Origin of the sequence: Bacillus sp. SORGH_AS_0510 (genome assembly GCF_030818775.1) — a bacterium.
In the GTDB taxonomy this organism is placed as follows: domain Bacteria; phylum Bacillota; class Bacilli; order Bacillales; family Cytobacillaceae; genus Neobacillus.
Genome location: NZ_JAUTAU010000001.1, coordinates 879,808 through 937,478, shown reverse-complemented (window position 1 = coordinate 937,478; position 57,671 = coordinate 879,808). Strand labels below are relative to the sequence as shown.

Annotated in this window: 54 protein-coding genes, 1 pseudogene and 1 riboswitch (2 of these 56 only partly in view); of the genes and pseudogenes, 14 read left to right on the top strand and 41 right to left on the bottom strand. The window is 44.1% G+C overall.

Features of this window, described 5'->3' with window-relative positions; translation table 11 throughout:
* Positions 1–528, top strand: the final stretch of a protein-coding gene (locus QE429_RS05075; RefSeq protein ID WP_307284747.1) for a phospho-sugar mutase. Its footprint begins 1,215 nt before the window's first position; the window shows 528 of its 1,743 coding nt (coding positions 1,216–1,743); its start codon lies off the left edge, out of view; its stop codon occupies positions 526–528.
* A gap of 44 nt (positions 529–572) precedes the next feature.
* Here QE429_RS05075 and QE429_RS05070 read toward each other — a convergent pair whose 3' ends face one another.
* Positions 573–746, bottom strand: coding sequence for a hypothetical protein (locus QE429_RS05070; protein ID WP_307284745.1), 174 nt, complete (start codon positions 744–746; stop codon positions 573–575).
* Positions 747–993: 247 nt separating this feature from the next.
* On the opposite strand from QE429_RS05070, the gene QE429_RS05065 reads away from it, so the two are divergent.
* The 4 genes from QE429_RS05065 to QE429_RS05050 all read left to right on the top strand — a co-directional run bounded on the left by QE429_RS05065 (position 994) and on the right by QE429_RS05050 (position 2,801).
* On the top strand, positions 994–1,902 hold the full coding sequence (locus QE429_RS05065) for a cell wall-binding repeat-containing protein (RefSeq protein WP_307284743.1): 909 nt from the start codon (positions 994–996) through the stop codon (positions 1,900–1,902).
* A 184-nt stretch (positions 1,903–2,086) separates the two neighbouring features.
* Positions 2,087–2,308, top strand: a complete 222-nt coding sequence (locus tag QE429_RS05060) for a DUF1659 domain-containing protein (RefSeq protein ID WP_307284739.1) — start codon at positions 2,087–2,089, stop codon at positions 2,306–2,308.
* Positions 2,309–2,362: 54 nt separating this feature from the next.
* On the top strand, positions 2,363–2,581 hold the full coding sequence (locus QE429_RS05055; RefSeq protein ID WP_307284736.1) for a DUF2922 domain-containing protein: 219 nt from the start codon (positions 2,363–2,365) through the stop codon (positions 2,579–2,581).
* An 82-nt stretch (positions 2,582–2,663) separates the two neighbouring features.
* Entirely contained in the window at positions 2,664–2,801 is a 138-nt protein-coding gene (locus QE429_RS05050) for a YvrJ family protein (RefSeq protein WP_307284735.1), read from the top strand.
* Positions 2,802–3,296: 495 nt separating this feature from the next.
* Here the strand turns inward: QE429_RS05050 and QE429_RS05045 are convergent, their stop codons facing one another.
* On the bottom strand, positions 3,297–4,355 hold the full coding sequence (locus QE429_RS05045; protein ID WP_307284732.1) for an aromatic acid exporter family protein: 1,059 nt from the start codon (positions 4,353–4,355) through the stop codon (positions 3,297–3,299).
* 186 nt (positions 4,356–4,541) lie between these two features.
* Here QE429_RS05045 and QE429_RS05040 point away from each other — a divergent pair, with 186 nt between their 5' ends.
* On the top strand, positions 4,542–4,733 hold the full coding sequence (locus QE429_RS05040) for a hypothetical protein (RefSeq protein WP_307284729.1): 192 nt from the start codon (positions 4,542–4,544) through the stop codon (positions 4,731–4,733).
* A 74-nt stretch (positions 4,734–4,807) separates the two neighbouring features.
* Here the strand turns inward: QE429_RS05040 and QE429_RS05035 are convergent, their stop codons facing one another.
* Both QE429_RS05035 and QE429_RS05030 read right to left on the bottom strand, forming a co-directional pair.
* A complete protein-coding gene (locus tag QE429_RS05035; protein WP_307284727.1) occupies positions 4,808–5,632 on the bottom strand; it encodes a zinc ribbon domain-containing protein in 825 nt (274 codons plus the stop codon).
* A 212-nt stretch (positions 5,633–5,844) separates the two neighbouring features.
* On the bottom strand, positions 5,845–6,381 hold the full coding sequence (locus QE429_RS05030) for a zinc ribbon domain-containing protein (RefSeq protein WP_307284725.1): 537 nt from the start codon (positions 6,379–6,381) through the stop codon (positions 5,845–5,847).
* Positions 6,382–6,647: 266 nt separating this feature from the next.
* Here QE429_RS05030 and QE429_RS05025 point away from each other — a divergent pair, with 266 nt between their 5' ends.
* Positions 6,648–8,525 (top strand): zinc ribbon domain-containing protein, encoded by a 1,878-nt coding sequence (locus QE429_RS05025; protein ID WP_307284722.1) that lies wholly within the window; start codon positions 6,648–6,650, stop codon positions 8,523–8,525.
* A gap of 157 nt (positions 8,526–8,682) precedes the next feature.
* Here the strand turns inward: QE429_RS05025 and QE429_RS05020 are convergent, their stop codons facing one another.
* From QE429_RS05020 to QE429_RS04995, 6 genes are all read right to left on the bottom strand, one after another.
* Entirely contained in the window at positions 8,683–9,210 is a 528-nt protein-coding gene (locus QE429_RS05020) for an NUDIX hydrolase (RefSeq protein ID WP_307284720.1), read from the bottom strand.
* 41 nt (positions 9,211–9,251) lie between these two features.
* Positions 9,252–10,043 carry a GNAT family N-acetyltransferase gene (locus QE429_RS05015; RefSeq protein WP_307284718.1) on the bottom strand — a complete coding sequence of 264 codons (792 nt, stop codon included), beginning with the start codon at positions 10,041–10,043 and terminating at the stop codon, positions 9,252–9,254.
* A 95-nt stretch (positions 10,044–10,138) separates the two neighbouring features.
* Positions 10,139–12,271, bottom strand: coding sequence for an MMPL family transporter (locus QE429_RS05010; RefSeq protein ID WP_307284715.1), 2,133 nt, complete (start codon positions 12,269–12,271; stop codon positions 10,139–10,141).
* Positions 12,268–12,672 carry a hypothetical protein gene (locus QE429_RS05005; protein WP_307290726.1) on the bottom strand — a complete coding sequence of 135 codons (405 nt, stop codon included), beginning with the start codon at positions 12,670–12,672 and terminating at the stop codon, positions 12,268–12,270. Before QE429_RS05005 ends, QE429_RS05010 begins: the two co-directional genes overlap by 4 nt.
* An 84-nt stretch (positions 12,673–12,756) precedes the next feature.
* A complete protein-coding gene (locus QE429_RS05000) occupies positions 12,757–14,130 on the bottom strand; it encodes a sensor histidine kinase (RefSeq protein WP_307284713.1) in 1,374 nt (457 codons plus the stop codon).
* A complete protein-coding gene (locus QE429_RS04995) occupies positions 14,127–14,807 on the bottom strand; it encodes a response regulator transcription factor (RefSeq protein ID WP_307284711.1) in 681 nt (226 codons plus the stop codon). The genes QE429_RS05000 and QE429_RS04995 overlap by 4 nt, the downstream gene beginning before the upstream one ends.
* A gap of 209 nt (positions 14,808–15,016) precedes the next feature.
* Between QE429_RS04995 and QE429_RS04990 the strand changes: the two genes are divergently transcribed.
* Both QE429_RS04990 and QE429_RS04985 read left to right on the top strand, forming a co-directional pair.
* A complete protein-coding gene (locus tag QE429_RS04990; RefSeq protein ID WP_307284708.1) occupies positions 15,017–15,319 on the top strand; it encodes a c-type cytochrome in 303 nt (100 codons plus the stop codon).
* A 278-nt stretch (positions 15,320–15,597) separates the two neighbouring features.
* Complete coding sequence (locus tag QE429_RS04985) at positions 15,598–16,458, top strand: DUF4405 domain-containing protein (RefSeq protein ID WP_307284706.1); 861 nt, start codon at positions 15,598–15,600, stop codon at positions 16,456–16,458.
* A 67-nt stretch (positions 16,459–16,525) separates the two neighbouring features.
* Here QE429_RS04985 and QE429_RS04980 read toward each other — a convergent pair whose 3' ends face one another.
* From QE429_RS04980 to QE429_RS04890, 19 genes are all read right to left on the bottom strand, one after another.
* Positions 16,526–16,951: an OsmC family protein gene (locus tag QE429_RS04980; protein ID WP_307284704.1), complete on the bottom strand. Its 426-nt coding sequence runs from the start codon at positions 16,949–16,951 to the stop codon at positions 16,526–16,528.
* A gap of 109 nt (positions 16,952–17,060) precedes the next feature.
* Positions 17,061–17,732, bottom strand: coding sequence for a YdeI/OmpD-associated family protein (locus QE429_RS04975; protein ID WP_307284702.1), 672 nt, complete (start codon positions 17,730–17,732; stop codon positions 17,061–17,063).
* Positions 17,733–17,866: 134 nt separating this feature from the next.
* Entirely contained in the window at positions 17,867–18,130 is a 264-nt protein-coding gene (locus tag QE429_RS04970) for a hypothetical protein (protein WP_307284700.1), read from the bottom strand.
* A 5-nt stretch (positions 18,131–18,135) separates the two neighbouring features.
* A complete protein-coding gene (locus tag QE429_RS04965) occupies positions 18,136–23,271 on the bottom strand; it encodes an Ig-like domain-containing protein (RefSeq protein WP_307284697.1) in 5,136 nt (1,711 codons plus the stop codon).
* Positions 23,272–23,965: 694 nt separating this feature from the next.
* Entirely contained in the window at positions 23,966–25,276 is a 1,311-nt protein-coding gene (locus QE429_RS04960) for a hypothetical protein (protein WP_307284694.1), read from the bottom strand.
* A 12-nt stretch (positions 25,277–25,288) separates the two neighbouring features.
* A complete protein-coding gene (locus tag QE429_RS04955) occupies positions 25,289–26,977 on the bottom strand; it encodes a serine/threonine protein kinase (RefSeq protein WP_307284693.1) in 1,689 nt (562 codons plus the stop codon).
* A gap of 15 nt (positions 26,978–26,992) precedes the next feature.
* The gene (locus QE429_RS04950; protein WP_307284691.1) at positions 26,993–27,760 is read right to left on the bottom strand and encodes a PP2C family protein-serine/threonine phosphatase; all 768 of its coding nucleotides are present in this window, start codon (positions 27,758–27,760) and stop codon (positions 26,993–26,995) included.
* A gap of 58 nt (positions 27,761–27,818) precedes the next feature.
* Positions 27,819–28,895, bottom strand: a complete 1,077-nt coding sequence (locus tag QE429_RS04945; protein ID WP_307284690.1) for an FHA domain-containing protein — start codon at positions 28,893–28,895, stop codon at positions 27,819–27,821.
* A gap of 30 nt (positions 28,896–28,925) precedes the next feature.
* Positions 28,926–29,231 (bottom strand): WXG100 family type VII secretion target, encoded by a 306-nt coding sequence (locus QE429_RS04940; RefSeq protein ID WP_307284689.1) that lies wholly within the window; start codon positions 29,229–29,231, stop codon positions 28,926–28,928.
* Positions 29,232–29,259: 28 nt separating this feature from the next.
* The gene (locus QE429_RS04935; RefSeq protein ID WP_307284688.1) at positions 29,260–29,565 is read right to left on the bottom strand and encodes a WXG100 family type VII secretion target; all 306 of its coding nucleotides are present in this window, start codon (positions 29,563–29,565) and stop codon (positions 29,260–29,262) included.
* Positions 29,566–29,586: 21 nt separating this feature from the next.
* Positions 29,587–29,838 (bottom strand): hypothetical protein, encoded by a 252-nt coding sequence (locus QE429_RS04930; protein ID WP_307284686.1) that lies wholly within the window; start codon positions 29,836–29,838, stop codon positions 29,587–29,589.
* A 15-nt stretch (positions 29,839–29,853) separates the two neighbouring features.
* A complete protein-coding gene (locus QE429_RS04925; protein WP_307284684.1) occupies positions 29,854–31,173 on the bottom strand; it encodes an alpha/beta hydrolase family protein in 1,320 nt (439 codons plus the stop codon).
* A gap of 12 nt (positions 31,174–31,185) precedes the next feature.
* The gene (locus QE429_RS04920; RefSeq protein ID WP_307284682.1) at positions 31,186–31,905 is read right to left on the bottom strand and encodes a hypothetical protein; all 720 of its coding nucleotides are present in this window, start codon (positions 31,903–31,905) and stop codon (positions 31,186–31,188) included.
* A 358-nt stretch (positions 31,906–32,263) separates the two neighbouring features.
* Positions 32,264–32,569, bottom strand: coding sequence for a WXG100 family type VII secretion target (locus QE429_RS04915; RefSeq protein WP_307284680.1), 306 nt, complete (start codon positions 32,567–32,569; stop codon positions 32,264–32,266).
* 24 nt (positions 32,570–32,593) lie between these two features.
* On the bottom strand, positions 32,594–32,896 hold the full coding sequence (locus QE429_RS04910) for a WXG100 family type VII secretion target (protein WP_307284678.1): 303 nt from the start codon (positions 32,894–32,896) through the stop codon (positions 32,594–32,596).
* A gap of 86 nt (positions 32,897–32,982) precedes the next feature.
* Entirely contained in the window at positions 32,983–33,237 is a 255-nt protein-coding gene (locus QE429_RS04905) for a ubiquitin family protein (RefSeq protein ID WP_307284676.1), read from the bottom strand.
* A complete protein-coding gene (essC, locus tag QE429_RS04900; protein WP_307284674.1) occupies positions 33,230–37,855 on the bottom strand; it encodes a type VII secretion protein EssC in 4,626 nt (1,541 codons plus the stop codon). The genes QE429_RS04905 and essC overlap by 8 nt, the downstream gene beginning before the upstream one ends.
* 372 nt (positions 37,856–38,227) lie before the next feature.
* Positions 38,228–42,970, bottom strand: a complete 4,743-nt coding sequence (locus QE429_RS04895; protein ID WP_307284672.1) for a cadherin domain-containing protein — start codon at positions 42,968–42,970, stop codon at positions 38,228–38,230.
* 299 nt (positions 42,971–43,269) lie between these two features.
* Complete coding sequence (locus tag QE429_RS04890) at positions 43,270–43,587, bottom strand: hypothetical protein (protein ID WP_307284670.1); 318 nt, start codon at positions 43,585–43,587, stop codon at positions 43,270–43,272.
* Positions 43,588–44,239: 652 nt separating this feature from the next.
* Here QE429_RS04890 and QE429_RS04885 point away from each other — a divergent pair.
* From QE429_RS04885 to QE429_RS04875, 3 genes are all read left to right on the top strand, one after another.
* The gene (locus QE429_RS04885; RefSeq protein WP_307284666.1) at positions 44,240–45,337 is read left to right on the top strand and encodes a GGDEF domain-containing protein; all 1,098 of its coding nucleotides are present in this window, start codon (positions 44,240–44,242) and stop codon (positions 45,335–45,337) included.
* A gap of 88 nt (positions 45,338–45,425) precedes the next feature.
* Entirely contained in the window at positions 45,426–46,214 is a 789-nt protein-coding gene (locus QE429_RS04880; RefSeq protein WP_307284663.1) for a hypothetical protein, read from the top strand.
* A 4-nt stretch (positions 46,215–46,218) separates the two neighbouring features.
* Entirely contained in the window at positions 46,219–46,677 is a 459-nt protein-coding gene (locus tag QE429_RS04875) for a hypothetical protein (protein WP_307284660.1), read from the top strand.
* Positions 46,678–46,738: 61 nt separating this feature from the next.
* Here QE429_RS04875 and QE429_RS04870 read toward each other — a convergent pair whose 3' ends face one another.
* The 7 genes and pseudogenes from QE429_RS04870 to QE429_RS04840 form a co-directional block, all read right to left on the bottom strand.
* Positions 46,739–47,161 (bottom strand): hypothetical protein, encoded by a 423-nt coding sequence (locus QE429_RS04870; RefSeq protein WP_307284658.1) that lies wholly within the window; start codon positions 47,159–47,161, stop codon positions 46,739–46,741.
* Positions 47,162–47,188: 27 nt separating this feature from the next.
* The gene (locus QE429_RS04865; RefSeq protein ID WP_307284656.1) at positions 47,189–47,812 is read right to left on the bottom strand and encodes a transposase; all 624 of its coding nucleotides are present in this window, start codon (positions 47,810–47,812) and stop codon (positions 47,189–47,191) included.
* 142 nt (positions 47,813–47,954) lie between these two features.
* Complete coding sequence (locus tag QE429_RS04860; RefSeq protein ID WP_307284654.1) at positions 47,955–48,662, bottom strand: hypothetical protein; 708 nt, start codon at positions 48,660–48,662, stop codon at positions 47,955–47,957.
* A 141-nt stretch (positions 48,663–48,803) separates the two neighbouring features.
* Entirely contained in the window at positions 48,804–50,504 is a 1,701-nt protein-coding gene (locus tag QE429_RS04855) for a pyruvate oxidase (RefSeq protein ID WP_307284653.1), read from the bottom strand.
* A gap of 125 nt (positions 50,505–50,629) precedes the next feature.
* Positions 50,630–51,097, bottom strand: coding sequence for a hypothetical protein (locus QE429_RS04850; protein ID WP_307284651.1), 468 nt, complete (start codon positions 51,095–51,097; stop codon positions 50,630–50,632).
* An 83-nt stretch (positions 51,098–51,180) separates the two neighbouring features.
* The gene (locus tag QE429_RS04845) at positions 51,181–51,579 is read right to left on the bottom strand and encodes a GNAT family N-acetyltransferase (protein WP_307284649.1); all 399 of its coding nucleotides are present in this window, start codon (positions 51,577–51,579) and stop codon (positions 51,181–51,183) included.
* Between the two features lie 198 nt (positions 51,580–51,777).
* Positions 51,778–52,536, bottom strand: a pseudogene (locus QE429_RS04840) (5'-methylthioadenosine/S-adenosylhomocysteine nucleosidase); the annotation flags it as partial.
* 298 nt (positions 52,537–52,834) lie between these two features.
* A riboswitch (purine riboswitch) is annotated at positions 52,835–52,938 on the bottom strand.
* A 213-nt stretch (positions 52,939–53,151) separates the two neighbouring features.
* Here QE429_RS04840 and QE429_RS04835 point away from each other — a divergent pair.
* Together QE429_RS04835 and QE429_RS04830 are read left to right on the top strand one after the other, a co-directional pair.
* Positions 53,152–53,595 (top strand): DUF6376 family protein, encoded by a 444-nt coding sequence (locus QE429_RS04835; RefSeq protein ID WP_307284644.1) that lies wholly within the window; start codon positions 53,152–53,154, stop codon positions 53,593–53,595.
* A 133-nt stretch (positions 53,596–53,728) separates the two neighbouring features.
* Positions 53,729–53,929, top strand: a complete 201-nt coding sequence (locus QE429_RS04830) for a hypothetical protein (RefSeq protein WP_307284640.1) — start codon at positions 53,729–53,731, stop codon at positions 53,927–53,929.
* A 62-nt stretch (positions 53,930–53,991) separates the two neighbouring features.
* Here the strand turns inward: QE429_RS04830 and QE429_RS04825 are convergent, their stop codons facing one another.
* The 5 genes from QE429_RS04825 to QE429_RS04805 form a co-directional block, all read right to left on the bottom strand.
* Complete coding sequence (locus QE429_RS04825; protein ID WP_307284638.1) at positions 53,992–55,191, bottom strand: NAD(P)/FAD-dependent oxidoreductase; 1,200 nt, start codon at positions 55,189–55,191, stop codon at positions 53,992–53,994.
* A gap of 92 nt (positions 55,192–55,283) precedes the next feature.
* Positions 55,284–55,934 carry a pentapeptide repeat-containing protein gene (locus tag QE429_RS04820; RefSeq protein WP_307284637.1) on the bottom strand — a complete coding sequence of 217 codons (651 nt, stop codon included), beginning with the start codon at positions 55,932–55,934 and terminating at the stop codon, positions 55,284–55,286.
* 21 nt (positions 55,935–55,955) lie between these two features.
* Positions 55,956–56,729, bottom strand: coding sequence for a hypothetical protein (locus QE429_RS04815; RefSeq protein ID WP_307284634.1), 774 nt, complete (start codon positions 56,727–56,729; stop codon positions 55,956–55,958).
* Positions 56,713–57,246 (bottom strand): RNA polymerase sigma factor, encoded by a 534-nt coding sequence (locus QE429_RS04810; protein ID WP_373463175.1) that lies wholly within the window; start codon positions 57,244–57,246, stop codon positions 56,713–56,715. Before QE429_RS04810 ends, QE429_RS04815 begins: the two co-directional genes overlap by 17 nt.
* A 266-nt stretch (positions 57,247–57,512) precedes the next feature.
* Positions 57,513–57,671, bottom strand: the end of a protein-coding gene (locus QE429_RS04805) for an alpha/beta fold hydrolase (RefSeq protein ID WP_307284631.1). 648 nt of this gene lie beyond the right edge of the window; only the last 159 of its 807 coding nucleotides appear in the window; the start codon falls outside the window, past its right edge; its stop codon occupies positions 57,513–57,515.

The window sequence follows — 57,671 nt, the reverse complement described above, 5'->3', positions numbered from 1 at the left end:
TATGAAGAAAGCTATGGCTACTTGATTGGTGATTTTGTCCGCGATAAGGATGCGGTTCAGTCAGCGATTTTTGCAGCAGAGGTTGCGGCTTATTATAAATCAAAAGGCATGACCATGTTCGAAGGCTTGCTTGCGATTTTTGAAAAATATGGTTTCTATCAGGAATCACTTCAGTCGATTACGTTGAAGGGTAAAAACGGCGCGGAGCAGATTGCCGGTTTGATGGAAACATTTAGAGCGGAGAGAATGAGTGAAGTAGCTGGAATTAAGGTTGCGGCTATTGAGGATTATGCAACTTCGATCCGTGTGGCGGCGAATGGTGAAGAAAGCCAGATTGACCTGCCTCGTTCGAATGTGTTGAAGTACTTCTTGGCAGACGGGTCTTGGTTCTGCTTGCGTCCTTCAGGCACGGAGCCTAAGGCGAAGTTCTATTTTGCAGTAAAAGGCGCGTCTTTAGAGGACAGCCAAATGAAGTTGTCATCTATTCAAACGGCTGTGATGAATAGAGTGAAAGAAATCGTAGGTTAATTGGTTAGTTTGACCCCTTGTCTATTTTTATAGGCAGGGGTTTTTTAATGGAATAGAAGCTCATATGCGGCTAAAGCCACGCTGCCCAAACCAATGCAAATAACAAATACAATGATGTCCCGTTTTTCCTTTTGCGCCAATTTTTTCTTATTAAGCTGCTCTCGATAGATTTCCTGCGCTCTTTGTTGCTTAAAAGCAATAGGATCTAACTGCTTCATGGGTTCTGCACCTTCCTGTATAGGTCTTTATAATTATGACGATTCTCCCGTGGTGTTGGTTACAGTAATTGTTAAAATTTTCGATTAATTATGATTGTTGGCGGAGTTTTCCTTTAATAGCATATAGAGCAGCCTCTTTCCTATACTCCCACCTCCTTCCTTCTTTTCCTCAAAATGTACCATTTACTACATATAACTAGGATAGTAGAATGAATCAGTATGTATTAGAAAGATAGGGGGCAATCATATGAAAAAGATTCTTCAAGCTGTAGCCTTGGTGACCGGCTTAACGCTGCTTGTATCACCTGTTTCATCCTTTGCAGCAACATCTGGCACGACTGCTGTTAAGTATCAAAATCAATGGGTAAAAAAGGGCAGCTATTGGACTTATTACAATGCGAACGGCGCATTACAAAAGGGCTGGCTCCTTCTAAATAACAAATGGTATTACTTTGACGCATCTGGCATCATGAAAACCGGCTGGGTTCAGCTCAGCAACAAATGGTACTACTTCGATTCTAGCGGTGCGATGAAAACTGGTTGGGTATACATATCAAAACAGTGGTATTACTTCGAAAGCTCGGGTGCAATGAAGACTGGCTGGATAAAAATTGGTCCTGACTGGTATTATTTGAGTTCAAGCGGTGCAATGAAAACAGGCTGGCTGCAGTCTGGCGGTAAATGGTATTATTTCAATCTTTCCAGCGGGAAAATGTTCCTTGGCTGGAACGTCATTAATGGAAAAACGTACTTCTTCTACAGCACAGGAATGGCGACCAATACAACGATTGAAGGAAAGAAAATTGGTTCCGACGGAGCTGTAATCGAAGATGTGGCTGCAACAATAGCTAAGATTGCCGCTCAATATGGCGTAACAGTAAAATATGATGCAGAATCAGATGCCTATGATTTATTTTCTGGCGAAGAAACGATTGGTTTCGCTATGCCAGATGGATTAATTATGGGAGCCCCTGCATTTGGAGAACTACTAAACAAGCTATCTCTTGCATTAGGAATCTCAGTAACAGAAGCACAGCTAAATGATTTAGTCGCTCAAGCAAAACAAAATGGTGAAGCGGAATCAGGAGATGTCTTCATTTACATCAATACCGACGAAGACACCTACATGATCTCATGGGGATCTGAAGGAGAATAAAATATTGGATAAAATTAAGGCCCTTTTGATAAAAAGGGCCTTTTTTTATTGGGGGGGGGACAGTCCCCTGGCACAGTAAAGCACTACCGCATCGGGGGACTGTCCCCCCATAAAAAAAGTTTTTAAAGGGCCTGTCGTTTATGTTTCTTTCTCTCTATATAAAGGGTGAAAGGAGGTGAACGAGATGGCACAAGCGTTATTAGAAGGAACGAAGCTTCGATTGGTGTTTGAAACAGGCGTTGTGGATGGTGAAGGAAATCCAATTTTCCGTGCAAAAACATTTAGCAACGTGAAAAGCGGATCTACGACAGACCAGCTACACCAGGCCGCACAAGCAATTAGTGTGTTATGTACCGACGTTCTAAGCAAGGTAGAGCGCAATGACACCACTAATATTATCGACTAAGAGTGAGGGGCGAATGAAACAGGATGAAAAATAGACGCAGAGGAGGTGAATAGAATGGCAAAAGCATTGGAGTTGGAATTCACAACGGAGCTTGGTAAGAGTGCCCGTATTTCGATTGATAATCCAAAAGAGCCGATCGATGAAGAAGTAGTGAAACTGTCCATGGCCCAAATTATTGCAGCCGATGTATTTTCCACTAGCAGCGGGAAGCTCGCTGCAGTGAAAGGTGCAAGAGTCGTCGAACGCAACGTAACAGACTACGAACTAGTCTAATAAACCAGGGTGGGGACAGTCCCCCAGCGCTTTAGCGCATTGGGGGACTGTCCCCAATTTCATGAGAAAGGAGTGAACTTTCGTGGAGCAAATCATTCCTCTTATTAGCGAAGTGGGTTTTCCTATTGTGGTTACGCTGTATCTGCTTTATCGTATCGAGTCAAAGCTGGATCTGGTCGTTCAATCCATTCAGAATCTCCCTGACCGCATGAAGGCATGATTAAACATGCAATGAAAGACACAAAACGGAATGATAATCCGGAAGAGGTATTTTGGGGAAGCTACGGGCAGTGCGTAGAAAGCTATAGGTCATTTCAATACTTCTAAATAGGAATATTCTTTTGTATAATGGATATATAATAAAAAAGAGAAGTGCGGGAACACTTCTCCTACAACTGCTACCGTCAGGGTGGTTGTTGTTTATGAGGTTATTTATGAGAACCACCCTTTAGCTTGCGACGGCGTAGGGTGGTTTTCTTGTGTTCCAGGACATTCCTTCGAAACAAATAAGCGGTCACTTCACGCACTAGTCCCTTCAGAATTTCTTGTAGAATTTCAAGAAAATACTCCAGATTATCACCTCCCTCCCTTTTTAATCAAGGCAAGAAGATCAACAACCGGCACCCTCACCATATACAGTTGTACCTCCATTCTACCATTTTTTTCACCCTACAAACCTAGCAACCTTCGACAAATTCTAATATGAAAAATGGGGTCAGTCCCCCACTGCTTTAACGCAGTGGGGGACTGTCACTGTTTCGAGTACATCATTAATGGCTAGAAGCTCATAAAGCAGCACCAGTTGTGGTTGGAAAATGTGATGATTGTGCTGCTCTTCCTGCTCCTTACTCTGATCCTCCCGTTCCATCTGAGCCTGACGGAATTGTTTGAGCAACCCTTGAACTAGCTGGCGATGAGAATCAGAGATGTCCAAGTGTTGTTGACTAAGGATAGATTTCAGTGATGTTATGGTATCGAGAATCACTTGCCTAACTTCTAACTGCAAGGTCCATTTCACTATAGGAAGAGCATTGAGATTCCCTAGATGGTAGATTAATTGATGGTAGCCCATTAACTTCTTATATTCGTAGTGGAAGACCCTCACCTGTTCACGGGTAAATTGGTGATACCTCCATTCTTCTTTCTGGTACTTACACAACGTTTCAATACTATCTATATCTTTTACTAGCTTCCTAAATTGCAAGGCTGTTTCCTTGTGGAGCGGCTGCTGGCACAAAATCTCCTGCCCTCTTTTTTCAAGAAAAGAACCAGCTTCTCTAGAAAGCTGTTGAATTTTCGTCATAATGCTCTCCGAGTAATCAGGACGGATCACTAGAAGATTCACTAAGGAAGATACTACAAGTCCTGTAGTGGTTGTTCCCAGTCTGACGAAAAAAGAGACGATATATTGATCATGAACAGTGGAGATCATCGCTACCCCTGTAAGGGTAGCAACCACAATCCCATCGTGTAATCGTAGTGCATTACACGTTATGATGGTTCCTAAAGCAACCAATGTATAGGTAAACGGTGTATCCCCTAGAGCATACGTAAAAAGCACCGAATACGCAGCCCCAATCGCTGAAGCCGGAAAACGAACAAATGCTTTTCTAATAGAGTCATGAACCGTCGGCTCAATCGTGACGATCGCGGTAATAACAGCAAACATTTCCGGCCATTTTAATAAATAACAAATAACGGATGTTAACAGGACGGCAATACCAGTCTTAACAATCCGCCCTCCCACAAACTTTTTCTTTCTAACTAACCCCATAATACCTACCCTCTTCTAACCTAGTTCTATTCATTATATCGTAAAACTATTGATTTTGTGGGGACAGTCCCCCGGCGCTTTAGCGCAGCGGGGGACTGTCCCCATGTATGTTTTTCGTTTTTTTCGGCCATACTTGTGAAAGAGAACATTAGATTAGAAGCTTGATATGTTGGGGAGAGTGGAAATGTGGAGAATCTTCATTTTATGTTTAGTGAGCTATCGGTGATGAAAAAGAAAGATTTAGAGGAATGCAAACAGGAGCTTGAGAACAGCAGCCATAGTGCCATTGTTCGGAAAGCGTTAATGGTGTATAAATCAGAATTACTTGAATGCCTGGAGCTGTATGATCGGTATTTGGATGTTAAAAATAACAATTAGAAAGTTTTGCTGCGTAACACTAATCAGTATGATAATAAAGCTTGTGAGGCCCTATTCCTCACAAGCTTTAAATTTTAAAAAATGGAAAAAATATCTGTAACTGCAGACTTGATAGATTCAAACAACATATCGCCCATAATCCCAATAGCAATAAAGGTTAAAACAAAAGTGAATAATGTACCGTAAATGACATCTAATCCCTCTTGTGACTCTTTTTTATAACTAGCAATCACTAATGGAGGAACAATAAAAATAGATGTGATAAAACCAATGAAAAGGAATAATAAAAATAATTTAATTTTTAAGATAGACATAATAAGTGCAACAAAAAGAATGGCTACAAAAGGAATTAGGAATGAACCAAATCTTGAAATAACTTCTTTATAAGTAACATTTACCTTACCTAGCTTAATAGCAAAGAATGTGAATGAAGCTACCAAAAGTATAAATACAGCATACGCAAAAGTTGGTTTAATAACAACATCTGTAAACGGTGGTTGTATATCCATTTCTCCACCAAACATACTTCCAAATTCATTTACAGAAGACAATAGAGTTTTTAACCCGAAGTAAATCATTAATGGAATAACGACAGAATAAAGAACCATTGTTATAATCCCATTAATAAAGTGCTCAGACCCCACTGATTTGGAGCTTGCATATGGCTTTTTTAGCACTTGTAGAAAGTAACTAAAATACATTTTGGAAATATTTTTTGCACCCTCAAGATATTGATTAGGTTGTGTATTAACCTGTGATTGTTGATAGCTTGGATTTGAAGTTGGCTCAACATCAACAGCTGAAGCAGTTTCTTGGAAAGCATTAGAAACTAACTTAGTACCACACTGCTCACAAAATTTCCCTCCTTCATTTTGATGCGAACACGCTGGACACTGCATAATCATCTTCCTTTCATATGTACATTGCTAATAGAATTTAGTTCACTCATCGTTAAAATATGTATATTGTTATCCTCAAACGACCCAGAACTATTACATAAGTATTATAGAATAATATAGTCAATAGGTAAATATTAGTAAGTAAAGTTCCGACACATTTTCGACACATTTTTTCATATTTCTGGTTATTTTTCGTTTCTCCTCACCAATAACTATCTTGAACTTCCACAACTCGGACAAAACTTTGATGTAACACTTACTTCTTGTCCACAATGTTTACAATATTGTTTAAGATTTTCACTTGTCTGATTCAACTCAGCACTATTGTAATCCCCATGTGTACTAGCAATTTCTTGCCTAACATCTGTTGTACCGTTAGTAACGTTATTCTGATTTTTAATAAAAAACGAGAGGAAAATACCAATAACTCCTATAGTAAACACAACTGCACCATACATTCTGTACTCACTAATATCTTCAGAACCATAGAACATGAATAGCCAAAAAGCACTGGGTACAAGCGCCAAGATAGTTAAAATCAACTTTGGAAATACCGCAACCAAAAGTGTTAGTATAGCAGTTACTATGGCAAGAACAGCTACAAAAGTGCCTTCCTCAGATCCATCATTGAACCCTTCAGTAATAATTGCTAATCCACTATAATCAGTTAAAAAATCTTCGTACCAAGGTAATAAAAACGATAGTAGAATAATTCCTGCAGATAGTCTCCTTAATAATAGTTTGCTCATAATATTCAATCCCCTTCAAATAATATAATGATAAAACACTACTATTCTCTTATAGCAAATCCTTTTAGATTAGACATTTTAACACAATAACACAATTACTTCCATTTTAATAGGTTATTTTACCCAAATAACATTTAAATTTATATCTTTTCTCATAAAAAATACAACCATCTACTTACTTTTTTGTGATTTTTTACTACAAACATAGTGCGAATGTTATATAATATTCTTTGTGTATTTTTTTATATATCATAGGGGGAAGATTCATGAAGTATTGTAAAGAATGTGGTCAAGAATTAAAAGAAGGAGGGCAATATTGTAATGAGTGCGGAACACCAGTGGATACCACCATAACGCAACCTAATCCACAAGGACCAACAATTCCGCAAACCAACCAATCCATGACAAGACTACCAATGACAAAGAAAAATAAAAAATTGCTAGTCGTAGCTGGTACCGCATTGGTTATACTGATCGGGGGGTATAAGACAGGAGAAGCATTAACCTCTAAGGACAGGTTAATTAATAAATTTGAAACAGCATTAGTAGAAAAAGATGCAGCAGCTGCTGCAAAATTACTTTCCTCTGATGACAAAAAAGCAGAATTGAATGAAAAAACTGTTAAAGGCTTTATGAAGTACTTTGAAAAACATCCTGAGGAAGTAACCGATCTAATTCGTACATTAAAGACAGAATCAAAATTAATGGATCAAACGAATAATACCAATCCTGAGTTAAATCAACTGGCAAGTGATTTTTTAGACGAGGGTTTTGTTACTTTAGAGATGGATGGAAAATTTCTTTTCTTTGATAAATACCGATTAACTGTTCCTACTGTATATTTAGCCTTATCAACAAATTACAAAAATTCAAATCTATATATTGATGGAAAAAAATTAGGAAAAAGTAACAAACCAAATTTTGAACATACATACGGTCCTTTCTTACCAGGAATTTATAAAATAAAAGCAGATTTAAAAACTGACTTTGTGGATTTAGTAAAAGAAGACGAAATCTTATTGAATGATAGTAAAGAAGAAGCAAGTTTATATCTAGAAGGTGAAAATGTCACCGTAGACTTAGGCATGGGAGAAGCCAATACAGCTATAAAAGGAAAACTGTTCATTAACGGAAAAGATGTAAAAGTAAATCCATTCGCAAACCCTACCTTTGGGCCAGTTTTGACTGACGGCTCTATGAAATTAGCAGTTGAGGCTGAGACTCCATGGGGTAAAATAAAAACAGCCGAAGTACCAATAAAGGATTCTGATATTTACCTTAATCTAGGAAGTAACGAAAGTTTTCAAATACAAATTATGGATCAGATCATGAAGTTTACCGATCAATATTTAACGGCAATTACGTCAGGAACGACAAATAATCTGACCACCGCTACCTCTAATCTCAAAAATAAAACACAAGAATTCATCAAATCAGAGGCCGAATATCAGGAAATGTATCAAGGGCAGCATCTCTCAACTACTTTTGATTTGAATAGCTTCCAGGTGTCAAACATTGATGGTGTTTGGAGTGTAAATGTAGATACATCAGAAAAATACAATGAAGATTATTTTTACAGTGAAGACACACCATCATTAGAAGAAACGGAACACCAAAATTCATATAATTTAGTTTATGATGAAAAGAATAAGAATTGGTTAATAGATAATTTAGATGATGCTTGGTCATTTGATGATGAGAATACTAAAGTAGTGAAAGTGGACAAGCCAAAGACGTATGTAACAAGTGGCACTGCCACTACAGCGACTGGAACAGTATCTTTCTCCAAAGATGAAGTCGAATCTTTTATGAAAGACTACTTAACCTCATCCGTCAGCGCTATAAATAACACAGATTTCTCTATCATGGAAAGTTACCTAACACCTGATGGAAAATCCTATAAAGAATCTAAAGATTATATTGATTATCTTAAGAAGAAAGGGATAACAGAAGACCTTTTAAGTGTATCTCTATCAAATATGGAACCTACTACAAACGGATACCAAGTCTACACCGATGAACAATACAATATCCATTATGGAGATGGTACAAGTATGAAGAAATCCTATACTTCACAATATCTATTGAAAATTGATGGGTCAAACTTAAAGGTTGATTCCCTAGTAAAGACATCAGAAAAATAATAATAATAATGTTAAAATTTTCTAAACGTAATCTAAAAAATTAAAAGAAGCTCTGCGCCTCCATATGGGGAGCAGAGCTTTTTTATGAAGGCTCTTTTAACCAGAAAATATTAATTTAATGTGTTCATAGGCTCACCTTGTGTGCTTCCAACTAATATTAATCAGTCAAAAACTTATATCTAAGTACAGCAGCCAACCCTGCCCCATGTTTGAATTCGCCTTGGCTAATCAAATCCTTTAATTCTTCCATGGAAAGATAGTGCAGCTCAATTTGTTCGCTGCTTTCTAAACTTTGGATGGACGGAGTAAGCCCGGCCGCCGCATATAGGTAGATCTCCTCCGTAGTCGAACCTGGAGACGGATAAAAGCTGCCCAACTCCAGCCAATGCTCCGCGACATACCCTGTTTCTTCTTCAAGTTCTTTTTTAGCACTGTCCAGCGGCGTCGGGTCTGTCGGGTCAATCATTCCCGCAGGAAGCTCCCATTCCCAGTTCTTCATAGCATGGCGATATTGTTTGATACAAATGACTTCTTTGTTCGCCGTAATCGGAAGAACGCAAACTCCTTTAGCAAAATCCAAATAAGAAAATGTCTTTTCCTCACCGTTTGGCAGGACGACCTGATCAATAGAAATCCCGAACCTGTCCACCTTTGCTGCAGTGGTGTTTTTTACTTTCCAAACCATATTATGTTCCTCCTTTAGATGACTGTTTTCCTGGCAGATTTTCAGTCTGTTCCCTGTAACTCCTTGATACTTTTTCCAAACAAGAAGGCATGGCCGTTGGTTAGCTTTGCTACCGTTTGAAATCCATATTTCGAGTACACCTTTTCAACTCTTTCGTTTATCGGAAACACCCAAAAATCCTCTAAGCCGCGCTTTTTCACTTCTTTTTGTAAAAAATAAATGAGCTCTCCAATGAGACCTTTACCTCGATATTCTTCGATGGTAGCTACACTTTCTAGCCGCACCTGGTTTTCATGCTCAAATAAGCAAGCAGTTGAACAGGCCACGCCATCGTAACGGAGGAGATAATGCGTAAAGGCAGGATGGTTGAATTCTTCAGGGAATGCTTTCTCCTTTACTTCCCTTCCGCCGAATTCCTTGATACTGCATTCAATCTCTAACGCCTCGTTAAAATTATCCTGGGTTACAAGTTCAATGGTCACCTTATCATTCGGTGTATGTTGGAAAATCGTTTGATTCCAATACTGCACGGGATGAACCATGCTTTCCACCTGGAATTGGTATGACTTTAAGGATTCGACCAATTGCCCTTGTTTCTCAAAATTATTGATATAAAATCTGGGATTGAGTTGTTTCTCACGATAAAACTGAAGAACCTCTTCTATCACAGCCTCCGGTTGCTCCGGAACCTCGATGATATGGGCATGGTTAGCGTCATAATAAGCCGGTTGGTCTTCATTATGAAAAAGATAGCCCCACGAAGTATTGACCCGACTAGTAAGTGTATCAAAATACGCAAGATCGAGCTCCCACACCTTTTGTACTATGTCCACTTCATTCTCCCCCTTTGCCTCTTCGAACACACCTTATCAATGCTAATTTTTACTATAGCGGTTCCTAGGATCAACTTCAAACAAAAAGGGTGGGGTCAGTCCCCCGGCGCGCTAAAGCGCTGGGGGACTGTCCCCACCCTTGTGGTTACCACCATGAGTGCTGGAATGACTATTGGTCTTACAATAAAGGTATCTATCAGTACACCCACCGCGACGGCAAAGCCGAATACACGAAGCTCCAGAACTGGTTGCGTGATTAAAACGGCGAACGTGGCCGCCAGGATTAGTCCGGCAGAGGAAATGACGCCGCCTGTTTTTCCCACGCCCTCCCGAACGGCGTCCTTCAGTGGCAAGTGCTTCTTCTCTTCACGGATGCGGGAGATGAGCATGATGGAGTAATCCACCCCAAGGGCGACCAGGAACACAAACGTGTATAAAGGAATTCGGTAGCTCACCCCCGGATACCCCAGCAACTCCTGAAAAACGAAAATGCTTAACCCAAGAGCTGCTCCATAGGATAACAGAATCGTCCCCATCATATACACAGGCGCTAGAATCGAACGGGTCTGGATTCCTAACATAACCATGATCAACACCGTCATCATCGTGATAATCCGAATCTCATCCCCATGGCTCGCCTCACGAATATCCGCATTTTGTGCGCTTTCACCTGCGACTAGCAGCTTGGCGTCAGCAGCAGCCAGGCCGCTGGACTTCAAGAGGTTCGCGGAGTCCTCCCGCAAGCTCTCAATATCATCAAAAGCCTGCTCCGAATAAGGGTTATTTTTCAAAACAAGATTGACCTTTACCACATTCGGATTCCCTTCAGCGTAGGGATTCCCCTGTACGTCTGCCTTGGAGACAAAGTCCTTCTGATTCAACTCCTCCACTAACCGTTGAATCTGATCTTGCGACACAGCCCCTTTTGCTTTTACAATGACAGTGCTTGGCGCAATCTCTCCAGCAGAAAACGCATCATTTAAACGGTTAAAGCCTTTAATCGACGACATCTCCTGTGGGAAGGAATCCAACAGGTTGAAAGAGAAGTGGACTTGTCGGGTCAACGACGCACAAAACACTAACACCACCAAAATCGGAGCCATAAACACCCATGGCTTGTTTGTGACCCATCGGCCCATTTTATGCCAAAAGCCCTCTCTTCCGGCACGCTTAACCGCCCGTGGGTTAGCCGGCCAAAATGCTTTTTCCCCAGCAATTGCAAATAACGCTGGCAACAGCGTAAGCCCTGCAAGAATCATAAGTGCAACGGCGACCGCAAATACAGGAGCAAAGCCGCGGTATGGTTCGTACACCGCAAAGAATAACGTCAACATACTTAAGAAAATGGTTCCTCCACTGAAAAAAATCGGTTCTTTGACAACGCGTACCGCCGTTTTCATCGCTTCATTCACCGGCACGTCTTTTTCCAATTCCTCCCGAAAACGGGCGAATAACAAGAGTGAATAATCGGTGATGACCGCAAACAATAGAATGGTCATAATCGATAGCGACTGGCTGTCGATAGCAAACCATTTAAGCTCTCCCATGAACCCTAGCAACCGGTCGACGACCATGTAGGAAATCCCTGCGCCTATCAACGGAATGAACGCTAATAAGGGCGAACGGTAAATCACAATCAACAATAGAAAAATTAATCCCACAGTGGCAAGGATGAGAACAACATCTGCCTTTGTGAACATTTCATACGTATCCGCAATGATTCCTGCTGGACCCGTGAAATAGGTGTCTAGATGTGCTGGTACCTCTTTGGAGACATCTTTTTTAAGCCCATCTATCGTGGCTTTCACCACTTTGTTCTCCAACCCATTAGGGAATAGGACTGGTAAAAAGAACGTGGTGTGGTCCTTTGAGAAAAAGGAGGCGCGCGCTTGTGTTGGCAACTTAGATAACGGGACAACCGTTAAATCCTGATCCGCGTTCCCCATCACTTTTTCGATGGATGTCATGGCTTGTTCCACATCCGCATCCTTCAAACCGTCCTTGTCATAGACCACGACAAACAACGGGACCCCTTCAGAGGAAGGGAAATATTTCTGCAGGGACTTTTCTGCTTGAATGCTAGCCGCGGTTTCAGGCAATCCTTCATTTTTATTCGGAGAGGTTTGCTCCTTCGCACCTGTGGCAAAAAGAGAAAGCGCCAGAGCTGCCACCAGCCAGGCCAACAAAATCAACAACCAGCGTTTTTTATCTTTGAAAAATTTCATCATGCTTGCTCACCTTTTGCTGATTCAATCATGAACGTAGCAATGATGAACAGGACGAAGCTAATCAACAGGATGGTGCCGCCGACAATATAAAAAATTAAGGCAAAGGTTTCATTCACTTGGAAGGGTCTAACGTTATGAAGCCACATCCCAACTGTTAAACCGACTGCGCCAATCATGGCGCTCCAGCCTTGTGCCGCTACGATTTTTGCCGACTTGATTTTACACACACGGTAAAAAATCCCCCATGCAAAAAGCGATAACCAGCCGACCACTAATATATGGGCATGGATCGGGCGGATTTGATAATTCCCGGAACCTGCCATATCGGAACCAATGACGGCTCCTATTAAACCAAAGATTGCTGCTAGTCGAATGAGTCGAAGACTCCATTTATGTTCTATCATCATGTCATGTTTACCCCCATAGATTTGATTACTACAGTGACTATGGTAATTGGCCAACATGAACTCTATATGAACTTTAGATTACAAATAAGGCAATCGGATGGAAAAAGTCGTCCCTTCGTTCGGTGCGCTAGTCACATGAACCTCCCCGTGATGCAGCTCGACAATTTGCTTCACGATCGATAATCCGAGACCGGTACCTTCTTCAGTACGCGAACGGTCGGCCCGGAAAAAGCGCTCGAATATCTGGGCTTTATCCGCTTGCGCAAGCCCGATGCCGGTGTCGCTTACAGTCACTTCGACAAAAGCTTCATTTGCGTGGAGCCTGATTTGGATTTCCCCTTCTGTCCGGTTATATTTAATCGCATTGCTCAAGAGATTGTCCCAGACATTTTCTAGTAACGCCTCGTCCCCGTGATACGTGGTTGGCTCCAATTCCATCAGCAGGTTCAACTGCTTTTCCTCCAACCGCCAGCGGTATTTATTCACACAATCCTTTACCTGCTCGTCCAACCGAAAGTCCTGATAGTTCAACATTCTTGTTGATTGGTCGAGTGAGGTTAACAATAAAAGTTGCCTTGTTAGCTTGGATAACCGTTTGGTTTCTGATTGAATAATGTCTGCATAGTTGACACGATCTTGGTCTGATAAATCCGTTGATTTCAACAGGCCCGCATAGCCTTGAATATTTAAAAGTGGCGATTGGAAGTCATGGCTCACGTTGCTGATGAACTCCTTCCGCATCCTGTCATTTTCCTGAAGCTGCTCGACCATCGTATGGAAGCTCGCCGCTAACTGGCCAATTTCATCCCGGCGCTCAATGTTCAGCTGGGTGTCATAGTTTTCCTTGGCAATCTGCTTGGTCGCCTCCGTTAACTGGGTGATGGGTACAATCAAAAACTTGGCCACCACTAGCATTAGCAAAAGGCTTAAAAGTGCCGTTCCTAGGATGAGTCCACCGAGAATCGTATGGACTTCGCTGAATAAAAGCTTGATGTCTGGACGTACAAAGAGCGCATACTTTGTGTTTTGAAACGTAAACGGCACGCCGATGGTATTCGACAGTTCATTGGCGAAAAAACCGGTCACGAAGGTTTGACGTGGAAAATCACGCATTCCATGATAGATGTGGCCGCTGAGTACATTTTTCACAAAGGAAGGGTTTAAATCTTTGACGCGATACTTCCCGCCGAAAAATTGCTCGTGCCCTGATTCGTCGACCACATATAGCTGGTAGCCGATTTTTCCGACTGTGGATAAGTAATCGGATAAGTCGAGCTGTGGGGAGTTTTCGATGTGGGACACGATCGATTCGGCGATTTTGACATTTTTCTTATCGTTCCGTTCTTTCATCACGCTTTGGTAGTAGGTGTTGGTTAGGAAAAAGCCGCAAATAGTGCTGAAAAGCATGATGAGGACGGTGGTTAAGACGAATTTTCCGTATAGTGATTTCATGACGGGTGGACCTCGAGTTTGTAGCCGACGCCTCGAACGGTAGTGATTTCGACGTCGCTGGCGATTTTGTTAAGGCGTTCACGGATTCGTTTGATGTGTGTGTTGAGTGTTTGTTCGTCTCCCTCATAGTCATAGCCCCAGATTTTCTCCATGATGGCGGCTCGCTCGTAGACCTGGTTGGGCTTGGAAGCGAGTAAGGAGAGCAATTCGAATTCCTTTAGCGGCAGGAGTAAGGTGCTCGAACCTGCGGTGACCTCGAATCTTTTGCGATTAATGGTAAGGGAGCCCACTTGCATCAGGGTGCTAGCCGGCTTATCGTAGCGCCTTAGGATGGCGGTGATACGGAAGAGCAGTTCTTTTGGTTCGAATGGTTTGACGATATAATCGTCTGAGCCTGCGAGGAAGCCCTTTTCCTTGTCCTCCAATTCTCCTTTGGCTGTCAGTAATAGGACCGGGATGTCGACATGATCGTTTCGTATGGTTTTCGTCAGTTCGATGCCGTCGATGCCCGGCATCATCACATCCACTATGGCCAAGTCCGGCAGCTCATTTTCCAATATTCCAAGGGCTTGAATGCCGTTCTCCGCCTTCAGCACCTGATACCCCGCTTGGGTCAAATGAATGCTAACCAAGTCCAGTATATGTTTATCATCATCCACAACTAAAATCTTCCTCATACGTGGTCGCTCCGTTTCCGTTTCATTTCAGTAACACATGTTTCCTCCATTATAACGAAAGAGATGGGGGTGGGGACAGTCCCCCGCTGCGCTAAAGCGCCGGGGGACTGTCCCCAAAATGTTCATAAATACGAAGGTTATCAGGGGCCATCCTCTATTATGATGAAGGTAAGAATTAAACTAATATTTATTTGTTTGGAGGAGTCATTGTGAAACGACTTTGGGCTGTTTCTGCTACTTCACTACTCATGTTGCTATTTTTACTAACGGGTTGTTCGTCTGAGAGTTCCAGTTCTGCCAAGGATGGTGAAACCATTTATAAGGATAACTGTGCGGCCTGCCACGGCGATCAATTGCAAGGTGCGGTTGGCCCGTCCATAGTCAATATGAAAAGCAAGTATTCTGAGGATGAAGTGCTAAAAATCATTAATGAAGGCACCACTAAAATGCCTGGGAATCTTTTAACTGACGAGGAGTCAAAAATTGTGACGAAATGGTTGTGGGAGAAATAAATTCATTTCAGCGGGCACGTTTAAAAGCCTTTTGTTGATTTTAAACACCTGTTGATTGGAGCGGAAGGCGCGAAGACTCCTGTGGGAGTTTGGTTCAGGGGAGACCCCGCAGGCGTGAGCGCCGAGGAGGCTCGCCGAAACACCCACGAACCGCTCGCGCCTGGAGCGGAAATCAACAGACAATTTTAAAAGAGCATTAAAATTAAGCTTTTCTTAAGTTTCCTCCAATAAACTGGAAAACAGTTAAGGCACTATTTTTTAAATTGGAGGAAATTACTTTGAAAAAGAATTATATAAAAATCATACTGGATTTGCTGATGGCCATTACTTTTGTATTGCTAATGAATCCAAGAGTGTTGGGCGGTCTCCCGTTTCATGAGATTGCAGGACTGGCGATCGGGGTAGCGATTCTGACGCATATTGGTTTGAACTATCGATGGGTGTTCAATACAATCAAAAAGATTTTCGATCCGAACCTACCTAAGAAAACACGATTCAATCTCACGTTAAATATCCTGTTATTAGTATCGATGGCTAGCGTCATCATTACGGGGATTTTAATCTCAAGGGTGGTTCTTCCTAGTCTTGCTGTACAGGGCGATCACTCGATTCGTGGACTTCATGGGTTGTCTGCTGATGCCACGCTTGCGTTAGTAGGGCTTCATGTGGCGGTTCACTGGCAATGGATTTTGAGTATTTGTAAAAAGGCCTTCAAGACGAAGGAAGGAAAGTTCAGGAAGGGCGTTATTGCACCCGTTGTCCTATCACTAGCTATTTTGGCAGGTGGGATGCAATGGTTTGCCTCCACAGCGTCTTATAGCATGGGTGATTTTAAACCGCAGCAAATGCAACAAAGTGATCAGTATTTTAATAGGGGAAATGTCGGAAACACTGGTGACTCCGGGACAACAGCGGAAATGCAACAAGGGCCACCGAATGGTGATTTTCGTGAAGGAAAGTTTCATGGAAGAGAGGGACATGGTGAACATGGCGGCAGCAGCAACCCCTTTCTCGTCATACTAAACTACTTTGCCATTTGGGCCGCCATCATCATTCCTGTTTATTATCTGGAGAAGCGGATTCTTAGGAACAAGCGGAAAGCTGGGAGTGTTCAACTGAAAGCGACTGAAAACCTGTAACGATTTTTAAGCAAAAAAGGAGAGCTAATTCGTATGGGGAATTTAGCTCTCCTTTTATTTAATACAATTATAAAGCTTGGCTGCCTTTCACTCCATTAATGGAGTAGCTTGCGGTGATTTCTGCACTCAAGGAATGGGACACAGAGCAATACTTATCCTTTGATAATTGGATCGCTCGTACCACCTTCTCCTCAGGCAGATCCCCTTCTAACGCGTAATGGATATTAATGGTGGTAAACTTTTTAGGATGATCGTCAGCCCGTTCGCCCTGCACGTCCATCTGAAACGATGTTGGCTCAAGACGCATTTTATGCAAAATCGAGATGATATCGATTCCTGTACAACCCGCAACAGCATTCAAAAGCAGTTCTGTTGGCCTCGCTCCTGTATTCTCCCCGCCCACTTCTGGAGCAGCATCCATCTTGATTTCATGACCAGACGGTGTCGTCCCCGAAAACGCCATCTTCTCATTCCACTTCACTGATAATTCCATAAACATATCCCCTTTCATTATGTTAATTTTACCAAAATCAAACAGGTTTATGTTAATAAAAGGGGACAGTCCCCCGGCGCGTTAAAGCGCTGGGGGACTGTCCCCACAATTATTTATTCCGATAGAGTTCACGACTTTTGTATCCTGCTCCAAGGATCATCTTCATTTCTTGACGCCGCTTTTCTTTGGTTGCCTCCTGTTTCGCACTATAAATATAACGGGCCCAATCTTTTTGGTAACCTTGGGTTAGGGATTGATAAAAGGAGAGCAGATTTTGATTGTCCTGCAAATCCTTTTCTATTTCCGGAATCATAGAAATGTAATCATCTACACATTGGCTGGCTTTAGACGTTTTACTTTTACTTTTCTTATCTCGATTTTCTTCTTTTAATCCAACCACCGTAAATACGTCATCTAGTCCAACCATTCGGGCAAATTTAATACTGCTAGTTCCCACATACCCTTCTTCATCCGCACCGAGAGCCTCGAATAACTCATCACGATGAATATACGTCTCATAGACCTTATTCCCTTTTTTCGGATAAGCGATATATATATAACCCTTTTCATTTAAATAATTTTTCTCAAACACCGTATCGATTAATATTTTCAATTCGCTCTTTGTGAGGACAAAAGCAAATATAAGATCGTACCCTCTATCGTTAAACTTTGTATCATAGTCATGTAAATCGTTAAAGTAGTCTCCATCCTCAGGCATGTCCAAAATAACGACTTTCTTATACTTCAGAGAGTTTAATTTTTCAACGATGGTTTTTGTCATCCCTATTTCTCCTTCAGCCGTTAATTTGAATGCTGAATAAATCTTAAAACAAATTGAGTTTCTCTACAAGTACAAGGAAGGGGACAGTCCCCCGGCGCGTTAAAGCGCTGGGGGACTGTCCCCACTCTTTTCTTTTATCTCACTGTCTTACAGCCCGGACATGCGGCGTTGATGGAATCATATTGATTCCCACAACTACGGCAGAATACGATGCCGGATACTACAGCTGCTGCAGCCTGTACTACGCCGCTGTCCTCTTTCCCGACAGCGCCAGCCGCAGCCCCCGCTCTATTTTTCCTAAACAACACAATCACAACCACAAGCGTAACGAGGTTAACAAGTAAGCTGGCAACCAGCAAAACAATCACAACCGATGAATTTTCAAACATAGTTCCCATTACCATTAACCTCCTACCACTCGGTCTTCAACTTCATCTTGATCATCTCTATTCTTCTGCTTGCGGTAAAGGAAATATCCGCCTAAGGCGATCCCAATTCCGCCCACACCGCCAAGAGAGCCGGCGAACACAGGTGTATTGTTGTACCAGCGCACAATTGGGTTAGTCGACACGAGAATGTCTTTTACCTTGGATGTCAGCTCATTCCCCGCGGCATCCACGGCAATGATCTTCACATTCTGCTTCGAGTTCGAGCTTCTAATATCAAACACGAAATTCTCGCCCTCGACCTTATGCTTCACCTTTTTATCATCCACATAAATCTCCGCGTTCTTAAGAACAAGATTATCCTTAATAGAAACCGTCACAGCCTTCTTCTCCACCGGATATTGCTCGCCCGATTCAATATTAATCGGCACAATCACAGGCGCCGTCTTATCGATTCCAAACGAAATCTCTGCCTTCTTCGTTTCATCGATTGTCTCATTAATATTGCCTGCCGCATCTTCCGAATAAAGCGCCACCGTATATCGGCCATCACCGTCAAACAAGGACTTCTTAATCACATACGTGTACTGACTCCACTTGCCCTTACCGCCAGATGCAGTGACTGTGTAATCCTTGCCTGCAACCAAATCCGATGGCGTCCCGTTCTTCGTCATCTTCACCAACATCGTTTCCGGCTTCAAGCTGTCCACATTCGTTTCCGTCACAGTAATATCCGTTGCATCCCGAACATACTTGCCGTCGATATTCTTCAGTGCTTTATCAAAAACATACACAGAACCGAAGCGGTTGACCGAGAACTGAATCGTTTTGGTCGCACGGTTGCCCGCCTTATCCACAAGCGTAGCCGTCAACGTATAAATATCGTCAACTTCCTTCTTTTTCTCAAAATTATTGAACGTGTAAATCTGGCCGTTTGCCATATCTGCATAGCGGCCGCTTGGCGTCACTCCGCCTCTATTTGCTCCATCTAACTTAATCGAAACGGCATTTTTATTAAAATTCGTATCGGAATAAGTAATCACCGGAATCACATCACCCTTATTCGCCGACTGATTCTCCACACCTCTAATATCCAGTTTAGGCGCTGTTTGGTCCACGAAAAACTCATCCGCTTTGTAATCGGCCGCGATATTCCCAGCCATGTCCGTATAATCAATGTCGAAATGATACTTGGCATCACTTGAATAATGAATCGTTGCCGTATGCACATCGCCACTCGTTCTCCAGCCGCTGACCGCCGGGAACGCCACACCCTTGCCATTATCCGTTGCGGTGCCTGACACCTTGATGCGACTTGTGTCAAAATTATGCTCGGTAATCGAAATCGTCGCTGTACGTGCGGCTTTATAATAATTGCCATTCGCCGCTGACCCACCGCTATACGATACCTTGATCACAGGCTTAGTTTTATCAATCGTAAACTTCTGCTGGGCAAAATCCGGCGCGGCATTTTCTGCATTATCCTTATACTGAATATCAAACGTATAATCACCATCGGCGGCATATTTTACCGTCGCCGTATGTGTGGTTTGATCTGGATCCTTCGCATTAACCTTCGTCGTCCAACCCACCAGCTTCGGAATCACACCATCCGTGTTCGTGATTTTATGAAGCACATCTTTGGCGTTGAAGTTACGTTCCGTAATCACAACAGTCGCCGTGCGATCCTCTTTGTAAAAGTCCTTATTCGCTGGGTCGGATTGGTTGTTATCATACGTCACCTGAATCGTCGGTGCCGTCTTATCGATGCTGAACTTCATCTCATCTTCCGACACGTTGCCAGCCCGGTCCGTCACTTTTACCTTTACCACAATGCTATTGCTATTATTTTTTACCGTCAGGGTTTTCGTCAGTTCGGTTACAAGATTCAAATCCGACTTGGTCTGCTTCCAACCTTCCACCGAACTTCCTACCGCGTACGTTTTATCTCTGTTAATCGTCAGGCTGCCAGACTGATTATTCGTTGTATCATAAGGCGCAACCACTGACCATTCCACCTTCTGAATCCCTGAATAGGAATCCGCAACCTTCACATTTACGTCTACATTTTTCGCATAAAGCTCTAAGTTGTTCGCATCCTTATAACTCGTTTTCGCTTTTTCAAGTGTAATATGTGATTCCTTCGCGTGTTGCTTTTCGTTTTCAATCACAGTGCCGTCCGGCGTTTCAAACGTACCCGTGTTGTTGACGCGGTCCGTTGCTTTTGAAAAAATTTGTCCCTTGAACGCTTCTGGCACATTGAAAGTGAACTCACCCGTGACAGGCACCGGCTCAATTTTTCCAACAGCAGACTCCGCGACTTCCTTATAGGATCCGTCCGCTAACACCGCATAGTACTTTCCATTCTCGTAATCTTTCAAATACACGATCATTGATTTCACTTGACTCGTGTATTCGTAAGGAACGACCGGGTCCTCCGCCTTCACGCTGACTCGCGTTGGCCTTTTGAAAAAATAACCATACCCCGTCAGTTCAACCGAATCCTTCAGCGTGACGGTTTCCTCTACTTTTTCATAGCTCCCCTGATCATTCTGTGTTAAGAAACTGAAATCCGTAATCTTAGGTGCCGTTTTATCGACATAAATCGTTTTAGTAACAGTGTTCGTGTTCCCGGCGTTATCCACCACATAGATCGAAACCACGTAGGTTCCATCCTCTTTAATCTGAATTCCCGGATCATCCGAGGCAAACGTATAGGTCTGCTTCTCGATCATTTCAGAATAATCGTATTCGATCTTTTTTCCGTTTACATCAATACTTACCGTGTTGATGCCCGATTCTCCATCTTGAACGGTCACATTATAAGTAACATCACCATTGTATGCGTCGCCATCGTAAGAAACGTCTTCTTTCGGCATAACCTCCACCTTGGCAGTTGGTGCCTTCTTCTCAATCATCACCACGCCGCTGTTGTCGGCTTCGATGTTCGAGTTGTCTTTTGTCACCAAGTACGGCTCGGCGTTTTTATTTTTCACATGGTCAGTTACCGTGACATGGAACGTTCCCTTGAAGCTTTCCGCATCCACCGTGAACTTCGCTTGCGCATATAGTCCATCGTTCTCGAAACTACCGTCCACGAGCTTTGGAACAACCTTCTCATCGCTCGTTTTTAGCGAGATCGCCTGAACACCAGAGGCATCGTCCTTCACTCGGACCGTTACTTCCACTTCTTTGTTGAAAAACGTTCCAAATGATAGGAAGTTTAACACTTTGGAAAAATAATCAGTGTTCTTCTGTTCAAAGGTAACCGCTTCTCCGTCCGCAAGCGTCGGTTCCTTTTTATCAATATTAACCTGAACCGTCTTCACGGTTGATGCGTTCCCCGCTTGGTCTACCGCCCAAATGCTATAGACCCCGCTGTACCTCTCATCTTCAGGCTTGAAGGAATAGCTTTTTTTCTCTGCATTAAAGGTAGCTTCCTTGCCTAGTTCATACGGAGTATAAGGCCCCTTCTGGTAATACACTTTTTCAATAGGGGTCGAAAAAGTCACGCCATCAAAGGTCTGCTCCGTGTTATCAATCTTACCTGAAACGGTGACGCCGCCACTGAACCAGGTCGCATCATCCACGGTTGCTTCGTTATCACCCTTAACGGTCGGGTCTTCTACCGTTGGCCCCTCTGTATCAAACAACAGAATTAAATGGCCCGGAAGCTTGATTTCCTCTCCGCCGAAAGGACCCTTCGCGACTAGCAATCGTTTAATCGTCGTCGATTCTCGTAAAATATAATTCCCTTTCCAATGTTTAATGGAATCGGAAATGTCGACACGATAATACGGGTCAACCGCCGATACCACGACAATCGCGTCTTTGGAGTAGACACGAATTTCATTATTGCCCTCTTTATACGATTTGAGTAACGAACCGGAAGCCGGCTTAATTGAGACGTAGGTTTCCCAATCTCCCTCCAGCATCGCAATCCGCTCAAACGACACCTCAATCGTCGTATCCTTGGTCACATTTTTCACGGTGTAGGTGTAGCTTGTGCCGTCATTATTATCAACAAAGTTGTCATTGTTGGTGAGGTCTATTGTTTCCCCATTCACCTTTAGGGCAGCGACTTTGTAAGAGTTATCCTCCGGCGTAATCACCGCCTTCGCGTCACTGCCGTAGTCGACTTCAGACTGCGCGAGTTCAATCGTTCCGTGGTCCCCTTGGACAGTGGCCGCCACCTGATAGGTATTGATCGCGAATGTCACTTCTACCCGATGGTTTTCTGTCACTTTTGAAAAAGTGTACTCGTAACCGTCCTTGGTCGGTGTCAGTTCATTCGCTAGATTAATAGGCGCTCCATCAATCTCGATGCTTCCAAGATGGTAGCCTGTTGTTGGGGTAACGGTAAACGAAGAATCAGCGCCATGCTGAACCTCGACCGTCCCGCCGTCAGAGTTAATCGTTTGGTTTTGCTCATCCTTGACGGTTCCATTTTTATAGCTGGAAAAAGAAATCGTGTAGGTTTTTAACACAAACTGTACGTCAATCGTGGTATCCGCCGAAAGGGCATCGATTGTTTCTATGTATCCTTCGTTGTTCGTAACCTTCTTTTCCTCTCCGTTCACTTTTACGTATTTAATCTCGTAATTCGGGTCCGGAGTAATAGCAACGTCTACTTTTGTCCCCTCGTCAAATTGGGCAGGGGTTTTGTAGTCGATGTCATTTAGTTTGATCTGACCAGAACCGGTTTGATTGATGGTCACGGAGTATTTCGCTTTCACCGGCGGTGCAGGTGGTTCTTCTTCTGCGAGGGTCAGTTTTTCGGTGGCCACATCGTAAGTATAGTGGTCCGTGGTTCCCTCTGTTAGCACGATGGAAAAAGTCTTTGAAGCTACTAAAAAATCAAACTGATTGTTTTTGTCGAATAAGGCATTGGTGAGTTCCGGGAACTGCACCAGGCCGTCCTTGTCGGTAGTGCCCGTGACACTGACCTCATTGTTGGCATTATGCCCGGTAATTTCCTGATTGGGAACGGGGGCACCATTTTCTACGATTTCCATGGTGAATACCTTTTGGTTAGTGCCTGTTTCGGCAAACGCCTTGGTGATGACACCAACAGGTATGTTATAAGCGACAAGCATGATGGTCAGAACGACGGCCATCAGCCGCGTCAGCTTGGATTTCCTTTTGGCAAACATGATTCACACTCCTTTGCTGGGTGGTTTTTTTTGAAAAAGTCTTGCTAGTCTCTGTCTGAAGTTAAGATGACTTTTGACTATCTTGATAGTTTTAGGCTCATCTTTGTCAGAAGTTAACGTTTCTTCTGACTATCTTGATAGTTTTGGGCTCATCTTTGTCAGAAGTTCACGCTTCTTCTGACTATCTTGATGGTTTTGAGCTCATCTTTGTCAGAAGTTCACGCTTCTTCTGACTATCTTGGTAGTTTCTCGCTCATCTTTGTCAGAAGTTAACGCTTCTTCTGACTATCTTGTTGGTTTCCGCCCATCTTTGTCAGAAGTTCTGACTTCTTCTGACTATCTTGATAGTTTCTCACCTATCTTTGTCAGAAGTTCAAGCTTCTTCTGACTATCTTGATGGTTTCTCACCTATCTTTGTCAGAAGTTCACGCTTCTTCTGACTATCTTGATCGTTTCTCGCTCATCTTTGTCAGAAGTTCAGGTGACTTCTGACTATCTTGGTAGTTTCCGCTCATCTTTATCAGAAGTTCACGCTTCTTCTGACTATCTTGATAGGTTCTCGCTCATCTTTATCAGAAGTTCAGGTGACTTCTGACTATCTTGATAGTTTCTCGCCTATCTTTGTCAGAAGATCAAGCTTCTTCTGACTATCTTGATAGTTTCACACTCTACTTTGTCCGAAACAGTAACCCACTCAAATCTTCTTGTTTGTATGAGTAACCTTAATGTCCTTCACTACCTTAAAAGAAACCGCTGGAACATCCTTCCCACTCTCATTTTCTAGTTCAGCAGTCGGATATAATACGGTGGTTCCTTGATCTTCTGCTAATAACTCAGTCCCATAGTCCAAAACCTCGGTCTCAGTTGTTAATACATCCGTTCGGGGCCTTAAATCCTCTTTTTTATCGGATAGCACTTCCGTACGAGGTCTCAGAACATCCCTCTCATCAGTCGAAACAGACAGTGCTTCTTTAGAGCCCTTTTCAGAGCTAGCCGAGACAACCGCTGCATTTTTTGACAAAATTTCAGTCAGAGATAAAAGTACCTCTTTCGGCACCTCAACGGATGCGGAAGATTTTTCAGCATTTGTAGACAAAATTTCAGTCAATGATAAAAGAACCTCGCGTTCTTTTAATTTGGCTTCCATCGTCACTTCTTTTTCATTAGAAAGTACTTCAGTTAAAGACAAAAGCAACTCATTTCCTGCATCAGCGGTAGGAGGCTCACCTTCTTTGTAGTTGTCCAGGATTTCAGTCAGAGATAACGGGACCACTCGATCAGAGGATGCTCGCCTTCTCGGTGCCGCATTCCTGCCCTCAGAGGAAATCGGCTTTTTCTCATCATTCAATACGTCCGTTAACGCATAATGAACATCATTTTCAAGCGGCTGATCCTCTAAATGAGCGTTCAGCACGTCTGTTAGCGCATATCGGTCCTCTTTTGAAACAGGCTTTTCCTTCCGTTCTTCAGCCAGTACATCCGTTAATGAGTACCGCTCTTCTTTTTCAGGCGACTGCCCTTGACGACCATCGTTCAGCACGTCCGTTAACGAGTAACGCTCTCCTTTTTCAAGCAGCCTCTCTTCATGTCCATCGCTCAGAATCTCGGTCCCCTCAAAACCCTTTTCTGAAAAAGTCCCCAGATACAAACCACCCTCATCCTGATCTAGAACCTCGGTTGGCAAACTGCCCAGCAGTGTTGGTCGGGAGTGATCCTCCGTCTCTCCCTTTGCCTCCATCACCGGACGACTAACCGGCTCAAATCCCTCAGATACCAACGGCTCTCGCACAATCCCCGGGTCCACATCAAAGACATTCGGCTGGTGGCGCTTGTTGCCACGATGCTCTCGGATTTCTTGAATCTGCCTCGCCGCCGTCCGGCCCGTTAACTCGCCGATAATCGCCGGAACCTTCATCTTAAAAAACAACACGATCGCCGTAATCAGGAGCGCGCCTGCCAGGGAATATCCGACAATGGAAATGATTTGCCATGTAGTTGCATCCATTCGAATCCCCCCTTAATCCTTCCGATATGCAAGATTAATCGCTCGATCGGTTGGATCGAAACGACTAATCACCTCATTCTTGATTGTATCCGTTTTTTCAGTGGTGACCGCTATCTGATTCGTGCTCTGCTTCACGGCTTCTGTCACCGAACGGATCTCGCCTTCCTTCACGCCATCTAGCTTAAACTTACGCGCATACGTCTCGATGGAATACATCGTTAACTTATAGAGCTCGAGCTTCACAATCTCGCTCTCTTCGGGATTCTGATCCACCATTTTAATCAGGTTTTTCATATCGTCCCAATAGGGTTTGTACTTCCCTTTATCAGACGCCTCTTCAATGTTGAGTGTGATATCGCGATTGAACCGGCCGATATCCCGGTAAATGGTAGCCATCTCGTAATAGTCGCGATCCTTTGACCCATAGCGGATCGCATCCTCAAACCATTGAATCGAGCTTTTCATCCTTGTCACTTGATTATCGTTTGTCTCGGTTTTTCCATAATTGTAGTAGTACCAATAGGTTTTGCCAATATCAAACGCCAAATCACCGTACTTAGGATTCTCTCGAATTTCGCTGAGATGCGCGTTCACTTTTTTCTTCAGCTCCGCTTCTTCCTCCACCGTAAACGCGGCATCCCCTTTAAAAGCGTCGAGTAAACCGACATAGGCTGGCTTTTCCATTGGTTTTATGTCAATTGCCTTCAGATAATAGTCCACTTTCAGCTCATCGGTTGCGGCCTTCTCCGCCATCTGGATGTTATTATCGTAGTCCGCATTATTGGTCTTCGTTTTCATCACTTGCCCTACTACACCCACACCCAAACACAACACCGCCGCCCCGGTCACCAGGCCAAAATTGCGCAGCTTCCGTTTTTGCTTCGCCCGGTACAGGTCATCTACCTGTTCATAATGATTGAGCGCATATAGGAGCTCGGCACAGGACTGATACCGGTCCTCCGGGTTGAGCTGGGTACATTTTTGAATAATTTTTTCCAAACCGCCCGACAGCTGCGGATTCCATTCGCGGATCGGATATAATTCGTACGGCGGCTCACACGGGTTCTGCCCGGTCACCAAGTGATAGAGTGTCACTCCCAAACAATAGACATCCGTTCTCGCATCGGTTTGTCCCTTGCCTCCGAACTGTTCCGGCGCTGCATACCCTTTCGTTCCAAGGCTGACCGTATCCTCCAGATTTTGTTCCTTATACTCCCGCGCGATTCCGAAATCAATGAGCTTCAAATGCCCATCCGGCTTCAGCATGACATTGGCCGGCTTCATATCGCGATAAATGATCGCAGGGTCACAAGTATGTAAATAATCGAGCACCTCGCACAGCTGCTTCGCCCAATCGATGACCAGTTCCTGAGGCTGGGCGCCATATTCATCTAAAATCTTGCTCAACGGCTCCCCTTCGATATAGTCCATGATGACAAAAATCACCTTTCCGTTATCGATGATGTCGACAATCCGCGGCAACGCCGGATGGTCCAGCCTCTTAATCATATTCGCTTCGGCAATCGCACTCTGGATGATGACTTCGTTGTTCTTGTCTCTTCCTCTTTTTTGAATTTCTTTTACTGCCCACTGTTTATTGAGCCGTTTGTCCATGGCGAGGTATACCTTTGACATACCACCTTGTCCAATCAGCTTGAGTATTTCGTATTTACCGTCTATAACAGACCCAATAGCTGCCAAAGTTTTTCCCCATCCTTACTGAATTTTCACAAGCAAAACAGTGATATTATCTGTTTCATTCCGCTCTTTATTGAGCTCCACCAATTCGCTTGCCTTTTGTGCCATGATCCTTTCGTCCGTGAGAACGTGTGGCGATAACGCACGATAGATTTCACCCTCAGTAATCATATGGCGAAATCCATCCGAACAAAGCATATAAACTTCCCCTTGAGTTGGCTTGCCATGGATGAATTCAGGTTCCACCAGCTTGGATGCCCCAATGCACTGCAAGAGGACATTTCTGCGCGGATCTTTCTTCGCTTGTTCCGGCGTGATTCGTCCTCGTTTCAACTCTCTCCCCACGACCGTCTGATCGTCCGTCAGCACCTCGACATCCTGGTCGATTCGATAGACTCTCGAGTCACCGACATGACCAATCAGCAGGTGCTCGGAATCAATCAGCAGCAGTGCGGTCAACGTGGTTCCGAGCTGAATCTTGATCTCACGACCGTATTCGGCAATCCGCTGGTTCTGCTCTTGAATAATCCGGCCCCAACGGTACTGAATCTCGTTCCAATCCTGGTTGGCAAGCTGAAGGGGAAGCTCGTTGTCGAACCACTCGGAAAAAGCATGGATGACGCTTGCACTGGCGACTTCTCCCTGGGAAAGCCCGCCCATACCATCACAAATGACGGCCAAAACGACCTTTCCCAGAGAGGTTTCTGCCATCTTTAGCAGGTAGCTGTCTTGATTGGTTTCTTTTTTCAATCCAATATCGGTGCATGCTGCAGTTAATACTTCCATCTCCAAACTCCTTGCTTCTAAGCTTTTTGTGCATTATTTTCCAACATCACCAAGCCGCTTAAATGTAAAAAACAAAGTCTTCGTTGGCAAGTCGTAATTTAGTACCTGAGAAGATCTCTATCTCTTTTTCTACTGGAATCACTCGCCCGTCGACGAAGGTTTTATTAGTGGAGCCGTTGTCGACAATATAATAGCGTCCATTTCTCTTGAGGATGAGAGCATGATTACGGCTCACCGCGTTATTATCGGAAACCACATAATCACATTGCTGACGTTCCTTTCCGATTCGAAAAGAAGGCCGGTTAATCGTGATTTTTTCCTGCGTTTTCTCTCTTACCATATACGGATAGCTCGGCTCCTCAAACAGGTCCGCACCCAATACCGTGGTCCCGCCATCCACATCCATCATGCCTAGCACTGACGTCTCACTCACTTGTGAGAGCTCCTCCTTCTGGGTCTCCTCATGGCTCGCGAACGGATTATAGGCCACATTCCCCGTGCTCCCTTTTTTCTCCTCCACTCTCGAAGCCAGAGGCTCCGGACCCGTAGAACCTGATGGAATATGAGACTTGTTCTCTACGACTTTCCCCATCAGTCCGAAGATAAATTTTTCAAATTGATTAATAGAAAAAGGAACCTGGCTCTTGAAATACTCAATATAGCTGGCTACATACCTAGCGTCTTCATGCTTGGAAAAAACAACGCGGAACGGCAGCTCACGGAAAAATTCAGCTAATAGGACGGAATGCTGATTGTTCACAATCGGCCAGAACAGGCATTTTACTTTTTTCGTCCGCGGGTCTAGAAAAATATAGTCCCAGTCGAGCATCAAATTGTTCACATTCATCAAATTCTTTTCGCAGGCCTTCACAATTGCCGCCAATTGAATCAGCGTATCCAGGAACATCTTCTTAGAAACTACACTGCTAAAATAAGACTTCAAGGAAATCATATCCTCGATCGTACTTTGAATGAGAACGCCCTTCTTCGTTTTCTCCGTCATCACGGGAATGAGTCCATCGACGACGCCTCCAGCGATGGCGCGTAATTCCCGTTCATTGATGGCTTCAGGATACGCCAGCCGATTGACCACGGTATAATCATTTTTGTTTTGTTCAACTGTCGTTCTTCCCATAAAAAATCACCCGAATATCAAAATCTAATCTTAAAGGCCGTTCGCTCGATTGACCGCTTTCGATTGCGCGTCCTTATATTGACCTGCCGCATATCGTAAAAAGTCTGCATAATTCGTTAACGCCTTCGTCATATTTCGTGAGGTTGAATCTGCCTCCGTCAACTGATTCCACTGATTCTGAAATTGCGAGCTGTCAGTACCTTGCCAAGTGGCAGAAAGGGTTTTTACCTCTTGCCCTGCCGCGTCCATGTTTTTATTATGGCTGGTTACATAGGTGTCAATGGCATCGGCAGCCGCTTCAAATTCTCGGTGGTTTACCTTTATATAGTTGCTCAATTCCGTCCCCCCTTAGGCTATGAATCTATCATTTAAACCGATCCGCTAACGAGACATTCGTATTCTCTGTTTGGGTATAGCCCGGATCCACCTGCTGGTGTAAAAAGGTCACATAGTTATTCATCACTTCATAGCGCGGTTCGTCATAAGCGTGCTTTAACTCATGAAATGCACTCATCGCCTGACTGGAGGCCGTGCCGTCCCATACGTTATTCAATGCTCTCATCGCTGCTTCCACGGCGGAAAAATTCTCTCTAATCTTCCGGTTATACTGCGCGATTTGTTTTGCGGCAGCAGACACACGCTCCGTATCTACTTTAATCCTATCAGCCATCGTTACCCCTTCTTTCTATCGTTATTTGGAAGTGGCAGCTCCACCATGACTTTTGGCGAACTCTTCGGTTACCTTGGAGGTATCGATATTGTTGAGTTTCCCTTTTACAAATCTGTATTGCTCCGCAATTCGATTCACTTTTGAAGCACATTTTTCATTGCCGATTCCCTCAAAATCACTTTGGATGCCCGCTGCAATACTCTCTAACTCGTTGATAATATTTTGAAGCTCTTGTTTGATTAAATAGAGCTCCTGCTGTCCACTTTCATTCATGACCCCAGCCCCCCATTACAACTGTTGGATAATCTTCCGTTCCACCATTTCAAAATCGTCGGCCGTTTCGTTTAGATAATAGATACACTTCTTGATATTCCAGCTTTCCTCCGTGAATAAATCCGCCTGCAGCAGATTCCATAAGTCGGAAAAGCCTGCTTTTAAATAGAGAGAATCCATCCTACGGTCAATTTGGCTAATCCGTCTGTTGATGCTCTCTAATCGATCGGCGTAGTTTCGTAGTTTATACGTATCTACTTTTATCACCGGATTCGCGGTCGCATAGCGGTAGCCGGCATTGAAGGTCAACTTGAACAAGAGCGACACACCTTTGACCAGACTGCCGACGAACTCGATGAGGGCAATCCTTGCCGCATGGGAAATCACTCGGAGTCGATCAATGGCCTGTTTCAAGTATTCCACGAATTGGTGCACCATGTCCGGCAAGTCATTGATCATGAAGTTCCCGGCGCGGACCACCGTATTAATGGCGAAGGAATACACTCGTAGATGGCTTTGAATATCACCCATAACGGCGGTCGCTATGGTGGACGCCAGACCTTGCCAGACATAGCCTGAAAAAGGATCCTTCTCAATTACGGCATAGCCCCGATTATCTAATTTCATAGCATCAACCGAGTGCGGTCCAAAAAAGCCTGGCTGTGTGCCGTTGTTTTCAACATAGCGAACGGGGTAAGGAGTACGGCCTAGCCAGGATACAATGTCTCCGTTTACGACGACCGCATCAAACTTTTTCGACTGTAGTGCAGCTAATTGATCAGGCCCGAGCTTGTAGGGATTAATCGGCTGCGGGTTAATGATGTGAACCCCTAGAACATTGGTATAATTGGTTGCGTACACCTCGGCCGCTAGTTCTCCGCCTTTCGAGTGACCAAATAGATAGTTTTTTCCGCTCTTCTCTTCATTTTTTTCAAAAAAAGCAATTGCCTCTAATGACTGTGGCGAGACCCCAATGGATGCAGTTAATGTATTATCCGCCATATCCTTTGGGTTGTGGAGCAGGTCATCCATGCCTTCCGTTCCCCTGAAGGACATGCCGACTTCCCCGGTCTTCGGATCTTCGAACGCAATGGCGCAAAAGCCGGAATGGTTGTTTCTATTCACATAATCCTTGATGACGAGATGTTCGAGGCCGGCCGCTTTTAGTTCTGCTGCCAAGTCGGTATCTACCTGGGCCACCAGTTTATATAAGGATTGTCCAGGCTTCCATTCATCAATGACGGTGGCATAGGCAAGTTTATTTAACACGGCATTTTGCTGATCCCTCAGCTCACTAAGTGGAACTTGCTCGGTTCCATCTTTTTGATTAGGCATCCATCCAACCCCCTACTTCAGTTGATTCTTAAATTCTTCAAAAGATAATCCGTTTTCGTTAACTTTCAGTACGTGTTTCACCGATTTGTCGTACTCTTCCCACTTTTGATTTCCATAAAGGAAGAAATTATTGACGTACGATTCTGCTTTGTCTTTGTCAGGCGAGAATGCAACGATAAGGGCGGTGTCTGGATAACCTAAGGATTGAAGCTGCTGATAAACATCGTATAATGCCTTGAGCGTGTTTTCATTGGCATCGCTAGAAACGGATACGACACTATACACCATGATGACATCGTCTTTTGCTACGCTCGATACACCATTTTTTAATGTGTTAAGATCCACTTCGGGTGTAAGAGTGATATAGGTTTTTGCTAGATGCAGGTTTTCAATGGACCCATAATTGATTTTGTCCTTAAGGGATTTAGAAGCAACGGCATTACGGTAATCATCAAAAAACTTACCAGGTTTGGACAATCTTTCACGAACATTGACTAGTAAGCCGTCTTCTGATTTCGCCACTAAGATGTTCAGGTTCATGCTATCATTGAATCCCCGCTTGGCCGGGATATAGTTGATCGCCGAAAAATTCTGGTCGTACTTCTTATCCAAGTAAGAAAGCATCGCTGATTCGCTCGTCTTCTTTTCCTCTTTCGTCGGTTGCTGGCTCATACATCCACTCACTCCTGCCACTAAAAGTACTAAAAAAATACTAACTAATAATTTTCTCATCAGCTACTTCTCCAATGTTATTTAATCTATATCTATATCATCCAAATGGTATTGTTTTCAAAGTTGTGGTGGGGGACAGTCCACCAGGGTGGTAACGCATTACCGTAGTGGGGGTCTGTCCCCCAACCTAGTAACGCACTACCGGGGCGGGGGTCTGTCCCCCAACCTAGTAACGCACTACCGGGGCGGGGGTCTGTCCCCCGACCTAGTAACGCGCTACCGGGGCGGGGGTCTGTCCCCCGACCTAGTAACGCACTACCGTAGCGGGGGTCTGTCCCCCGACCTAGTAACGCGCTACCGGGGCGGGGGTCTGTCCCCCGACCTAGTAACGCACTACCGTAGCGGGGGTCTGTCCCCTCTATTTGAATGCGTCAGCCAGGTTGGTGTTGACGCTTTCTGTTTCAAAGTATCCTTGGTCGACGTTGAGTCGCAGGAATTTCACGTAGTTATCAAGGATTTCGTAGTAATTCTGGAAGAACTTCGCCGCAAACTCTTCATAGGAAGAGATCGTTGCTTGGGCTGCTTCCCCATCCCACGTGTTTGAAAGATTCTTGATTGTGTTCTGACTTGTTTTCAATTCTTCTGCCAATTGTTTGTTTAAACGCTCAATCGTTGATGCAATGTCGGCCACCTGCGCCGTATTAACTTTAATATGCCCAGCCATTCCACTCACTCCTTTACGAGTCTATTAGTTTGTTAACTTTCTAACTTGAACCGTGTTGTTTTCTTGCGTCGCCACATAGTTGGCTCTTTGCTTTTCCAGCGCCTGACCAGCAGTGGCTAGCTTATTAGCCATATTCTTCAGATCTTCATTGAAGCCGTTGATTTGATCAACGAAGGCAAGGTTGTCTTCCCCTTCCCAGGCTTCACCCATAGTTCCTGCAGCCTGCATAAGCTGAGTATAGATTCCTGTGTACGTTTCAGATAGCTCCGTTAGTTTCTTGGATGCTGTTTCAAGCTCTTGTGGAGTGACTTTGATTCGTTTCCCCATGTTCGTACCCCTTTCTTCTTTTGAAGTTGTTTGTTTGGTTATAACGGCCAGTTTATTGGCGCTCAAGGCGCTCAGCCAGCCTATATTTATATCAGCATGAGTTTCGAACCGTTTTGGATGCCCAGTTCGGAAACAGTCATGTTAATATTGAAAATAATTCCAGTCGTAGCGTCACACAAGACCGCATTGCCCGCCAGTGCCTTATACTTGCCGGCAGCTAAATCGCTGAGCAGAGTGGAAACTAGAACCAGCACCTCACTCATTCGACTTTCGAGCGGCAGGTACACGTCAAAGCTCGTGTTCGCAGCAGGAAGAAAAATTTCAACAAGCACCTTATTCATCGTTGTCATCATTCTCCTTTTCCGCGTTTACTAACTTCACCTTGACGCACTTCCCTTTTTGTAAGGAAAAGCCAAAATCAGCCGGCATCTCCTCGCGCATTTCTGGCGTCGTTTTCGAAGGCTTAAGCTGATATTGCTCCGTAAACCCGCTTCCGACCCAAATCCCGTCTCCCGGATTCATATGACGTTTAAACCACTTATCATAAGAAACCCCGGAAAGATTCTTCGCCTGCTCCGCAAAGACAATCGTGAGGTTATACTTCGCCTCACCCTTTTCCAAAAGTAATGCCAGCTTCTCTGCACTTTGGCCGGAGAGCGCATTTTTCAACGAGACGATGCTGTTGATGACAATGACCTTTTGTGCAAATGGTTCGGGGTCGAATCCCTGCTCTAACGCTTCTTTATAGGTGTTGTTGCGGTAAACTACGAGTTCAAACATGTCATCAATAGCCGCTTCCCATTCTTTAACCGTACCGTAGTACGTACATGCTGCGTTCTTTTTCCCAGAAAAGCTTTGCTGGGCATCGAGAATCGTGACGTCCAATCCGCATGTCTGCGCCATAAACACCGACAGGTCATGCGTAAAGCTTTCATGGTCGCTGCCAGCCGTCAGAATCATCGAAAGATAGGACTGCCCGAATGGATAATAGTGCACATGGAGCGAGTTCTTCTCCACACCAATCGGGATCGTGAGGCTCTGCTCGGGACCCACGTATTCTGCCAGAAATTCAAAATCCACAACCTCTGGTAAAATAGGAATCTTTTTCGCGGCATGGCCCTGCCAAGCCACCTGCATCTTTTGGCATTTTTGTTGAATGAACGCAAATGGCAACTCCTCATCAGTGATCGTCGCGAGTTGGAATTCGTACACCTCGTCTTTTTTCACCAAGCCGCGGCCCTTATATTTCGATGGAAACAGGCCATCCGTTTTCCCCACGACCGTTGAATAATCCGATTCGTCATTTAATTGAAGTGTGATCAGTTGCTTGAAATTCTGCAGCAAGCGGAAGCGAACGGCGTTGGTGCCAAGAGCGGTTAAGACGAAATAGATGCCGTATTTCGTTCCTTCCCGTGACAAGAAGCTGACGGCCGCTTCTTTTTCCTCATAAATTTCGGTAAAAGCAGCAAAGTTATTGATCGCCACCACAATCGACGGTAGCTTCTCACCCGTTGCTTTCACGTAAGAGGCGTAATCGCCGCCAAAATCTGCGAACCGCTTCTTCCGCTTCTCCACTTCGGTTTGCAACAGCTTAAATAGATTGCTAACCTTCTCGCTTTCATAGGAAAGGATGACGTCGCCCACATGCGGTGCCTTGGCAAACGCCCGTAAGGTTTCGGACGCAAAGTCTAGTAAATAGATGTTCACCTCATCCGGCGTATGCTCGTGAATCAGTGAATACACCATCGTTGTTAGGAACGTCGTTTTTCCGCTGCCCGCCACGCCGTAGACAATGGTATTGCCTTCTTCGGTCAGCGGCAGACGGAGCAGGCATTGCTGCTGTCTAGCCGGATCATCGTACTCGCCAATCACCGGATTCAAAGTGAATGCGCTGCTTTGTACGGTATATTTCCGCTTGATTTCGTCTAATAGAATCATAGACGGAATCGGATCCAACCACAGCGGACGAATGCGAATCTGCTCTTCCTCCGCAATCGAGTGCAGGTAGTCGGTCACGACATCAAGCTGCTTTTTCGGGTTCGCAAACAGGTTTTTCTTCTTATCGATTTTCGCCTGCTTGAGCGGACGGCCATTGCGGTCAATGACCACCACACTGTTGTCCTTTTCCACCACCACTTTATCAGATGGATAATATGGCGCACCTGCCCAGGCTGACTGACCCATTTCAAACAATTCGTTATAGCCCACTTGCAGGTAAAAGCGTCCGGTATCTGTAAGCTCCGCCGCATCTGGCCGTTTCAGCATATCCATACTGTCAGCGCGTTCCTGAACCTTCAAGCTGACCCTGAATTTACTGTTACTCCAAATTTGGTCATCGACGACACCGCTCGGCTTTTGTGTCGCCAAGATCAAGTGCACGCCCAAGCTTCGACCGATACGGGCCGCACTGACCAGCTGCGCCATAAACTCCGGCTGCTGGGTTTTCAATTCGGCAAACTCATCCGAGATGATGAATAGGTGCTGGAGCGGTTCCGTGACGATTCCTTCTCGAACCATCTTTTGATACTTGTATATATCGATATTGCTCTCGCCGACCCGTTTGCTTGCCTCTGCAAACAGGGCCTGCCTGCGCTTCAACTCGCTTTCGATTGAAACCAGCGATCGTTTGATCATGGCGCCGTCCAGGTTGGTGATGATGCCAGCGGTGTGCGGCAATTTTTCAAACGATTTCGCCATGCCGCCGCCTTTGTAATCAATGAGGATAAACGCGACTTCATTCGGGTGATAGTTGACGGCGAGCGACAAGATATAGGCCATGATGAACTCACTCTTCCCGGAACCCGTCATCCCCGCCACCAAGCCGTGTGGCCCGTGGAATTTTTCATGAAGGTCGAGCTTGAACAGCTCCCCTAAGGTGTCGACACCCACCGGCGCCTCCAGTGACTTCGTTGGATCATTGTCTTTCCAGCGGGTCAACGCATTCAAGTGCTCCACTTTTCCGACCCCATAAAGCTCTAGGAAAGTCACCATTTGCGGCAGATTGAAGGAATGTGCCAGCGTATCAAGCTGGATATTGGCAAGCTTCACACTGAGCTCGTTCGGATCTTGGGTGACATAGATGTCCGGTACAAAAGCGGTCGATTTGCCCGAGAGATCATCCTTATCAAACAGTTTCCCGCTCGTTTCCTCCAGCTCCACGACCATCGTGCATTCCTTCGGCAGGTTTTTCAGTTCGTCGTAACAGGTGACCACGCTGATATGTATGTTCTTTTTCTTCGCATAAACCTGCTTCAACATCTCCGCTCTGACAGCGAGCGATTTACTCATGGCAAACACGATGTAATATGGCGTGATGTCATCTAGCTCACTTTCATTGATTTCGGAGCGGATGTCGATTTCCTTTTCCAAGATGGCCGAAACCTCTTTGACCTCGTTATTATTTGTGGCAATGAAACGAAACTTGTTATCGTTGCTCCACACATGCGGCAGCCATTTGGTAAAACCAAACTCAGCTTCTTCCTCCTGGTCGTAAATGAAGACCATCTTCACTTCGTCATAGCTATAAAGGGCCGCCAGTTGAAAAATCAAGCCTTTGGCGAATTCAATTGTTTGTTTGCGCGGGCCAATGATCCCGGTGATATATTCGTCGTATAACGATAAGGTAATCGGAATGTTTTTCAGGACCTTTGGCGACTCGCACAAGGTGTACAGCTCTTCCTGCAGGTTGTCGTCGTCAATCGAGAATTTTTTCTCCGAATAGTGAATATCCGCTGCTAAAAGTCCATTGCCCATCCCAACTCTTAATTGTAGGAAATCGTTCTGGCCGGGGCCGCGTTCCCAGAGATTGCGATCGATCGTTTCTATGCGCTGAATCACGTCTGTGATAGGGGCAAAGTTTTCACGCAGGATCTCCTCTTGCTTTTGCGCTTCTTCATTAAATAGGACAGCGAACTTATCAAGATATTCTTTATATTTTTGCTGGCGGACTTTTTCTTTTTTCCGTCGGCGTCTCATATCGTATTTTTTGGATAAAACCGGCCACAGGATGGTTCCGAGCAGCATGCTTCCCGACATGATGATGGAAGGCATCGCCCGTGAGATGTCGCCCGTTGCCATGGCGTTATTGATGGCAAAAATCGCAGTCGACATTGAAGCAAGGCCCATGGTCATCGACGGCCCGATCACGAGCATCATCGGCATCTCTTCGCCAATCGCGTTCGGCGGCGGTGAATCGATTTTAATCACAACCTTTTCTACGTCTCTTTTAAAACGAGGAGAGCGGTAGAAATAGTCGACGGCAGGCAGTTCGTAGTCCTCTTCTTCTTCGTCTTGCATTTCGACGGCCTGAGGGATAAATGGCTTCAGCTGGTTTTTACGGAAGGTCACCATTCCATCCGGATTGTTGAAGGCCAAAAAACAGCTGCCGATGATGATTTTCAATCCCATTATGTATATGATGTCACCCATCTGTAATTCGCTGTTCTTGACTCTTGCCCCATTGACGAAGGTTCCGTTAGTGCTATTCTGGTCAACAATGCGCCATTGGCCGTTAAAAAAGGTTAATTTGGCATGGGAGGCGGAAACGAATTGATTCGATAGGACTATGTGGTTTTGTTCGTTTCTTCCGATGTGAATGTCCATATCCTTGTCGACTAGGAATTTGGTGAAGGTTTGGCGGTCCTCCGTGTTCGGTTCTGTGAAGACAAGCGTTTTGTCATGGTGGTCATGGTGGTCATGGTGGTCATAATCATGGCCTTCGACGGCTAGGTTGTAGATGCTCAAAGGTTGGAGAACGGTGTTCCGGATAGGGTGACCGGAATAGTCCAGGACCTTCGCATCTTTATTAGATTTAAGAATCCACTCGCCATTGGCCCCTTCGATTCCTACAAGTTTCTTGGTCGAGCTGGAATGGGAGTCATATAGCCAATACTGTCCCTGGATTTTCTCAGGTAAGGTAATAGAGTGGATGTGTTCTTTATTGATTAAAGTGACGATCATTTTGGTTTTCCCCTGTGAATATAGATCTATTTCCCTAGGATAGGTTTACCCCTTTTATCTAGAAATTCTTGGGATATTTTTAAAAAAATTTTTATGGATTCGTTTAGAAAGGATAAATATTCTGTTGTTTCGGAGTCACGTAAAAAATGTTGTAAAAATATGTGACTTTAGTCCTCGTTTTAAAGCGACGATTTTTGGGTAATTTTGAGGATATCCAGGACTTCTGTACTATATACAGCACAGTTAGTTCTTTATAATGTTACATTTTACTGAAACCATTTTACAACATCTTACAAAACCTGTCGAGGGCAAAAAAGAGGAGGGGACAGTCCCCCGGCGCTTTAGCGCAACGGGGGACTGTCCCCTCTTTTTTTATTCTTCTCTTCTACGACGCTGCATGAACATCACCGTTCCTCCTAAGAGGATGATGATTATGCCCGCTAGTATCCAGTTATACATAGCAGTTGCTGTTTTTGGAAGTTCCGCCTCGTGATCGGTTGATGCTGGCGGCACTTCTTGTTTCACTACCAAATCATTTGGCGCAAACACAGCGTACGTGCTAAAGTGGTCGGTTTTCGCAGTCACCAAACCAGCCTTCCGCTCTCCGCCTACGAGCTCCCACTTTGTATGTCCTTCGTTCCAATAGTACACATGGACGTCACCGTCATGTCCACCCTCGGCTGGAAACGCCAGTCCAATTGGATGAGCAAACTGATGAATCACCTGATCTCCTAAGGTAATCGTAAAGTCATACACAGAACTTCTCGCCTTATCGGAGAAAGGAAGCTTCTTCGGATCCTTCATTACCCGTTTCAAGCTAATCGTTAACGCTCCGCCCTTCGCAAAGTTCGCAACTGGAATCTCCAGCTGTACATCATCCTTCACGATCTGAATCATCGCCTGTCTCTCGACCAAAATGGCTAACTGCTCTGCTGTAAACCGCACATCTTTTACATCATCCAAGCCTTTCTGTAAGTCCACAACAAGTGTTCCATGATAATCGACTAAGTTGACCTGATCATCGGAGAAGCTTACCGCTTCGCCATGCATCACAGGCTTCGAATGAACCTGTTCTTGCAGACGTAACACAACTATCGTATAGGTATGAACCTCGCCATTTTGCGCAGTAACTCCGATAGTAATCGTATTTTTCCCATAATCCAAACCAATCGTGTCACTCGCTTGCCCACTTGTCGCTGCCTTCTCATTAATGGTTACCTTCGCATTTCCATTCGACAAAGTTGGAGTGAGCGTAATCGAACCCGTAGCGTCTCCGACCACCAAATTATAATGATCGAGCCCAGGGTTGAAATCTGGCTTCAGCTTGCCGTTACTTACCGTTAACTGTTTCAATGTCGCATCACCGGAAAGGACATGCACAATGGCTGCTGCCTCCGACTCATGCTGGCCATCACTCACCGTAATGGTCAACGTATGTTGATCCTTGGCTGCCGCATCTAACAACGATGCGTCTGCGACAGTCACTTCTCCTGTCGTTTCACTTACTTTAAAAATCCCCTCGTCATTTCCAGCAGAAATCGCATAGGTGATTGAATCTTGATCGGCATCACTCGCCTTTACTGTTCCAAGCACCGTTCCGTCCGCTGCCTTTTCATCAACCGTAAACTCGGCACTTTCCACTACAGGGGTATTATCATTGACGTTTTTGAGGTGGACTGCCACATTTGCATCCACTGTATGCGTCCCATCGCTGATTTCTACCTTCAGAGTGAAATCTTGCACGGTCTCGTAATCTAGTTTGGACGCGTTCGCTACGTTCATTTTTCCAGTAGCCGCATCAATTGTAAATGCACCCGCTTCATTTCCAGAAACGATAGAATAGTGTAAGGCATCGCCATCGACGTCACGGCCAGGTATTGTTGCTATTTCTGTATCATTGGCGGTATTTTCATCGATAGAAACCTCGACATCATCCGCAACTGGCGCGTTGTCATTTACATTTAGGATGTTGACCGTGATAGTAGCATTCGCAGACGCCGCTCCATCACTGGCTTTTACGGTTAGGATAAAGCTCTTCATTTTCTCGTAATCTAGTTTGCTCGAATCTGCTACCGTTAATTTCCCTGATTCGGCATCCAGCGCAAACGCCCCAGCTTCATTTCCAGAGACAATTTCATAGCTGAGTGGATCGCCGTCCGCATCGCTTCCGCTAACCGTTCCAACGAGGGTTCCATTGGCCTTGTTTTCATCAACAGCAAACACAGCATCGCCTACAACCGGTTTGTTGTCGTTCACATTGGTTAAGGAAATCGTCACATTCGTCTCAGTTGCGTTTACTCCATCGCTTACTTTCACTGTTAAAATGAACTCATGTACGGTCTCGTAATCTAGCTTACCGGTATCAGACACCGTTACCACACCTGTACGCGGATCAATTGCAAAAGCTCCCGCTTCATTGCCTGAAGTGATGTCGTAGGTGAGCGTGCTGCCCGCATCGGCATCGGTTGCCGTGACCGTGCCTACCACCGTACCAGTTGCTGTATTTTCTGCGATTGACTTCGTAAAGCCTTGTGGCACGGGGGAGTTATCATTTAAATCATTGACGTTAATCGTTATTGTCGCTGTATCTGTTCCTGCCGCGGCGAACGCACCTAGGACAGAGACGATCGAGTATGGGGACAGTCCCTGTACTGGCGCCGCTTCATCTCTCGCTTGTACGTTTAGAACATAGGCTGTTTTCGCTTCATAGTCTAGCAAACTGCTATCAGCCACGGTTACTTCTCCTGTTGCTGCGTTTATCGAGAAAGCACCGTCTTCGTTTCCAGAGACAATCGAATAGCTGAGCGTGTCGCCATCCCCATCGCTTCCGTGAACCGTTCCAACTGAGGTTCCAATGGCCGCGTTTTCCTCCACACCGAACACCGCGTCATCCACTACTGGATGGTTGTCGTTCAAATTGGTGAGGTTGATGGTGACAGTTGTCATCTCGTTCTGCGTCCCATCGCTGACTTTTACGCTTAAAATAAAGCCTTTTACGGTCTCATAATCTAGTTTTCCTGCATCGGCAACCTTGATTTCGCCTGTTGTCTCATCGATAGCAAAGGCACCCGCTTCATTGCCTGAAGTGATTTCGTAGGTGAGTGTGCTGCCCGCATCGGCATCAGTTGCGGTCACTTGGCCGACCATGGTACCTGTTGCAGTATTTTCATCGATATTCTTCGTAAAGCCTTGTGGTACAGGTGTATTGTCATTTAAATCATTGACGTTGATCGTAATTGTCGCCACTTCTGTTTCCAACGTGCTGCTTGCAAACAATTGCTTTACTTGTTGGTAGGCGGTTAATCCCAACGTTGGAGCCGGCACGTCGCTTGCTCTGACTGTGAGAGTATAAGAGGTTTTTGCCTCATAATCTAATTGACTTCCGTCCGCTATCATAATCGCACCCGTTGCCGAATCAATCGAGAACGAACCCACATCGTTGCCAGATTCGATCGAATAGGTTAATTTGTCGCCATCCGCATCGGTGCCACGAACTGTTCCTACCAGTGTACCGATTGAGGCATTTTCATTCACTTGGAACGTGGCATCGTTCACAACTGGCCGGTTGTCATTCAGGTTGTTTAAAAGAACGGTAACGGTTGTGTCCGCTGCATTCGATCCATCGCTTACTTTTACCGTTAAAATAAAGCTCTTCACGGTTTCGTAGTCCAGTTTCGTTGTGTCAGCGACCGTTACGACACCGGTTTGTGCATCAATCGCAAACGCACCTAGGTCGTTTCCAGCAGTCAAGCTGTAGGTGATGTGGCTGTTTACATCCGCATCCTTCGACGTGACGGTACCAACTGCGATTCCATTGGCTAAGTTTTCATCTACTGTTGTCGAAAACCCTTGTGGAACCGGTGTATTGTCGTTGAGGTCGTTTACGTTTATTTTTACAGTAGCAGTAGTGGTTTCGACGCCGTCACTTACCTCAATCGCTAATGTATAGGAAGTTGTCGTCTCAAAGTCTAGCAAACTTCCGTTTTGAATGGTGATTTCCCCAGTCCCTGCATTCAGAGTGAACACATTGTTGGTGTTACCTGAAAGAATGCGGTAGTTTAACGGCTGGCCATCGGCATCATTGGCTTGTAACGTACCGACAGTGGTACCTGCTGCTGCATTTTCGTTAACAGTGAAGGTCGTGTCCGCTGCTACTGGCAATTGATTACGTACAGCGTTAACCATATAAGTGGTTGTTGAACCGTCTTGGGCCGTGACCACCACTGGAATCGAATTGCTTCCAGCATGGAGGGCAATGTCTCCGGATTGTTGGCCGTTATTGATAGCCATACCTGCAACCGTAACAGTCGCGGACGAATCCATGACGCTTGGAGTTAAGCGGATGGAAGTCGTGGTAGACGAAACGGCCACCTGATAGTCAAATTGTGATGCGTTAAACGCTGGAGACAATCCACCAGCACTTACGGTTAAATTGGTTAGCTTCGAATTGCTTGAAGGCTGTCTGTAGACTGTGACCGAATAGGTTTTCACAGTGGTGCGATCTTCTGCGGTGACCTGAACGGTAACTGTGTTACTTCCCACGTTCAAGGACACAGGCAAAGTACCACCGGTTGACACCGCTTGACCGTTCACTTTAACGCTGGCTTTGGTATCCGCAACGGTTGGCGTGACTTGGATGTTGCTAACCCCATTACTGACGCTCGATTCGTACGAGGTTGTACCCGCAGAGAAGACAGGATTCAGTTGTCCAGCACTAAGTGTGAGGTTGCTCAAGTCTGCGTTGGCGGAAGGTTTCGCCTGTAAACCGAAATCGTCGCTAGTGGCACTTAAATAGGATATTTTTCTTAATCCGTCATCCAGCATGACAATCATGAAATTCCCATTTGCATCAACGGAATAAGTTAATTCTCTTGGCGTGAGGTCGATTAATGTTGGAGAGACGGATTGGATTCCTTTCGTCCACGTTCCTCCATCCTTCACCATCGCGAAAAAGCCTAACTCAGATGGCGGCCAATCCCACGACTCTGAGTACATTAACAAGGTGGGTTTGTCGTTTAAGAAACTAACCATGACCGGATAAGAGATCTTTTGTTGATCGTTGAATACTTGTTCCTTTTTCCAAGTTCCCGACTGATTGGTTTGGAAATAGGTCACAAAAGGCGTGAATTCCGTATAGTAGTTGCCCGTATAATAGGAAAAATAAATATTTCCGTTGGCATCGACGGTAAATGGTGTATAGTTGTAGTTTTTCTGGTCAGCTACGGCATCGGTAACTTTCTCCGCTGCAGGGAAGGTGCTATCTGTCGTTTTCTTGTGAGTATAATAGTAGTTTCCATAGTAGGTATTTTGGTTATCTTCTTTTACATAAGTAATGTGAATCGTATCGTTTTTATCGACTTCAATTTGCGGTTCTTTGACCTCATCTGTGGCGCTCGTACCGCTCGCGATTGTTTTTACGACCCAAGTACCAGATTGGTTAGTAGCATAGTGAATTTCATATTTTCTAGGGTCGTTTGCATCGTTGAAGAGGTAGGCGATGTGGGCCTTTCCTTGTGAATCCACAGCAACACTAGGGCTGTACATGTTTTTCCAACCGTAAGGATCGGAATAAGCCTCGACGTTTTGGAAAGTCCAGCTGCCGTTTTTGTAGACGCCGTATTTAACGCCGCGATAACTTGTGGTGCCTGACCCTTGGTAAAACAAAAAGGCGGCATGAATATTTTCATTGCTGTCGACCGCAATATCTGACGGTCCGCTAAAACCTGTATCACCACTCGCACTCGTGGTGATTGCAGTGATTTCATTCCAGCTTTGGTTTGCCCATTTTTTCACCGCAATGGCTGTGCCATTTTTTACATGGGAGAGATATTGGTTCCCGCTTGGGCTGAATACGAGGTTACTGTAGGCCCAGGTATTTTGGGTAAATTCATGAATCGCACCTTCTTTGATTGTGCTGCTCACCGCATAGGCGCGTTGCGGGTTGATTGCCCCTGAGAAGGCAAGTTGTAGAAGTAGAATAAATGCAACAAGTGCTCGAAGATTAAATAATTTCAATAGTTTCTTCCATCCCTTCGTTATAAGTCGCTTTCTGTTGGAAAAAGTCACCTCCAAATATGATGGCAGCATTGGTAAAACGTTTACAAGTGTGACGTCCCTATATTCTATATCTAAGAATGTTTCATAGACTCGCTGTTTGCTAGATTCAGAAATAATCACAATTTGTAGAAAATTATACCAATGAAAGACAGGACTTTCAACATAGGAGAAAAGGTGGGGGACAGTCCCCCGTTGCACTAAAGCGCCGGGGGACTGTCCCCACCTAAATCCCTAGACGTGATTCGACAACAACAATCTACTATACTAATAGAAGAAATGGACGAGTCTAGCTTCATTTTTCATTACTATGACAAAGGGGCAACCTGAATGATAACAATTAAAGAATATCTCGTTAATGCCGCTATGATCATTTCCATCATCTACCTATCGAGTTTTATCCATAAACATCTGCTGGTGGACATGAAAAAAGGACTCAAAGCCCTCTTTTTCGCAGTTGTCGCCATCTTTACTGGCTGGTGCTCCATGTTCTTCGGGATTCACCTAAACGATTCCGTCATCTTCGACCTGCGATTCGTGCCTATTATTATCGCTGCCCTCCACTACCGCAATCCCCTTACCATTCTGACCATTGGGGTGGGAATAGGCCTGTTACGATTCTCCTTTGGAGTGAACATGGCGGCTATCGTTGGTTTCATGAATATGGCCGTTCTCTCTCTTGCTGCCATACTCCTTACTAGGATTTCAAAAAACTGGAGCCAATATAAAAAGGTACTATTCACGGTTCTTATGCTAAACCTGTTCAACACAGTCATTACGATGATTTTCGGGGTCATTTCCGTTAAAAACTACCTCCTTCTCATTCTGCCGACAGCATTGCCCATGAACATCCTGTTCAGCTTGCTGCTGCTTTGGATTGTAAAGGACTTAAAATATGAGTATCTACACAAAATTGAATTATGGAATCGGGCCAATAAAGACCCACTAACAAAGGCCTATAACCGAAGGGCATTCAAGCATTTTTATCAGGAATACGTTTTTGAGAAAAAAGAGACATACCCTTTGTCTCTGGCATTTATTGATATTGACCACTTCAAAAAAGTAAATGATACGTATGGCCACCTTGTAGGGGATATTATTTTAGAAAAGGTCAGCCGGCTTGTCGCTGAACACTTAAGAGATACGGACATTTTAGCCAGATACGGCGGTGAAGAGTTTGTCGTGATTCTGCCCACCTGCACAAAGGAACAGGGAATAAGTGTGATGGAAGGAATCCGTCAAACGATTGAAAACCATCCGTTCCCGGTCAACGACCTGACCATTCACATCACCCTATCCGTAGGCATGGCAAGCACAGAAACCACCGCGCCGAAACACCTGCTAAAAACAGCAGACGACGCCGTCTACAAAGCAAAAGAAAACGGCCGTAACTTGGTTCACTTTGGGGACAGTCCCCCGTTGCGCTAAAGCGCCGGGGGACTGTCCCCATTTTTTTAGTATAGGAACCTGCTACGAGGCACATGATAATGGTAAATAATTCATAAAAGGTGCCAAGATGGAAAATTACACTAATCAGAATACAGCCCGGCGGTATTTGGCCCATGTTAGTATTTTTGGGACAACACAGATCCATTTAAGAAATCCGTACATCATTGCTTGGTGGTCCGCCGCATTTCCAGGATTTGGCCACATGCTCCTATCCAAATATCTCCGAGGATATTTTCTATTCATTTGGGAAGTAGTGATTAACATCAAAGCCCATGTGAATCATGCCATGATTCTTTCTTTCCAGGGGAACACCGAGCTAGCTAAAGAGGTCTTGGACACAAGATGGCTCTTGATGTATATCCCCGTTTATTTATTTGGTATTTGGGATAGCTACCGAACCACCATAGATATGAACCGGGTATATGAATTAGCCAACAATGAGGGCCATCGATACAATAGTTATGCTCTCGGGGCACTAGAAATAAACTACCTAGACAAACGCAAGCCACTTCTTGCCGTGATGTGGTCAATGTTTATACCAGGATTAGGTCAGCTTTATATTCATAGGATTTTAACTGCTTTTTTTATTATCTTTTGGCTGGTCGTTTTCTTCTATTTCTCTCATATTCAAGAAGCGATCTCCCTTCTTTTTTTAGGAAAAATAAAAGAAGCTACCGCTGTCATTAAGCCGGAATGGCTTTTGTTTATTCCATCTCATTACGGGTTTTCCATTTTTGATGCTTATATTCACACCGTTGAAAATAATAAGCTTTTTGAAAAAGATCTGAGAAGTTTTTTGAAAGAAAACTACCAAAGCAAGAAGTTCCGTATATTAAAAGGTCAAAAGGTGCAGTGATACTTTGCAAATTTATTCCACATTTGAGACGACTGGTTTTCTGGAATTGGCCGTTACTACTTTAGAAAAAAAAGGGATTAAAAAGGAGAACATCTTCGCTGTTCCGCTTGATATCCGTACAGAGGAGCGAAAACTCTTTGATTCCCTTCACCGCTCCGATGGAACCACTTTAATCGATATCGGAATGGCATTAGGCACTGCCTGCTCCGTTGTTACCGCTAGTATTGGTTTTAAACTATCTTGGGGCCCTATCTATTGGGGACTAATCGGGGCAGCCGGGGGATTTCTGATTGGCCTTCTTATCCGAATTTTCATTGAAAAAGTTATTAAAAAACAAAAAAGACTGGCCAAAGGAATTTATTCCGAAATCATCCTCATTATCGAATGCGAAGAAACACAAGCCGAAGCAGTCGAAGGCATACTATGGGATAACTTCGCCATTGGGGTAGCGAAATTAAAATGAAACTTTTTGAGGGGACAGTCCCCCACTGCGCTAAAGCGCCGGGGGACTGTCCCCAAATTTATTATTCCTCTTCCTCTTCTCCTTCTTCCTCCTCATCGGTGCCCTCTTTCAACCGCTGGATTTCTTCCGTTAGCTGCTCGAAGGCATGAATGCGAAACTTAGCGCTAGCTATCAGGTCATCAATAATTTGGAGGAAGCTGTCATATTTAACACCGTTTTCACTACAGTCCTTGATCAGCCTTAGGAAGTCCTCTTCATATAGGTGGTATCTCTCATTAAACGTCTGATCATTCATCGTTAAAAAGTACTCTTCATCCACGACAAATTCATTAAAAACCTTTTTGGTTAACCGGCGCTTTGTTATTGCTATTTCCTCTTGATCCTTCTTATCCTTATAATGCTGGGCATCCTCATACTCAGAGCAAAGCGTAGCATATATTTTCTCCAGCAGTTCAGTCGGTTCTAAATACTTCAACTCCGCCATAAAAAGCCTCCAAAAAACCTCTTTACTCTATTTATTGCCAAACAGCGGACTTTCAACCCCCAAGATGGGGACAGTCCCCCGCCGCGTTAAAGCACCGGGGGACTGTCCCTCCAGTTTGTTCCACACAAACTCACAATAGTGGTCTCTACGAGGTTCAGGGAAGTAGGATAAAATTCTCTCCGTTGTGACAAGCGCATGTGGAGAATCATCTCCTGCCAAGAAAGCTGAATAACTGCTCCATGGGAATTCTTCGGGATATTGAACCATTTCGGCTTCTACTGGGTTCCAATGGATGTAGCGGCTTGCTTCGAGAAAATAATTAAGCGAATCAATGAGCCTAGCATCATAGCGCCCCTGAAAGAGATGGCCCACCAGTTCGTGACGTCTATTAAAATACATAGCATAACAGGTATTAAGCATTTTCATGATATCTTTTGGGTGATGGTCGATGGTTTCTAATAGAAGATGAATGTGGTTAGGCATGAGGCAATAGGCATGAAGGTTGAAAGGAAATTTACACCGGACTTTTTCAAGCAATTCCATATAGGTGAGACGATCGTCATCATCCATAAAAATCAGCTCTTTCCGATTACCACGATTCGTAATATGATACGTGGCACCTGGGATCCAAACACGGGGCTTTCTAGACAAACTATATACACCTCTACTTTCAAAGAATAGTTTTACCCTTACACAATTCGACACCTCTTTCCATTCTCCTTCTTAAAAGAAAAACAAAAATGGGGACAGTCCCCCGTTGCGCTAAAGCGCTGGGGGACTGTCCCCGTACTATTTATTTGCTCACTTCAAGGATGGCGTAAACTTTCAGTGCTTCGTATTCTTCTGGTGTTAAACGCTGCATTACGGTTGCTTTGATTTCAGCTTTTTTCTCAGGAGTAACGCCGCCCTTTGCTGCATTCGCATAACTCATTAGCTCGTTCATCGTGAATTTTGACAACAAGAATGACATCACTTGATCTCTAGATGTAAACTTCAACTTCGAACTAGAAGAAGTAGTTTTTCCTCCATTAGATTTAGTTGATGTCCCTGATTTTTGGCTTGTCGTTTTCTTTACTTCAGTCGTCGTATTGCTTTTAGATGCATTAGATGCAATAAGCGGGGAATTCTCCGTAGATTCCACTGAATACTTCGATAGTATTTGCTCCTTCTTATCCGCTCCAACCTCGTCCTCGATCATTTGCTGAATGCCAGGTTCTGTTAAAAGGGCTTGAATATCTTCCTTGGGTATTTGTTTCGAAACCTCTTCTACCACTTTTTCAGACGCCAGATTCATCACTACTTGATAGCCTACGAGGCCAAGCATAAGTAACACAAGCAACGGCATCCCTAGCTTAAATCTTTTCAACTTCCAAAAAGGTTTCTTTATTGCATTACGGTGGTTACTCCCCACCTTTTTGTAATATTGACCGTCATCATCAATAAAATAACGAACCTTAAACAAATTAAACGGAGTACGAATTTCTCTCATTCTAATTTTCATTATGACTATCCCCAATAAAATAAATATCAATTTTTGCACACAATATACTATATTTTCTTTCCATTTACATAAAAAGTCAATAAAAAAATGGGGACAGTCCCCCGTTGCGCTAAAGCGCTGGGGGACTGTCCCCAAAAAACATTACAATGGTGGCAGATCGATTTTTCCTTCTTCAAACAGTACTTTCAACATGTGTTTGGTGTAGCCGGCTGCCTGCGCGAAGGTAATATTCGCCGGCATTGGCGCTTCCTCCGCATCTACCAACACATCAATGATACAAGGCTTCTTCTGCTTCACGGCCTCTTGAAATGCCGGAAGCAACTCTTCGGGACGCTCGACACGGTAGCCAACCCCACCACACGCCTCCGCATATTTTGCAAAGTTTGGATTATGAAGCTCAGTTCCAAATTCGATATTCCCCATAACCTCTTGCTCAAACTTGATCATCGCAATCTTATGGTTGTTTAACACCACAACAACAATGGGAAGCTGATACTTCACTGCTGTGACAAAATCATTCATCGTCATACCAAACCCACCATCACCGCAAATCGCAAATACCTGTTTATCGGGATATGCAATCTGTCCGGCAAGCGCCCCCGGGAGGCCGCATCCAAGCGTTGCCAACCAACTCGAGATAATCATTTTCTGTTGGGTCATATGGAAATGGCGAGCCATCCACACCGTCACATTTCCAACATCCACCGACAAAACCGCATCCTCCGTCGCCACCTGCTGCAAGGCACGAATCACCCTCTGTGGCTTAATTGGAACAGACTCCTCTTCTTCCTGTTTTTCCAAACGGCTCCACCAGTGCTGCATCGTCTCCTGACACGCATCTAAAAAATCACAATTCTCATTCCCACGAACATTTTCCAACAGCCAATCGAGTGTCAATCCCGCGTCACCAGCTAGCCCCACATCAACAGGATACCGCTTCCCAATTTGATAGGGATCGATATCAATTTGAATCGTTCTTGCATTGTCCGGTAAAAAGCCCGTGAACGGGAACGATGTCCCAATCATCAGGAGCAGATCCGTATCCTGCATCGCTTCATAGGCAGCCTTTGTTCCAATCAATCCGAGTCCGCCTAAACAATAGGGATGTTTATCGGGAATGGCCCCTTTGCCTGGTAAAGTGAGGACAATAGGAGCGGCAATTTTTTCAGCAAATCCTAACAGCGTCTCCCGAATGCCATGCGTTCCTCTTCCTGCAAGAATCACAGGTCTTTCCGCATCATTTATTAATTCCTTCGCCCTCTGTAAATCTTCTTTTAACGGTAGAATTTCCTGCTTGGCTGTAAAACTAGATGTCACCCGTGCTTCATTTCCCACCTCAAACCGTGGAATATCATCTGGGATTGTTAGAACAGCCACCCCTTTTCGGGCATAAGCCGTCCGAATCGCTTGGTTCACCACTGCCGGGAGCTGTTCAGCAGACATTATCCGCTGATTGTAAACGGCCACATCATCAAACATCCGCTCAAGGTTAACCTCCTGGAAGGAATCCGTTCCTAATAAATCTGACTCAACCTGTCCAGTCAGGGCTAGTACCGGTACCCTGTCAAGCTTTGCATCATATAGACCATTTAAAAGGTGAATGGCGCCAGGCCCCGCAATGGCAGTACAAACCCCAAGCTTCCCTGTCAACTTCGCATAGGAAGCAGCAGCAAGCGCTCCCGCTTCTTCATGGCGAACCTGGATAAACTTAATCTTGTCCTGTGCTTTACGGAGCGGCTCAATAATCGAATTAATCGAATCCCCCGGCATCCCATAAATATGATCCACACCCCACTCAATCAAAAGCTCAATTAACTTCTCCCCAGCAGTCGGCTTAAACAATGTAAAAACCCCTTTTCACAAATAATACTAGTAGTTTGATTCATACATTGGAAAAATATGTACAAAAAAAAGGAAGGGGGACAGTCCCCCGCTGCGTTAAAGCGCCGGGGGACTGTCCCCAAACCTTATCGAACTAGATACACAACACCATCGCTTTGGGTAACCTGGAAAGTCAGGTCATCCTCCGCACGAAGCACACTTGCAGAGTCCTTGTACTTATCTGAATGAAAGGATAGGCCGTATTCGTTATTCTCCGGATACCCGTATAAATAGCAAATCACTTTTCCGCCCTTCATAAACACAATCTGGTCCATTCCTTCGTTAACCGTTTCGCTGATTCGATCCCACTTATATCCTACCGTTTTATAGATTGATTCTTTCGACGTATAAGGTGGAAAGGAATAAGCGACATCCCAGTCAAAAGGCGTGACCCCTTTCAAATTAATACTCTCAACGGACGGTCCAATCGATAGAACTTTCTCTTTCATCAAATCTTCGTTTTTATCCCAAACATCTTTAAAAAATATAACTTTGGCAGCCCCGGCGATCAGAACCAAAGTCATAATCACTAGTAACACTTTAACTTTCTTCATCCCCTGCTCCTCCGCGTCCTTACTAAAACACATTTGACCCCATTATCCTTTAGACCTTATCATCACTTCACATATACAATTATCTAAAGAGTCATCTGGAAATGATGGCATGTAATATCTAAACCGCCTTTAAGGTAAAAACGGTGAGCATCGTGTCTATGGACACCTGAATCGAGGTGAAATTGCTCACAGCCCTGGATTTGGGCTTGTTCGATCAGCCAATTCCAAAGGGTTTTCGCATACCCTTTGCGACGGCTTACCTCATCAGTAATCAAATCATCCACATAAAAATACTTACCCCAGGCGAGAGATTCAGTCACCCGATATCCCGCTGCCGCCTTCACCTCATTATCTTCAATAACCGCAACTAAGTGATATCCGTTTGTCGCTTGCATGCGTTTGATTTTAATTAAAAAATCATCTTCGCCTAAGTGTGGCCGGAGTTGCTTAACCGTGCAAAAACGCCGACATAATTTCTGCATCTGTTTTCATAAGCTTTACAATTGCATTCATCTTTTACCCTCTTTACATTTATCTCTTATCTACCAAACTACATATTCCACAACATGCCAATAAACCCCTTCTTTTGCGGGGACAGTCCCCCGCTGCGCTAAAGCGCCGGGGGACTGTCCCCACAATAGAAAAAGGCCCCTGTAAAAGGAGCCTTCCGTTATACTTATTTACTTTTTAATAGTAGAGATATAATGTTTTACGACTTCATACACATATTCCTGATTGGCTTCCGCCGTGTTAGGATTGTAGACACCGCCATTTGTTTTATTGTTTGATAGAATGCGAATTCCTAAAAAGGCTACGCCATAAGCATCAGCAATCTGTGCAGCGGCTGCCCCTTCCATTTCTTCTACAGATGTACCGTATTTTGTATGGAACCATTTAATACGATCCACCTCATTATTCCACACATCTGCTGAACCGATTGTACCCTCGACTACTTTCCCCTTCGTGTAAGTATCTTTTACAGCATTAGCAGCTGCGAGTAAATCCTTATCACCCTCGTAGTAGCGGATTTTTTCTGCGTTTGGATCGGATCCACTTCCTTCGGATGCCATTAAGTCCATCGGGACCCATTGGGAAGGATCCATTCCCTCGCTTTCCTTCTTACTTTCTGTTTTTAAGGAACCGATGTTTGTCGTTCTTTTTCCTAAAACAATATCAAATACGTTTAAATTCGGATCATGTCCGCCAGATGTACCCTGGTTGATGATGGCGATTGGGTTGAATTTTTCAATCGCTAACGCTGTAGCCGCAGCAGTATTTTCCATGCCCTTGCCTGTTTTTGCAACAATAACAGGATAATGACCGATCTTTCCTTTATAAAAAACAAAAGTTCCCGACTTTTCCACTTTCACATTTTCTAACCTCTGAGCAAACTTTTCAGCCTCTATTGGCATAGGGCCTTCAATGAGGATTGGCCTCTGGGTAGCCTCTACTTTCGTCCCCTTTACAAAAAAGGTCTGGTAACTTGCAAGTGCAACTAATACCAGGGCACAAATACTGGCTATAGAAATCAGCCTTTTTACCGTTTTGTTCTTCATCCGTACTCTCCCCTTTTCTCTTGTTGTTTGCTATACTCGGGTATTTTCCAAACCAAACAAAAAGGTCTAGAAAGGCAGATTGCTTCTACCCTCTAGACCCACAAAGTCAAAGTATACATATAATGAAGCATCAGAATGTTTTGATGCCTATTATAAAATGACAACGGCTAAAAACCGAATAATGCCAAATACTTCAACTCGTAGTCTGGTTCTTTCATTGGGAACCAGGTAGAAACGCTCAGACCATATTACCGAGTATATACGAGTAAAAAACTTATTAGATGATTACTTTGATAATATAGCAAAACCATCAAAACCCATCAACCCTAAATACGTATATTAATCCAAATTACCTATATAATGTTCGTGTTTATTTGATGTTGTGGGGACAGTCCCCCGTTGCGCTAAAGCGCCGGGGGACTGTCCCCACAAAAACATGAAACCCTACTTAATTTTATTCGTATCATAACTAAAGTGAATGTAAGAAAGGAGTTAGGTATGAAGAAAAAGAAACATTTTTTTCTAATTATTGCGGTCTCAATACTATTAAGTGCATGCTCATTTTTAGGTGAAGTGAATGATTCGATTGACTACGTAAATCAAGCCACTGACCATATTAATAAATTAAATACCTTTGCTGAAGAAGCCCCTCAATTGATCCAAAGTGCTGCCACTGATTTAGCGGTTCAGAAAGAACTTGAAATTAAATTGGTCAACCTTAAACAGGATATAGAAACCTTTATCAATATCAACGATGTCCCTTCTATAGCAAAAGACATACATCAAGAGTTAGTTGTAAAAAATGAACAACTGCTCGATGAAATCAATCAAGTGTTACAAAACGGCCATTTGGTATTGGATAAGTTAGAAAACTCACAAATTTTTGCAACGCTAAATGAAGTAACCAATTTATTAAATAGAATTGAAAACCTTGGTCAATAAACACTTAAAGGCTTCCTTATCTTACCTCAGCCCGCACAAAAATAATCAATGATACATCTTATTACAAAAAAGTGGATTAACCCCCATGCCAAAAGGGTATTTGAAGTGTAATAAGATGAATGGGGGTGGGAAAATGAAAAAAGAAGACCTTCTAGACCTAATTACCGAGAGTAATGGCGAAGTGAAAATATCTTCTTTTTCAACATCTGAAGAGTGCGAAGACGTCATTCAGTTAGCTAAAACGTTAGAGAGTGAAGGAAAAATCGTCTTGTTAGAGTATTGTATGGAACAGGAGCCCCTTGCCGTATCACTAAAGACAAAGCAAATGACATGATTGTAAAATGTAAAATGGCCACCAGGATTTTCCTAGTGGCTTTTTTTATCAAAAAGAACTCTCTACCGATCTAGTTTCACAATCTCAGCCATTCTGTTTGGCCGCTCAAAGATTAAATCTCTCAATAAAAAAGACCCCAGCATACTGTAAACCGTTCCATTACCACCGTACCCTAGCAAGTAATAGATTCGATTTTTGGAAGGGTGCTTCCCTATAAAAGGAAGATTATCAATGGATTCGCCAAAGAGGGCTCCCCATGCATAACCAATTCTAATATCCAACATCGGGAACAGCTTCTCCACTTCCCGTTTCAGTTGATGCGCCCGGTTCTCAATCCATTCTTCACTTGGTGCCGTCTTCGGTTGGTCCTCATCTAAACCTCCAGCAATAATCCGTCCATCTGCCGTAGTCCTTAAATATAAATAAGGCCGGTTGGTTTCCCAAATCAGCGCCCGGTTCTCCCACGCGGAGAGATCATCAATTGGCTCTGTTGCGATCGCATACGAACGGTTAAGTTCCAGACGGTTTTTCACTAATAATTGCGGGTCATCATAACCAGTGGCGAATATAACGTGTTTTCCATTGAAACGGCCTAGGGAAGTACGGACTTCAACACCAGCCTCGGTTTCCGCAACATCACGAACATCTACATTTTCAAATAAATGGACGTTTTTCTTGTTCAGATAATCAATGATTCCACGGTTCAATTGAAAAGGATTGACCTCAGCGTCACCGTTCATCATAAGCGCAGCCGGCTTGGAGAAAGGAAAATGGTTTTCTATATCCGCTTGGGTCCAATAGTCGACTTTAAAACCGTTTTTGGCTAATACTTCGTATTCCTGTTTGATTTTTTGGATATGTGAGTCTTTACTGGCAAAATAAAGACTTTTCCTTCGGATAAAATCACTCGGTAGATCTAATGTTTCCGAAACGGCTTCCAGTTCATTGACGGCTTCCAGGCATTTTTTATAAAAAAGCACCGCTTTTTCTTCACCGATTTGTTCAATCAGTTCATGAAGCATGATATCATTGGAGAATTGCAGTAAACCCGTGTTGGCCAGCGTGCTCCCTTCCCCCATCTTGCCTTTATCAACAACGGCTATTTTCAGCCCTTCCTTTTCCAGGGTATAGGCATTCAAGGCACCAGACATTCCACCACCGATAATGATGACATCGTAGTCGTCATCCGTGTCTCGCCTAGGAATCTGCAGCTCCTTTTCTTCCGTCGTCTCCCAGAATAATTGTCCTTTATGTAAATTCATCAAAGCCCCACCTAACATGCAGATTTTACTTTGATAATTACCCAAACTTTCCAAAGCAGAAACACAAAAGTGGGGGACAGTCCCCCACTGCGCTAAAGCGCCGGGGGACTGTCCCCAATAATCAATCCCATCAATGTAGCAAACTGAATAGCCTGTTGTGAGGATACTTTGCAGCCCACTAGTTTTTCCATGGAAACAGTGATTGTATCAAAGGTAGAGGAACTAATATCGATTCCTTTTAAGGACGTTTGATCAAAGTTTGCTCCGTCTAGCTGACAATACTGGTAATCCACTTTCTTAAGCTTACAATCGTAGAAATCGGTATTTCTTAAGGAAACATCCTGAAAAACAACCTTCTCTAGCTTCGCATTTCCGAAGGTGGCCAAATTTAACACCGAATTCGTAAATCTCACATTTCCGAAGCTCGACTCGGTAAAATTGACACCAACCAGCTTGCAATTTTTAAACTCCACACGATGAATGGACGCCTTACTCAAATTGACATTCGAAAAATCACAGTTTTCAAAACTAACGTCCGTAAAATCGCCGTTCTCGAAATCAGTTTGGTTGAACCGGCAATTTTTCACGACCGCATTCAATAATCGCACACGATCAACCACTTCATTTTCAAACACTGAATCAACAATGGTGCACATTTCTAAGATGGAATCTTCTTCATAAAAAATATCGTGGAACTTCTTGGGTGTTAAATCAGGTGAAATCCTAGGTGAATCAATTTTCATACAAGCACCTCTTTTTCAAAACTAGTTAATAAATTGAATGGACTTAGCCAGTTTTACCACATCGTCACTACTTTTTCCACCCGTAATCGTGTAGATATATTCATCGCTTACAATCATTACTTGAGGAGTACCGTGTTGATTGGCCGGATTAATTAAGAGGGCATCGTGATTTTCGATGATTAACAACGTGCTGAACCCGGAATACCTTTTTACTAACGAATGATAGCTCAGTTTGGCAGAACCTCTTTTATTAATAGCTGTTTCAATAGTGAAGGATTTGAATCCCCCCCCATTAACGGGGTAAGTCACACTCCCTAGGACGCGGCCTTGATCTTTCCTTGCACCAATCTCTGGTTCCCCTGTTATTATTGATGGAAAAAGAACGCGCGCATCCGACGGGATGACGGCTTCTTCTGTCAAAAAGAACTCCTTCTTTCCGATTAGACCTTCGACCATATTTTGTTCCTCTCTAGTAAAAGTAACCGATACATCCCTGTTTTGCAGCTGTGACTGCTCAAGTGTGCGGGTTCCTTTTGAAAAAGAACCTTGAAGCGTATCGCTGTCACGGAAATCTTCCTGTTTGACTAGAACAAAAGCTATTAGTAAAATTGCTGCGGCGACAACCAATCTTAAAGGAACAACAAATACACTACGGAGCCTGTCTTTTTTCGAAATCTTATGTAAATCCCGTACCAAACGCTCCTTTAAGACAACATTTTGAGCATTTTTCCAAACAATTTCCGCTTCTAAATGAGATAGCTCGGTGTCCAGTATACTTCTATATGGTTTCTTCAAGCAGATGGCCCTCCTTTAACAATTGCTTTTCTAATGCAGGGAGTGCTCGAAAAAGAGTCGACTTGACCTTACTTTCAGACCACCCCAATACATCGGCCGTTTCCTCAATCGAAAATCCTTTGATTTTCCTCAAAATAATGACTTCCCTATAGGAGTCTTTGATGGACCCTAAAGCTTTGTATAATTCATAGGCACTTTCCTTCATTTGAATCTGATCTTCAGGTAGCGGCTCAGGGTCCTTCTTAAACAAAAACGCTTCCTTCAATAGCACGATTGGCTTACGTTTTCGGATAAAATCAATGGTCAGATTATGAGCAATACTGTAAAGCCATGTTTTCGGATTGGATTGCCGCTTAAAGGAATCATAATGAACATAGGCCTTTAAAAAGACCTCATGACGCAGGTCCTCCGCTTGCTGATAATCTTGTATCATCATCAAAATATATTTAAAAATTGATTCGTTAAACTCCTCGTACCACTTCAAAATTTCCCTATCTCTACAATCCGACACCTTCATCCCCCTTTTATAGAACTTCGATGTTTAGACGTTTAACTCTATGAAAAGTTTTATAGAATCAGAAAAAATTGGGGGACAGTCCCCCACTGCGCTAAAGCGCCGGGGGACTGTCCCCGAAAAATAAAAACGTTGTCGAGGCTTTTTCGGATTTTCCGCTATTATTCTCTAAATTATATTAAAATTTCTCGGGAAATGACATTTTTCACCATCGTAAATGGGGACAGTCCCCCGCTGCGCTAAAGCGCCGGGGGACTGTCCCCATCCAATTAATCTATCCTATCTAACCACTCATTTATATGAGAGTTAAACAAAGCTTCTTGCTCTATATGCAAATTATGGCCTGCTTGATCTAAGACGGCAAAGGTGGCCCGCGGGTAGTTATCAAGTAGCTTGAAGGCATCTTGATATCCCACAACAGAGTCTTG

Excerpts from the sequence above, each read along its gene's own strand:
- QE429_RS05070 (WP_307284745.1), bottom strand. The coding sequence starts at position 746 with ATGAAGCAGTTAGATCCTATTGCTTTTAAGCAACAAAGAGCGCAGGAA.
- QE429_RS05065 (WP_307284743.1), top strand. The coding sequence starts at position 994 with ATGAAAAAGATTCTTCAAGCTGTAGCCTTGGTGACCGGCTTAACGCTG.
- QE429_RS05060 (WP_307284739.1), top strand. The coding sequence starts at position 2,087 with ATGGCACAAGCGTTATTAGAAGGAACGAAGCTTCGATTGGTGTTTGAA.
- QE429_RS05055 (WP_307284736.1), top strand. The coding sequence starts at position 2,363 with ATGGCAAAAGCATTGGAGTTGGAATTCACAACGGAGCTTGGTAAGAGT.
- QE429_RS05045 (WP_307284732.1), bottom strand. The coding sequence starts at position 4,355 with ATGGGGTTAGTTAGAAAGAAAAAGTTTGTGGGAGGGCGGATTGTTAAG.
- QE429_RS05035 (WP_307284727.1), bottom strand. The coding sequence starts at position 5,632 with ATGCAGTGTCCAGCGTGTTCGCATCAAAATGAAGGAGGGAAATTTTGT.
- QE429_RS05030 (WP_307284725.1), bottom strand. The coding sequence starts at position 6,381 with ATGAGCAAACTATTATTAAGGAGACTATCTGCAGGAATTATTCTACTA.
- QE429_RS05025 (WP_307284722.1), top strand. The coding sequence starts at position 6,648 with ATGAAGTATTGTAAAGAATGTGGTCAAGAATTAAAAGAAGGAGGGCAA.
- QE429_RS05020 (WP_307284720.1), bottom strand. The coding sequence starts at position 9,210 with ATGGTTTGGAAAGTAAAAAACACCACTGCAGCAAAGGTGGACAGGTTC.
- QE429_RS05010 (WP_307284715.1), bottom strand. The coding sequence starts at position 12,271 with ATGATGAAATTTTTCAAAGATAAAAAACGCTGGTTGTTGATTTTGTTG.
- QE429_RS05000 (WP_307284713.1), bottom strand. The coding sequence starts at position 14,130 with ATGAAATCACTATACGGAAAATTCGTCTTAACCACCGTCCTCATCATG.
- QE429_RS04995 (WP_307284711.1), bottom strand. The coding sequence starts at position 14,807 with ATGAGGAAGATTTTAGTTGTGGATGATGATAAACATATACTGGACTTG.
- QE429_RS04980 (WP_307284704.1), bottom strand. The coding sequence starts at position 16,951 with ATGGAATTATCAGTGAAGTGGAATGAGAAGATGGCGTTTTCGGGGACG.
- QE429_RS04975 (WP_307284702.1), bottom strand. The coding sequence starts at position 17,732 with ATGACAAAAACCATCGTTGAAAAATTAAACTCTCTGAAGTATAAGAAA.
- QE429_RS04970 (WP_307284700.1), bottom strand. The coding sequence starts at position 18,130 with ATGGGAACTATGTTTGAAAATTCATCGGTTGTGATTGTTTTGCTGGTT.
- QE429_RS04965 (WP_307284697.1), bottom strand. The coding sequence starts at position 23,271 with ATGTTTGCCAAAAGGAAATCCAAGCTGACGCGGCTGATGGCCGTCGTT.
- QE429_RS04960 (WP_307284694.1), bottom strand. The coding sequence starts at position 25,276 with ATGGATGCAACTACATGGCAAATCATTTCCATTGTCGGATATTCCCTG.
- QE429_RS04950 (WP_307284691.1), bottom strand. The coding sequence starts at position 27,760 with ATGGAAGTATTAACTGCAGCATGCACCGATATTGGATTGAAAAAAGAA.
- QE429_RS04945 (WP_307284690.1), bottom strand. The coding sequence starts at position 28,895 with ATGGGAAGAACGACAGTTGAACAAAACAAAAATGATTATACCGTGGTC.
- QE429_RS04935 (WP_307284688.1), bottom strand. The coding sequence starts at position 29,565 with ATGGCTGATAGGATTAAAGTAGATACGGAGCGTGTGTCTGCTGCCGCA.
- QE429_RS04930 (WP_307284686.1), bottom strand. The coding sequence starts at position 29,838 with ATGAATGAAAGTGGACAGCAGGAGCTCTATTTAATCAAACAAGAGCTT.
- QE429_RS04925 (WP_307284684.1), bottom strand. The coding sequence starts at position 31,173 with ATGCCTAATCAAAAAGATGGAACCGAGCAAGTTCCACTTAGTGAGCTG.
- QE429_RS04920 (WP_307284682.1), bottom strand. The coding sequence starts at position 31,905 with ATGAGAAAATTATTAGTTAGTATTTTTTTAGTACTTTTAGTGGCAGGA.
- QE429_RS04915 (WP_307284680.1), bottom strand. The coding sequence starts at position 32,569 with ATGGCTGGGCATATTAAAGTTAATACGGCGCAGGTGGCCGACATTGCA.
- QE429_RS04910 (WP_307284678.1), bottom strand. The coding sequence starts at position 32,896 with ATGGGGAAACGAATCAAAGTCACTCCACAAGAGCTTGAAACAGCATCC.
- QE429_RS04905 (WP_307284676.1), bottom strand. The coding sequence starts at position 33,237 with ATGAATAAGGTGCTTGTTGAAATTTTTCTTCCTGCTGCGAACACGAGC.
- essC (WP_307284674.1), bottom strand. The coding sequence starts at position 37,855 with ATGATCGTCACTTTAATCAATAAAGAACACATCCACTCTATTACCTTA.
- QE429_RS04885 (WP_307284666.1), top strand. The coding sequence starts at position 44,240 with ATGATAACAATTAAAGAATATCTCGTTAATGCCGCTATGATCATTTCC.
- QE429_RS04880 (WP_307284663.1), top strand. The coding sequence starts at position 45,426 with ATGGAAAATTACACTAATCAGAATACAGCCCGGCGGTATTTGGCCCAT.
- QE429_RS04870 (WP_307284658.1), bottom strand. The coding sequence starts at position 47,161 with ATGGCGGAGTTGAAGTATTTAGAACCGACTGAACTGCTGGAGAAAATA.
- QE429_RS04860 (WP_307284654.1), bottom strand. The coding sequence starts at position 48,662 with ATGAAAATTAGAATGAGAGAAATTCGTACTCCGTTTAATTTGTTTAAG.
- QE429_RS04850 (WP_307284651.1), bottom strand. The coding sequence starts at position 51,097 with ATGAAGAAAGTTAAAGTGTTACTAGTGATTATGACTTTGGTTCTGATC.
- QE429_RS04845 (WP_307284649.1), bottom strand. The coding sequence starts at position 51,579 with ATGCAGAAATTATGTCGGCGTTTTTGCACGGTTAAGCAACTCCGGCCA.
- QE429_RS04835 (WP_307284644.1), top strand. The coding sequence starts at position 53,152 with ATGAAGAAAAAGAAACATTTTTTTCTAATTATTGCGGTCTCAATACTA.
- QE429_RS04830 (WP_307284640.1), top strand. The coding sequence starts at position 53,729 with ATGAAAAAAGAAGACCTTCTAGACCTAATTACCGAGAGTAATGGCGAA.
- QE429_RS04825 (WP_307284638.1), bottom strand. The coding sequence starts at position 55,191 with ATGAATTTACATAAAGGACAATTATTCTGGGAGACGACGGAAGAAAAG.
- QE429_RS04820 (WP_307284637.1), bottom strand. The coding sequence starts at position 55,934 with ATGAAAATTGATTCACCTAGGATTTCACCTGATTTAACACCCAAGAAG.
- QE429_RS04810 (WP_373463175.1), bottom strand. The coding sequence starts at position 57,246 with ATGAAGGTGTCGGATTGTAGAGATAGGGAAATTTTGAAGTGGTACGAG.